General features: G+C 37.9%; 52 protein-coding genes and 1 other annotated feature (1 of these 53 running past the window's edge). Of the genes, 38 read left to right on the plus strand and 14 right to left on the minus strand.

Annotated features, from left to right (window positions below; translation table 11 throughout):
- Positions 1–723 precede the first annotated feature (723 nt).
- From ACFSUL_RS05695 to ACFSUL_RS05785, 19 genes are all read left to right on the plus strand, one after another.
- Positions 724–1,743: an ABC transporter substrate-binding protein gene (locus ACFSUL_RS05695; RefSeq protein WP_377933520.1), complete on the plus strand. Its 1,020-nt coding sequence runs from the start codon at positions 724–726 to the stop codon at positions 1,741–1,743.
- 16 nt (positions 1,744–1,759) lie between these two features.
- Positions 1,760–2,782, plus strand: coding sequence for an ABC transporter permease (locus tag ACFSUL_RS05700; RefSeq protein WP_377933522.1), 1,023 nt, complete (start codon positions 1,760–1,762; stop codon positions 2,780–2,782).
- Complete coding sequence (locus tag ACFSUL_RS05705) at positions 2,766–3,560, plus strand: ABC transporter ATP-binding protein (protein WP_377933524.1); 795 nt, start codon at positions 2,766–2,768, stop codon at positions 3,558–3,560. Before ACFSUL_RS05700 ends, ACFSUL_RS05705 begins: the two co-directional genes overlap by 17 nt.
- A 954-nt stretch (positions 3,561–4,514) precedes the next feature.
- Positions 4,515–5,417 carry a branched-chain-amino-acid transaminase gene (ilvE, locus tag ACFSUL_RS05710; RefSeq protein WP_377933526.1) on the plus strand — a complete coding sequence of 301 codons (903 nt, stop codon included), beginning with the start codon at positions 4,515–4,517 and terminating at the stop codon, positions 5,415–5,417.
- Positions 5,418–5,432: 15 nt separating this feature from the next.
- A complete protein-coding gene (gene ilvD / locus ACFSUL_RS05715; RefSeq protein ID WP_377933528.1) occupies positions 5,433–7,100 on the plus strand; it encodes a dihydroxy-acid dehydratase in 1,668 nt (555 codons plus the stop codon).
- A 4-nt stretch (positions 7,101–7,104) separates the two neighbouring features.
- Positions 7,105–7,358, plus strand: a binding site (T-box leader).
- A gap of 211 nt (positions 7,359–7,569) precedes the next feature.
- Positions 7,570–9,291, plus strand: a complete 1,722-nt coding sequence (ilvB, locus tag ACFSUL_RS05720) for an acetolactate synthase large subunit (RefSeq protein WP_377933530.1) — start codon at positions 7,570–7,572, stop codon at positions 9,289–9,291.
- Positions 9,288–9,812: an acetolactate synthase small subunit gene (ilvN, locus tag ACFSUL_RS05725; RefSeq protein ID WP_071413299.1), complete on the plus strand. Its 525-nt coding sequence runs from the start codon at positions 9,288–9,290 to the stop codon at positions 9,810–9,812. Before ilvB ends, ilvN begins: the two co-directional genes overlap by 4 nt.
- A 20-nt stretch (positions 9,813–9,832) precedes the next feature.
- The gene (ilvC, locus tag ACFSUL_RS05730) at positions 9,833–10,858 is read left to right on the plus strand and encodes a ketol-acid reductoisomerase (protein ID WP_377933533.1); all 1,026 of its coding nucleotides are present in this window, start codon (positions 9,833–9,835) and stop codon (positions 10,856–10,858) included.
- Positions 10,845–12,392 (plus strand): 2-isopropylmalate synthase, encoded by a 1,548-nt coding sequence (locus tag ACFSUL_RS05735; protein WP_377933535.1) that lies wholly within the window; start codon positions 10,845–10,847, stop codon positions 12,390–12,392. The genes ilvC and ACFSUL_RS05735 overlap by 14 nt, the downstream gene beginning before the upstream one ends.
- A 103-nt stretch (positions 12,393–12,495) precedes the next feature.
- Positions 12,496–13,608, plus strand: a complete 1,113-nt coding sequence (gene leuB, locus ACFSUL_RS05740; protein ID WP_377933537.1) for a 3-isopropylmalate dehydrogenase — start codon at positions 12,496–12,498, stop codon at positions 13,606–13,608.
- A 94-nt stretch (positions 13,609–13,702) separates the two neighbouring features.
- On the plus strand, positions 13,703–15,118 hold the full coding sequence (gene leuC / locus ACFSUL_RS05745) for a 3-isopropylmalate dehydratase large subunit (RefSeq protein ID WP_377933539.1): 1,416 nt from the start codon (positions 13,703–13,705) through the stop codon (positions 15,116–15,118).
- A 13-nt stretch (positions 15,119–15,131) separates the two neighbouring features.
- Complete coding sequence (gene leuD / locus ACFSUL_RS05750; protein ID WP_377933541.1) at positions 15,132–15,713, plus strand: 3-isopropylmalate dehydratase small subunit; 582 nt, start codon at positions 15,132–15,134, stop codon at positions 15,711–15,713.
- Between the two features lie 57 nt (positions 15,714–15,770).
- Complete coding sequence (ilvA, locus tag ACFSUL_RS05755) at positions 15,771–16,727, plus strand: threonine ammonia-lyase (protein ID WP_377933543.1); 957 nt, start codon at positions 15,771–15,773, stop codon at positions 16,725–16,727.
- A gap of 219 nt (positions 16,728–16,946) precedes the next feature.
- Complete coding sequence (locus ACFSUL_RS05760; protein ID WP_377933545.1) at positions 16,947–18,272, plus strand: homoserine dehydrogenase; 1,326 nt, start codon at positions 16,947–16,949, stop codon at positions 18,270–18,272.
- Positions 18,241–19,305, plus strand: coding sequence for a threonine synthase (gene thrC, locus ACFSUL_RS05765; RefSeq protein WP_377933547.1), 1,065 nt, complete (start codon positions 18,241–18,243; stop codon positions 19,303–19,305). Before ACFSUL_RS05760 ends, thrC begins: the two co-directional genes overlap by 32 nt.
- Positions 19,302–20,213 (plus strand): homoserine kinase, encoded by a 912-nt coding sequence (thrB, locus tag ACFSUL_RS05770; protein ID WP_377933549.1) that lies wholly within the window; start codon positions 19,302–19,304, stop codon positions 20,211–20,213. Before thrC ends, thrB begins: the two co-directional genes overlap by 4 nt.
- Before the next feature lie 457 nt (positions 20,214–20,670).
- Positions 20,671–21,978: an ATP-binding protein gene (locus ACFSUL_RS05775; protein WP_377933551.1), complete on the plus strand. Its 1,308-nt coding sequence runs from the start codon at positions 20,671–20,673 to the stop codon at positions 21,976–21,978.
- A 17-nt stretch (positions 21,979–21,995) separates the two neighbouring features.
- Positions 21,996–23,126: a DEAD/DEAH box helicase gene (locus ACFSUL_RS05780; protein ID WP_377933553.1), complete on the plus strand. Its 1,131-nt coding sequence runs from the start codon at positions 21,996–21,998 to the stop codon at positions 23,124–23,126.
- Positions 23,127–23,382: 256 nt separating this feature from the next.
- Positions 23,383–25,623, plus strand: a complete 2,241-nt coding sequence (locus ACFSUL_RS05785; RefSeq protein WP_377933555.1) for a UvrD-helicase domain-containing protein — start codon at positions 23,383–23,385, stop codon at positions 25,621–25,623.
- Between the two features lie 41 nt (positions 25,624–25,664).
- Here ACFSUL_RS05785 and ACFSUL_RS05790 read toward each other — a convergent pair whose 3' ends face one another.
- Both ACFSUL_RS05790 and ACFSUL_RS05795 read right to left on the minus strand, forming a co-directional pair.
- Positions 25,665–25,811, minus strand: coding sequence for a hypothetical protein (locus ACFSUL_RS05790; RefSeq protein WP_377933557.1), 147 nt, complete (start codon positions 25,809–25,811; stop codon positions 25,665–25,667).
- Positions 25,812–26,051: 240 nt separating this feature from the next.
- Entirely contained in the window at positions 26,052–27,038 is a 987-nt protein-coding gene (locus ACFSUL_RS05795) for an acrylyl-CoA reductase family protein (RefSeq protein WP_377933559.1), read from the minus strand.
- A 639-nt stretch (positions 27,039–27,677) separates the two neighbouring features.
- On the opposite strand from ACFSUL_RS05795, the gene ACFSUL_RS05800 reads away from it, so the two are divergent.
- Together ACFSUL_RS05800 and ACFSUL_RS05805 are read left to right on the plus strand one after the other, a co-directional pair.
- On the plus strand, positions 27,678–29,000 hold the full coding sequence (locus tag ACFSUL_RS05800; protein ID WP_377933561.1) for an oligosaccharide flippase family protein: 1,323 nt from the start codon (positions 27,678–27,680) through the stop codon (positions 28,998–29,000).
- A gap of 191 nt (positions 29,001–29,191) precedes the next feature.
- Complete coding sequence (locus ACFSUL_RS05805) at positions 29,192–31,066, plus strand: cation:proton antiporter (protein WP_377933563.1); 1,875 nt, start codon at positions 29,192–29,194, stop codon at positions 31,064–31,066.
- A 35-nt stretch (positions 31,067–31,101) separates the two neighbouring features.
- On the opposite strand, the gene ACFSUL_RS05810 is transcribed toward ACFSUL_RS05805, so the two are convergent.
- Positions 31,102–31,239, minus strand: a complete 138-nt coding sequence (locus tag ACFSUL_RS05810) for a hypothetical protein (RefSeq protein WP_377933565.1) — start codon at positions 31,237–31,239, stop codon at positions 31,102–31,104.
- Positions 31,240–31,373: 134 nt separating this feature from the next.
- Here ACFSUL_RS05810 and ACFSUL_RS05815 point away from each other — a divergent pair, with 134 nt between their 5' ends.
- The 6 genes from ACFSUL_RS05815 to ACFSUL_RS05840 all read left to right on the plus strand — a co-directional run bounded on the left by ACFSUL_RS05815 (position 31,374) and on the right by ACFSUL_RS05840 (position 36,989).
- Positions 31,374–33,155 (plus strand): M3 family oligoendopeptidase, encoded by a 1,782-nt coding sequence (locus ACFSUL_RS05815; protein ID WP_377933567.1) that lies wholly within the window; start codon positions 31,374–31,376, stop codon positions 33,153–33,155.
- Positions 33,156–33,326: 171 nt separating this feature from the next.
- Positions 33,327–33,674: a lmo0954 family membrane protein gene (locus ACFSUL_RS05820; protein WP_071413316.1), complete on the plus strand. Its 348-nt coding sequence runs from the start codon at positions 33,327–33,329 to the stop codon at positions 33,672–33,674.
- A gap of 143 nt (positions 33,675–33,817) precedes the next feature.
- Positions 33,818–34,468 carry a PspA/IM30 family protein gene (locus ACFSUL_RS05825; RefSeq protein WP_071413317.1) on the plus strand — a complete coding sequence of 217 codons (651 nt, stop codon included), beginning with the start codon at positions 33,818–33,820 and terminating at the stop codon, positions 34,466–34,468.
- Positions 34,469–34,586: 118 nt separating this feature from the next.
- Complete coding sequence (gene liaF, locus ACFSUL_RS05830; RefSeq protein WP_377933570.1) at positions 34,587–35,318, plus strand: cell wall-active antibiotics response protein LiaF; 732 nt, start codon at positions 34,587–34,589, stop codon at positions 35,316–35,318.
- Positions 35,315–36,364 carry a sensor histidine kinase gene (locus ACFSUL_RS05835; RefSeq protein WP_377933572.1) on the plus strand — a complete coding sequence of 350 codons (1,050 nt, stop codon included), beginning with the start codon at positions 35,315–35,317 and terminating at the stop codon, positions 36,362–36,364. The genes liaF and ACFSUL_RS05835 overlap by 4 nt, the downstream gene beginning before the upstream one ends.
- Positions 36,357–36,989 carry a response regulator gene (locus ACFSUL_RS05840; RefSeq protein WP_071413320.1) on the plus strand — a complete coding sequence of 211 codons (633 nt, stop codon included), beginning with the start codon at positions 36,357–36,359 and terminating at the stop codon, positions 36,987–36,989. Before ACFSUL_RS05835 ends, ACFSUL_RS05840 begins: the two co-directional genes overlap by 8 nt.
- Before the next feature lie 166 nt (positions 36,990–37,155).
- Here the strand turns inward: ACFSUL_RS05840 and ACFSUL_RS05845 are convergent, their stop codons facing one another.
- Positions 37,156–37,443, minus strand: a complete 288-nt coding sequence (locus ACFSUL_RS05845) for a hypothetical protein (RefSeq protein ID WP_377933575.1) — start codon at positions 37,441–37,443, stop codon at positions 37,156–37,158.
- Positions 37,444–37,692: 249 nt separating this feature from the next.
- Between ACFSUL_RS05845 and ACFSUL_RS05850 the strand changes: the two genes are divergently transcribed.
- Positions 37,693–38,109, plus strand: a complete 417-nt coding sequence (locus ACFSUL_RS05850) for a GNAT family N-acetyltransferase (protein ID WP_377933577.1) — start codon at positions 37,693–37,695, stop codon at positions 38,107–38,109.
- A gap of 57 nt (positions 38,110–38,166) precedes the next feature.
- On the opposite strand, the gene ACFSUL_RS05855 is transcribed toward ACFSUL_RS05850, so the two are convergent.
- Positions 38,167–39,972 carry a dihydroorotate dehydrogenase gene (locus tag ACFSUL_RS05855; protein WP_377933579.1) on the minus strand — a complete coding sequence of 602 codons (1,806 nt, stop codon included), beginning with the start codon at positions 39,970–39,972 and terminating at the stop codon, positions 38,167–38,169.
- 154 nt (positions 39,973–40,126) lie between these two features.
- Here ACFSUL_RS05855 and ACFSUL_RS05860 point away from each other — a divergent pair, with 154 nt between their 5' ends.
- The 5 genes from ACFSUL_RS05860 to ACFSUL_RS05880 all read left to right on the plus strand — a co-directional run bounded on the left by ACFSUL_RS05860 (position 40,127) and on the right by ACFSUL_RS05880 (position 43,818).
- On the plus strand, positions 40,127–40,444 hold the full coding sequence (locus ACFSUL_RS05860) for an MGMT family protein (protein WP_377933581.1): 318 nt from the start codon (positions 40,127–40,129) through the stop codon (positions 40,442–40,444).
- Between the two features lie 20 nt (positions 40,445–40,464).
- Positions 40,465–41,028, plus strand: a complete 564-nt coding sequence (locus ACFSUL_RS05865) for a sugar O-acetyltransferase (protein ID WP_377933583.1) — start codon at positions 40,465–40,467, stop codon at positions 41,026–41,028.
- Positions 41,029–41,291: 263 nt separating this feature from the next.
- On the plus strand, positions 41,292–41,804 hold the full coding sequence (locus tag ACFSUL_RS05870; RefSeq protein WP_071413326.1) for a DUF4825 domain-containing protein: 513 nt from the start codon (positions 41,292–41,294) through the stop codon (positions 41,802–41,804).
- Positions 41,805–41,976: 172 nt separating this feature from the next.
- On the plus strand, positions 41,977–42,402 hold the full coding sequence (locus ACFSUL_RS05875; RefSeq protein ID WP_071413327.1) for a DUF2935 domain-containing protein: 426 nt from the start codon (positions 41,977–41,979) through the stop codon (positions 42,400–42,402).
- A gap of 552 nt (positions 42,403–42,954) precedes the next feature.
- Positions 42,955–43,818, plus strand: coding sequence for an NAD(P)H-dependent flavin oxidoreductase (locus ACFSUL_RS05880; protein WP_377933586.1), 864 nt, complete (start codon positions 42,955–42,957; stop codon positions 43,816–43,818).
- Positions 43,819–44,032: 214 nt separating this feature from the next.
- On the opposite strand, the gene ACFSUL_RS05885 is transcribed toward ACFSUL_RS05880, so the two are convergent.
- From ACFSUL_RS05885 to ACFSUL_RS05900, 4 genes are all read right to left on the minus strand, one after another.
- Positions 44,033–45,040 (minus strand): FecCD family ABC transporter permease, encoded by a 1,008-nt coding sequence (locus ACFSUL_RS05885; protein WP_071413329.1) that lies wholly within the window; start codon positions 45,038–45,040, stop codon positions 44,033–44,035.
- Complete coding sequence (locus tag ACFSUL_RS05890; RefSeq protein ID WP_377933589.1) at positions 45,037–46,047, minus strand: FecCD family ABC transporter permease; 1,011 nt, start codon at positions 46,045–46,047, stop codon at positions 45,037–45,039. The genes ACFSUL_RS05885 and ACFSUL_RS05890 overlap by 4 nt, the downstream gene beginning before the upstream one ends.
- Positions 46,048–46,115: 68 nt before the next feature.
- The gene (locus ACFSUL_RS05895) at positions 46,116–47,042 is read right to left on the minus strand and encodes an iron-hydroxamate ABC transporter substrate-binding protein (RefSeq protein ID WP_071413331.1); all 927 of its coding nucleotides are present in this window, start codon (positions 47,040–47,042) and stop codon (positions 46,116–46,118) included.
- Complete coding sequence (locus ACFSUL_RS05900) at positions 46,993–47,838, minus strand: ABC transporter ATP-binding protein (protein WP_071413332.1); 846 nt, start codon at positions 47,836–47,838, stop codon at positions 46,993–46,995. Before ACFSUL_RS05900 ends, ACFSUL_RS05895 begins: the two co-directional genes overlap by 50 nt.
- A 187-nt stretch (positions 47,839–48,025) precedes the next feature.
- Here ACFSUL_RS05900 and ACFSUL_RS05905 point away from each other — a divergent pair, with 187 nt between their 5' ends.
- On the plus strand, positions 48,026–49,075 hold the full coding sequence (locus ACFSUL_RS05905) for an NAD(P)/FAD-dependent oxidoreductase (protein ID WP_377933592.1): 1,050 nt from the start codon (positions 48,026–48,028) through the stop codon (positions 49,073–49,075).
- A gap of 242 nt (positions 49,076–49,317) precedes the next feature.
- Here the strand turns inward: ACFSUL_RS05905 and ACFSUL_RS05910 are convergent, their stop codons facing one another.
- From ACFSUL_RS05910 to ACFSUL_RS05925, 4 genes are all read right to left on the minus strand, one after another.
- The gene (locus ACFSUL_RS05910; protein WP_071413334.1) at positions 49,318–49,527 is read right to left on the minus strand and encodes a twin-arginine translocase TatA/TatE family subunit; all 210 of its coding nucleotides are present in this window, start codon (positions 49,525–49,527) and stop codon (positions 49,318–49,320) included.
- Positions 49,528–49,549: 22 nt separating this feature from the next.
- Positions 49,550–50,992, minus strand: coding sequence for an alkaline phosphatase PhoX (locus tag ACFSUL_RS05915; protein WP_377933594.1), 1,443 nt, complete (start codon positions 50,990–50,992; stop codon positions 49,550–49,552).
- Between the two features lie 125 nt (positions 50,993–51,117).
- Positions 51,118–51,855, minus strand: a complete 738-nt coding sequence (gene tatC / locus ACFSUL_RS05920; protein WP_377933596.1) for a twin-arginine translocase subunit TatC — start codon at positions 51,853–51,855, stop codon at positions 51,118–51,120.
- 132 nt (positions 51,856–51,987) lie between these two features.
- Complete coding sequence (locus ACFSUL_RS05925; protein ID WP_377933598.1) at positions 51,988–53,739, minus strand: alkaline phosphatase D family protein; 1,752 nt, start codon at positions 53,737–53,739, stop codon at positions 51,988–51,990.
- A gap of 489 nt (positions 53,740–54,228) precedes the next feature.
- On the opposite strand from ACFSUL_RS05925, the gene ACFSUL_RS05930 reads away from it, so the two are divergent.
- Positions 54,229–54,606, plus strand: a complete 378-nt coding sequence (locus tag ACFSUL_RS05930; RefSeq protein WP_071413339.1) for a hypothetical protein — start codon at positions 54,229–54,231, stop codon at positions 54,604–54,606.
- Complete coding sequence (locus ACFSUL_RS05935; protein ID WP_071413340.1) at positions 54,603–55,094, plus strand: hypothetical protein; 492 nt, start codon at positions 54,603–54,605, stop codon at positions 55,092–55,094. The genes ACFSUL_RS05930 and ACFSUL_RS05935 overlap by 4 nt, the downstream gene beginning before the upstream one ends.
- A 197-nt stretch (positions 55,095–55,291) precedes the next feature.
- Here the strand turns inward: ACFSUL_RS05935 and ACFSUL_RS05940 are convergent, their stop codons facing one another.
- A complete protein-coding gene (locus ACFSUL_RS05940) occupies positions 55,292–56,185 on the minus strand; it encodes a DMT family transporter (protein ID WP_071413341.1) in 894 nt (297 codons plus the stop codon).
- A 185-nt stretch (positions 56,186–56,370) separates the two neighbouring features.
- Between ACFSUL_RS05940 and ACFSUL_RS05945 the strand changes: the two genes are divergently transcribed.
- Positions 56,371–56,829: a 2'-5' RNA ligase family protein gene (locus tag ACFSUL_RS05945; protein ID WP_377933622.1), complete on the plus strand. Its 459-nt coding sequence runs from the start codon at positions 56,371–56,373 to the stop codon at positions 56,827–56,829.
- A gap of 475 nt (positions 56,830–57,304) precedes the next feature.
- Positions 57,305–57,671: the beginning of a M20 family metallopeptidase gene (locus ACFSUL_RS05950; protein ID WP_377933601.1), read on the plus strand. Its footprint extends 836 nt past the window's final position; the window shows 367 of its 1,203 coding nt (coding positions 1–367); its start codon is at positions 57,305–57,307; its stop codon lies beyond the right edge, outside the window.

Here is a 57,671-nt window from a genome sequence, read left to right on the forward strand (position 1 = left end):
CGAGAGTAGGACGTTGCCAGGCAAAATGAGAAAAACAGCCCTTAATGGAGCTGTTTTTTTGTTATTCAAAAAAGGAATACATAGTGGAAGCTATAGGGATTTGTTTCTTTATCATCTTCCGACAGAATACCCCTTCCTCAAGGAAAGTGGAGAATTCAACGTACAAGATAGTGAGTAATAACCGCAGGAGCTGCGGGGTTAGCCTGCTAAAAAACTGGTGGATACACTAGTGTTCGCAGGAATCCCCCACTTCAAGCGTTAGCTAAGTGGGGGTAGTTCAATAGATAATTATTATACCGAAAGATTTGTACAGTGTAACTTCCTAAAAATACAAAGAGCCATTTCAAGATGAATTCATCTTGAAATGGCTCTTTGTATTTTTGTAGAAATTCTAATTCAAGAGTCTATCTTATACAAGAAGAGAAATTTTCTTGAACGAACTAGAGTTCGAAGTATTTGGCACCTTGGTAGAATACTGTAACTATTAGAAAAGACCCCTTAAATCAATTAAAATTATCCTTTGTGGGAATTCTTTGGATTTACTTTTAAATTCCTTCTAGAAAAGTCGGAATAAAACCTTTATACTTATATTAATTTTTAAATAATTTAGAATATTATTTAAAATCAATTACGACAAGCACTATTTTTTCCGTAAAAGGTTGGGTTCATTAGTCTATTAGACTAATAATCATAAATAAAAATATAGACAAGAGGGGGATTTAGGTGAAGAAAAAGGTAAAGATGTTTGGAGCTGTATCGATGTTAGCGGGAATGTTAGTTTTAGCAGGATGTGGAAATGAACAAGGATCAGGCGATAGTGTAGATGCTGATCCAGATAAAAAGCAGTATACGATTGGCGTAACGCAAATTGTTGAGCATACTTCTTTAGATGCGGCATTTACTGGGTTTAAAAAAGCGTTAGAAGAAAATGGTTTTGAAGAAGGGGAAAACGTTACATATGATGTCCAAAATGCACAAAATGACCAAAGTAATTCGCAGACAATCGCAAATAAATTGGTTAGTGATGGAGTAGACCTTATTTTTGCAAATTCTACTCCAAGTGCCCAACACGTCTTAAATGCGACAAAAGAAATTCCAATTGTTTTTACATCTGTGACGGATCCTGTTGGTGCAGAGCTTGTAGAAGCATTTGATAAGCCTGGTGAAAACATTACAGGGACAACCGATACTCATCCAGAGGCATTATCCAAAACAATTAATTTTATGACAAATGAAGCCGGTGCTAAAAAGGTAGGCCTTATCTATAATTCTGGAGAGCAAAATTCGGTTGTCCAAGCGAAGGAAGTTGGGAAAATGGTTAAAGATAATGGAGCAGAAGTAGTAGAAGCGTCGGTGTCTACTTCCGCTGAGGTAAAACAAGCTGCAGAATCGCTTGTCGGTCGAGTGGATGCGATTTATGTACCTACGGATAATACAGTTGTTTCTGCATTGGAATCTGTAATCGGTGTTGCTAATGATAAGGATATTCCACTATTTGTTGGCGAACTTGACTCAATGAAGCGTGGTGCTGTGGCAGCGAGTGGTTTCAGTTATGAAGAGTTAGGTTATGAAACAGGACTAATGGCAGTGGAGATTTTAAAAGGAGAAAAGGAGCCTTCTGAAATCAATGTTGAGTATCCAAAAAGTTTTAAGCTAATGATTAACAAAAAAGCAGCGGAAGAACAAGGTTTAGAAGTGAAAGACGAATGGTCCGAGTTGGGAGAGTTTTACGAAGGAGAATAGGAAAGGATGATGATTCGTGCCAACTGCAATATTTGCTTCCTTTGAATCTGGAATCATCTACGCTATTATGGCACTCGGAGTCTACTTGTCCTTTAGGATATTAGATTTTCCCGATTTGACAGTCGATGGCAGCTTTGTTACAGGAGCTGCTGTTGCTGCCACCATGATAGTGAACGGCTTCAACCCGGTAATTGCAACGTTAGCAGCGATTATAATTGGATTTGTAGCTGGGTGTTTAACAGGTATTATTCATACATTTGGAAAAATAAATGCATTATTATCAGGTATTCTCATGATGATTGCTCTTTACTCTATTAATTTACGAATAATGGGAAGGTCCAATGTTCCTCTATTAAGCCAGGAGACTACTTTTACAAGTGTAGAAAGCTTCTGGGAAACACTTGGTATTGATTCATTTTTAAACAATCTTTGGCTTGCTGTCGGGTTGGGAGAACCTATTCCAGGTACATGGGGTATTTTATTTTTCATGATTATCGTGACATTTGCAATAAAAATTATTACGGACCTTTTTTTGAAAACAGAAGTTGGACTTGCCTTACGTGCGACGGGAGATAACCAGCGAATGATTCGTAGTTTGTCAGCAAACACAAACTTACTGATTATTTTAGGTCTTGGTATTTCCAATGGTTTAGTAGCATTATCGGGGGCGCTTATTGCTCAGTACAGTGGTTTTGCTGATGTTGGAATGGGAATCGGTATGATTATTATCGGACTTGCTTCGGTAATAATTGGTGAGGCACTATTTGGTACGAAAACGATTGCCCGTACAACACTTGCAGTAATTGGAGGAGCAATTATCTATCGTTTAGTTGTAACACTGGCGCTCCGGGTAGAGTTTTTAAAAACAGGTGATATGAAATTAATTACTGCAACAATTGTTATACTGGCGCTAGTATTGCCGAAAGTGATTGATCGCTATAAAGAGAAAAAGAGAAAGGCACTTAAGCGAGCCGAACGAATAAAAAATGCTGCTGTACCTTCAGATGGAAAGGGTGGAAGTAATGCTACACTTAAATAGAATAAATAAAGTGTTCAACGAAGGTACACCAGATGAAAAGGTTGCTTTAGATGATATTGAACTTTCGTTAAGGTCTGGTGACTTTGTTACGGTTATCGGTAGTAACGGAGCTGGTAAATCAACGTTGATGAATATTATTTCAGGTGTCTTACTTCCTGATCTTGGTTCTGTTCATATCGATGATCACGATGTGTCTAGAGTTTCTGAATATAAACGTTCAAGGCTGATTGGTAGGGTATTTCAAGATCCAATGGCAGGAACGGCTCCTTCGATGACAATTGAGGAAAACTTGGCCATGGCCTATTCGAGAAATCGCCCACGAACATTAAGAAGCGGTGTTACAAAAGCTAGAAGAAAATACTTCAAAGAGGTATTAGAAACATTACATTTAGGACTGGAAAATCGGCTAAATGCTCGGGTAGGGCTCTTATCAGGAGGAGAAAGACAGGCATTGTCGTTATTGATGGCAACATTCACGGAACCATCTATCCTTCTTTTAGATGAACACACTGCCGCACTGGATCCTTCTAGGGCGGAGCTTATTACAAACTTGACCAAAGAAATAGTTGGCAACTATCAACTGACAACAATGATGGTGACACATAATATGCAGCAAGCTATTGATCTTGGTAACCGTCTAATTATGATGGATAAAGGACAAATTATTTTGGAGGTCAGTGAAGAAGAAAAGAAAAACCTAACGGTGGAAGGTCTGCTTCAAGAATTCCAGCGAATACGTGGGAGTAAGATGGCAAGTGACCGTGCATTACTATCCTAAAAAAGTAACGAGGCATAATGCCTCGTTACTTTTTTCTTTAAAGCATAGTAGATTAGGTAAATGTAAATGAAGAATTATACATTGCTATTTTGTTAAAAGTACGTTTCTTATTAGTGTACATAAAAGAGGTGAAAGTGAATATTGGAGAGTTTAGATTAGATAAATTAGGAGTAAAGAAAAAAGATATAACTATAAAACGTAAGTAGCAAGGGGCTTTTATAGTGTTTGGTCCTTTACATAAGTAGATAATTCCCGCATATGGTAAGAAATTATCAAAAAAGATTTTTACTTTTAACAACAATTGAAAACACAGAGTGGATTGGAGCGGGAGGTACTTGACTCCTGTAGGGCACAGAGGAAAAGAGTTGAGATCCCGCAGACGGAATAGCGAGGGGGCTAGTGCCTGCTGCAGAAAGGAACGGTCCACTTCCTATAAACGACAAACTTGATGAAAACAGCTAATCAGAAAAATATATTTGGAATAAATTAAAAGTAAAAAAATTGTGAAGGTTTCTAACAAAGTAGAAGAAATCTAATAATCTCTCTATTAAACTGAATAAAGTACAAGTAATAATTAATGTTGAATGAGCTATCTAGACAATATTTTTATTAGATATGTCAACTAATTATTATATTTATATAATAATTAGTTGGATGAAATACCTCCCCTCATACATTCTTCGAAATAAATAAAAATAATAAGTGAAAATTATTGGTTTAAAAAAGCAATACACCCTCGAGTCTCTCACCTGCCAACTTCAAAAAATTTTTATTTTTTTTAAAAAGACAAAGATTCCATATAGGACATAGATGTAAGCGTTTACTAAAAGTCAGTTAAATCAAAATAGTCAAAAAATTTATAGAAATACTGTTGACCTTCCACCAAAACGGGAGTAATATTGTCCTCAATTAAATTCACAAAATTCAAATTACAAACAGAAAGGAATGATTGACATGAGCGAGCAATGGATCTATTTAAACGGACGATTCGTCAGAAAAGAAGAAGCAGTTGTATCGGTTTATGACCACGGTTTTCTTTATGGAGACGGAGTGTTTGAAGGAATTAGAATGTACGACGGAAATGTCTTTCGACTTAAAGAACATGTTGATCGCCTTTATGATTCAGCAAAGTCTGTCATGTTAAATATCTCGGTAACAAAAGAAGAGATGAGTGATCTTGTAGTTGAAACACTTAGAAAAAATAATCTTCAGAATGCATATATTCGAGTGGTTGTTTCAAGAGGAATTGGAAATCTTGGATTAGATCCTAATACATGTAACAATCCACAAATCATTATTATAGCAGAAGAACTTGCACTATTCCCTAAAAGTTTATACAACACGGGAATTGAAATTGTATCAGTAGCGACTAGAAGAAATCGTTCTGATGTACTTTCTCCTAAGGTCAAGTCACTCAATTATCTAAATAATATTTTAGTGAAAATTGAGGCTAATCTTGCAGGTGTGAGTGAAGCTTTAATGTTGAATGATCAAGGGTATGTCGCAGAAGGATCGGCTGACAATATTTTTATCGTAAAAAATGATGAAATATTGACACCGCCTGGATATGTCGGTGCTCTTGAAGGAATCACTCGGAATGCAATTATAGATATTGCTAAAAAACTTTCTCTTTCCATTAGAGAAGAAGTTTTTACCCGACATGATGTATATACAGCAGATGAAGTATTTTTATCAGGCACAGCTGCAGAAGTTATCGCTGTTGTCAAAGTAGATGGAAGAACTATTGGAGATGGAAAACCTGGACCCTATACAAATAAGTTACTTCATGAGTTCAGAAAAACAGTAACAGAAGATGGCGTTAAAGTTTATTCACATAGTAACGTTCAAGTTGGTTAAGTTGGAGGAGATAATGTGCGCAGTGACATGATAAAAAAAGGAATTGATCGTGCTCCGCATCGTAGCTTGCTATATGCAACTGGAGTGAAAACAGAAGATCTGCATAAACCTTTTATCGGGGTCTGTAATTCTTATATTGATATCATCCCAGGGCACGTTCACTTAAGAGCCTTTGCAGATGTAGTAAAAGAAGCAATTAGAGAAGCAGGAGGCGTTCCATTCGAGTTCAATACAATTGGAGTCGATGATGGAATTGCAATGGGACACATAGGAATGAGATATTCCCTACCAAGCAGGGAACTTATAGCTGATTCGGCAGAAACAGTTATTAATGCACACTGGTTTGACGGAGTATTTTTCATCCCGAATTGCGATAAAATTACTCCGGGTATGTTGATGGCAGCAGCAAGGACTAATGTTCCCTCTGTTTTCGTATCAGGTGGTCCGATGGAAGGCGGAACATCCAGCACTGGAAAACCACTCTCCCTTGTATCAGTTTTTGAAGGAGTAGGTGCACACCAATCTGGAAGAATGTCACAGGAGGAATTACTTGATATTGAGGCAAATGCTTGTCCAACGTGCGGTTCCTGTTCTGGGATGTTCACAGCTAACTCGATGAATTCTCTTATGGAAATGCTCGGGATGGCGCCACCAGGAAATGGAACAATTGTTGCAACATCTGAGGAGCGTCATCAATTAATAAAAGATGCAGCTAAATATCTTGTAGACATGATTAAAAAGGATATAAAACCACGAGACATTATAACGGAAGAGACAATCGATGATGCTTTCGCACTGGATATGGCAATGGGGGGCTCTACCAATACAGTACTCCATACACTGGCTATCGCAAATGAAGCAGAAATTGATTATGACATTAACCGAATTAATGAAGTAGCAAAAAGGGTTCCTTATTTATCTAAGATTAGTCCGGCATCCGATTATACGATGCAAGATGTTCATAATGCAGGTGGAGTTAGTGCGATTATTAAGGAACTATGTGAAATGGAAGGCGCTGTCCATGGGGATAGGATTACCATAACTGGAAAGTCCCTTTACGAGAATGTAAAAGATGCTGAAATTGTTAATGATGAGGTCATTCGCAGAAAAGAAAATGCATATAGTCCAGTTGGAGGGTTATCCGTTTTATTTGGAAACATCGCTCCAGATGGAGGAGTCATTAAGGTAGGAGCTGTCGATCCTTCCATCTCCACGTTTATGGGAGAGGCGATTGTTTTTGAATCTCAAGATGATGCATTGGCAGGCATCGAGAACGGCACAGTCCAAAAAGGTCATGTAGTCGTTATCCGCTACGAAGGGCCAAAAGGTGGACCGGGGATGCCGGAAATGCTTGCTCCAACAGCAGCTATTGCAGGAAGAGGTTTAGAGAAGGAAGTTGCTCTTATAACAGATGGAAGGTTTTCCGGTGCATCTAGGGGAATATCAATTGGACATATATCACCAGAAGCAGCTGAAGGTGGACCGATTGCTTTCGTTGAAAATGGAGATCCGATTGTAATAAATCTAACTAGTAGAACAATCTCACTGATGTTATCAGAAGAAGAGTTAGCACAAAGGAAAGAAGGATGGAAACAACCACCACCAAAAATTAAAAAAGGGTATCTAGCACGTTACTCTAAACTTGTTACATCGGCAAGTACTGGTGGCATTATGAAAATTTAATAGTTTTAAAGCGTTGAAGAGGTTAAAGGATTGGCTTCCGTATTCCCAGAGAGCTGGTGGTGCTGCGAACCAGTAATACACCCAATACCGACATCCCCTCTGAGTATCGTTCTGAAAGATTAGTAGGAACGGTCGGGTGCTTCCTTGCACTCGTTATTAAAAAGAACAATGCATAACTGTTCATGAGGTAATGTAACGAGAGTTCATTACAAACTAGGGTGGTACCGTGGAAAGGGATAGAGCCTTTTCACCCCTGCGAGAAGACGAAAATCTGTCGTAGTGGGTGGATAGGCTTTTTTATATGACTGATCTTCATGTTCATGTGTTAGAACAAGGCTTTAAGAGGGATAAGGAAACATCAATATTTTCAATGTCTGAACAATTTCAGTCTAGCCACTATCCTCTTGCCAGAGATTTTTAACAAAGTCTAGGAAGGCAGTCCAATAATTAAAACTAGGGAGGAGATTTTATGAGAGCAAAGTTAGAGGCAGAACCTATTTCATTGCCAAAGACGTCCAAAGCGAATGGAGCTGACTTGCTTATTCACGCTTTAAAGGAACAAAATGTCGAAGTTCTGTTTGGATACCCGGGAGGAGCGGTTTTGCCTATTTATGATGCTCTTTACAAAGCGCCTATCAAACACGTGCTGGCAAGACACGAACAAGGTGCGATTCATGCAGCTGAAGGATATGCAAGGGTTTCGGGAAAACCTGGAGTTGTTATTGCAACTTCCGGACCGGGGGCGACAAATCTTGTAACTGGAATTGCTGATGCGATGATGGATTCCTTGCCGCTTGTTGTTTTTACTGGCCAGGTTTCAACAAAAGTAATTGGAACGGACGCTTTTCAGGAAGCGGATGTAATGGGGATTACAATGCCGATTACAAAACACAATTATCAGATTCGTAATCTTAGCGAATTGCCAAAGATTGTGAAGGAAGCATTTCACATCGCTGCAACTGGGAGACCTGGTCCTGTTTTAGTGGATATTCCAAAGGATGTAACGGTAGATAGTGCATTATCATATCAAGATGAGGAAGTTCATTTGCCAGGCTATCAACCGAATCTCCAACCTAATCCACTTCAAGTAAAAAAATTGCTAGACAGTCTAAGTGAAGCGGAAAAACCAGTTATCTTGGCAGGGGCAGGTATCTTGCACGGCAATGCAAGTGAAGAGTTATTAGCTTTTGCTGAAAGTTATCAAGTACCGGTTGTTCATACGCTTTTAGGACTTGGAGGGTTTCCTGCATATCATCCATTGTTCTTAGGGATGGCAGGAATGCATGGGATATACGCAGCTAACACGGCGCTTTATGAATGTGATTTATTAATTAATATCGGGGCAAGATTTGATGACCGTCTGACAGGAAATTTGGCAACCTTTGCTCCAAATGCAAAAGTTGCCCATATTGATATCGATCCAGCTGAGATTGGAAAAAATGTAAAAACACATATTCCGATTGTAGCAGATGCGAAAAATGCATTACTAAAAATATTAGATAACCCGTCTATTCCTCCACAAGTCGAGAATTGGCTTAGTAGATTGGAAACATATAAAAAAGATTATCCGTACTGGTATGGAAATTCTGCTGAATACCTATCACCACAACGATTAATTGAACAAATATACGAGGTAACGGAAGGGAATGCAATTGTTACAACAGATGTTGGTCAACATCAGATGTGGGCAGCTCAATATTATTCTTTTAAAGAACCTCATCACTGGGTTACATCCGGCGGGCTAGGCACAATGGGATTTGGGTTTCCTGCAGCAATCGGTGCCCAGTTGGCAGAACCGAATAGTACAGTAGTTGCATTGGTTGGTGATGGCGGATTCCAAATGACATTCCAAGAACTGATTCTGTTAAGAGAACTTAATCTACCGGTGAAGGTAGTTGTAATCAACAACGGATCATTAGGAATGGTACGACAATGGCAAGAGACCTTTTATGAAAAAAGGTACTCACAATCACTCTTGTCCTTACAGCCAGATTTTATGAAATTGGCAGAATCGTATGGGATTAAAGGGATTAGGCTAAAAACGCAAGAGGAAGTAGATACCTATCTCCAAGAGGCTTTATTGAGTGATGAACCAGTACTCGTTGAGTGTTTAGTCAATCCTTCAGAAAATGTTTATCCAATGGTGGCTCCTGGAAAAGGACTTCATGAAATGATTGGGGTGAAACCATGAAAAAGAGAATTGTAACAGCACTCGTGCATAATCGTAGCGGCGTATTGAACAGGGTAACAGGATTGTTTACGAAAAGGCAGTTTAATATTGAAAGTATTTCAGTAGGCTACACAGAAATAGAAGGCATTTCAAGGATGACATTCCTTGTTAATGTCGAGGATGATGGAAAAATAGAGCAGCTATTGAAGCAGTTGCACAAACAAATTGATGTTTTAAAGGTTTCCGATATTACGGACCAAGGTGTAGTGGCAAGAGAATTAGCGTTAATCAAAGTATTAAGCAATGGGCAAACAAGAGCTGAAATTAATGGAATTGCTGAGCCGTTCCGAGCTTCCATTATAGACGTTTCTCGGGACAGTGTCACGGTACAAGTGACAGGTGATGTGGAAAAGGTAGAAGCAATAATTGAATTATTAAGACCTTATGGTATTAAAGAAATTGCTCGCACAGGAATCACTGCATTTGCAAGAGGTAACAGCAAGTCAGTAACAGACTTGAGACAATATTCAATAGTAAATTAATTTAAGGGAGATGAATGGAAATGGTAAAAGTTTATTATAACGGTGATGTTCAAGAGTCAGTACTTCAAGGAAAAAAAGTGGCAGTAGTAGGATACGGATCTCAAGGTCATGCACATGCACAAAATTTAAAGGATAGCGGTTACGATGTGGTAGTTGGTTTAAGAAAAGGGAAGTCATGGGATCAAGCAGAAAGTGACGGATTCCCAGTATTTTCTGTAAGAGAAGCATGTGAACAGGCAGATGTTGTAATGGTACTCCTTCCAGATGAACATCAGCCAAAAGTATATGAACAAGAAATTAAGCCTGCACTAAAACAAGGGAAATCATTAGCATTTGCACACGGTTTTAATATCCATTTCCATCAAGTAGTACCACCCGAAGATGTTGATGTATTCCTTGTAGCACCAAAGGGACCTGGTCATCTCGTACGAAGAACATTTGAAGATGGTGCTGGTGTACCTGCGTTATTCGGAGTTCATCAAGACGTTAGTGGTAATGCAAAGGAAGTTGCGCTTGCTTATGCAAAAGGAATCGGTGCTGGTAGAGCGGGTATTCTTGAAACAAGTTTCCAAGAAGAAACAGAAACTGATTTATTCGGAGAGCAAGCAGTATTATGCGGAGGGTTAACTTCCTTAGTGAAAGCAGGCTTTGAAACATTAGTAGAAGCAGGTTATCAGGAGGAAGTAGCATACTTCGAGTGTCTTCATGAACTGAAACTTATTGTTGATTTGATGTACGAAAAAGGATTAGAAGGCATGCGTTTTTCGATTTCCGATACCGCACAATGGGGTGACTTTGTATCAGGTCCAAGAGTCGTAAATGCGGAAACGAAACAACGTATGAAGGAAGTTCTAGAAGATATCCAATCAGGAAAGTTTGCTAAAGGTTGGATTTTAGAAAATCAGGCAAATCGTCCAGAATTCAATTCTATCAACAATCTTGAAAAACAACATCCGATTGAAGTGGTTGGAAAAGAACTACGTAATATGATGCCATTTGTTCAACGACAAGAGAAAAAGGAAGTGGTTGGCAGTGCGAAACATTGACATTTTTGACACAACGTTGAGGGATGGTGAGCAGTCAGCTGGTGTAAATTTGAATACGATTGAAAAGGTGGAGCTGGCTAAACAACTGGAAAGACTAGGGGCAAATATTATTGAAGCTGGGTTCCCTGCTGCTTCTAAAGGTGACTTCGAAGCGGTTAAGAAAATCGGAGAGACAGTCAAAAATAGTTCGGTGACAGGATTGGCTCGAGCGAACCTAAAGGATATTGACGCTGTATGGGGATCTTTAAAAGGAACAGCCGAACCAAGGCTTCATGTTTTTCTTGCAACGTCACCTATTCATATGACCTATAAATTGAAGATGACTCCAGATGAAGTCATTGAAAAGGCAGTAGAAACAGTGAAGTACGCTAAGAAGTTTTTCCCTGTAGTTCAATGGTCCGCAGAAGATGCAAGTCGCACAGATAAAGCTTTTCTAGTAAAAATTATGAATGAAGTGATTAAAGCGGGTGCAGATGTTATTAATCTTCCTGATACAGTTGGATATAGTACACCACAGGAATACGGAGAGCTTTTCCGTTATGTAAAAGAGAATGTATACGGTGTAGAAAATATTAAACTATCTGCTCACTGTCATGATGACTTGGGAATGGCAACAGCCAACTCACTAGCAGCTATTGAAAATGGCGCAGATCAAGTCGAGGGGACAATTAATGGTATTGGGGAAAGAGCTGGAAATGCAGCGCTAGAAGAAATCGCTGTAGCTCTTCATATAAGAGAGGATTTTTATAAAGCAAAAACAAGATTGAAGCTTGATGAAACCAAGAAAACAAGCAATCTAGTAAGTAAACTGACAGGGATGAAAGTTCCTGCAAATAAAGCGGTGGTGGGGGAGAATGCCTTTGCCCACGAATCTGGTATTCATCAAGATGGTGTGTTAAAGGAAAAAACTACCTATGAAATTATTACGCCTGAATTAATAGGTGTCTCAACAAATCGATTAGTATTAGGGAAGCATTCAGGACGTCATGCTTTTAATAATAAAGCAATTGAACTTGGGTTTGAGCTTTCGGATCAAAAATTGAAGGAAGCTTTCCAAACCTTTAAAGATTTAGCGGATAAGAAGAAGGAAGTTGTTGATGAAGACATCTTCAGTATTTTGACGAATAAGCAAACAGAAATAAAGGCTGTCGATGAAGCTTATAAACTCCAAAGTCTACAAGTACAGTATGGCATGAACAATATTCCAACAGCGACTATTAGCGTCACGATGGAGGATGGGGAAGTAACTCATATTGCTTCAACAGGATCAGGAAGTGTAGAGGCAATCTATAACACGATTGAAAAAATGCTTCCAAGTCAATCAAAGCTATTAGATTATAAAATTCACTCTGTAGGAGGCGGACGCGACGCATTGGCAGAAGTGTATGTCCGCATTGATTATAACGGAAATGTTTCCAATGGAAGAGGGACAGCACAGGATGTTTTAGAAGCCTCTGCTAGAGCTTATTTAAACGCAGTGAATCGTTTATCAGCCGATAAGTTAGAAAAACAAAAGGCAGAAGCAAGTCTTTAAGGGAGATTACCATTAGTGGAGATTTAGATGTTCCACTAATGGTAATCTAACTAATTATCTTTTGCTAACCAACAGTTAAAACAGGAAAATGGAGGGATTTTCAATGAAGAAGAAAGTGGCCGTACTACCGGGAGATGGGATTGGACAGGAAATTATGGAAGGTGCATTGGATGTTTTAAAGGCTGTCGGAGATTGGTTTGGTCACAGCTTTGAAATTGAAAAGGCCCACATCGGTGGAGATGCACTGGATACTACAGGAATGCCTTTACCTGATGAGACGTTAAAGTTATGCAAGGAAAGTGATGCTGTTCTTTTAGGAGCTGTGGGAGGACCCAAATGGGACCGTGTTCCCCGTCATTTACGACCTGAAAAGGGATTATTGGCAATTAGGAAAGAGCTTGACCTATTTGCAAATATTCGACCTGTAAAGGCTTTTGAAAGTTTGCTAGGAGCTTCCCCTTTAAAGAAAGAGATTGTAAAAGACGTTGATATGGTAATTGTACGCGAACTTACAGGTGGCCTTTATTTTGGTAAACCATCAGGACGGGAAGAAACAAATGGTACTACTGCTGTTGATACATTAACGTACAAGAAGTCTGAAATTGAACGAATTGTGAAGAAGGGCTTCGAGCTTGCTGGAAAGAGAAAAAATAAGCTTACATCTGTTGATAAAGCAAATGTGCTTGAATCAAGTCGTCTTTGGAGAGAAGTAGTGGATGAGATGGCTCCTAAATATCCTGAAGTGGAAGTGGAGCATATGCTTGTTGATGTTGCGGCAATGAAATTAATGTACCAGCCGAAACAGTTTGATGTAATGGTAACGGAAAATATGTTTGGCGATATTTTAAGTGACGAAGCGAGCATGATCACAGGATCTCTAGGGATGCTTCCTTCTGCAAGCCTTCGATCAGATTCATTTGGCTTATACGAGCCTGTACATGGGTCAGCACCGGATATTGCTGGAAAAGGAAAAGCAAACCCGCTTGCGATGATTTTATCTGTTGCACTTATGCTGCGTCATTCTTTCCACTTGCATGAAGAAGCTGAAATGATTGAAATGGCTGTGCAAGAAGTGCTAAATGCTGGATACAGAACAGGTGATCTTTGGGCAGTGGGTAGAGGAACAGTTGTTGGCACTGATAGCATGAATAAACTTGTAGTAGAAAGATTGGAAGCAGATCATGCATTATCATCTATTTTAGCGGCTTACTTGTAATAGAGAAGAGAAGCGAGGGCAGGATAAGGATTTTTCATTGAAAGGAAAGTCCTTATTTCTACTCTCTTCTCATTTTAAAGGAGGGAAGTTACCTATGGAACCGAAAAATATTATAGAAAAGATTTGGGAAAGTCATATTGTACATCGAGAAGAAAATAAACCTGATTTACTTTATATTGATTTACATCTTGTCCATGAAGTCACATCACCGCAGGCATTTGAAGGACTTCGTATGAAAAATCGCCGAGTCAGAATGCCTAAATTGACCTTTGCGACAATGGATCACAATGTACCTACAAGAGAGCGTCATATTATTAATGATGAGATTGCGCTTACCCAAATGAATAAACTTAGAGAGAATTGTACTGATTTCCAAATAGAACTTGCAGATATAAATGACCCTGATCAGGGAATCGTTCATGTCATCGGACCGGAGTTAGGATTGACGCAGCCGGGAAAAACAATTGTTTGTGGTGATAGCCATACCTCTACTCACGGGGCATTTGGTGCCATAGCTTTCGGAATTGGAACTAGTGAGGTAGAGCATGTTTTAGCAACTCAAACCTTATGGCAAACTAAGCCGAAAACATTGCAAGTAAACGTTACTGGGAAACTTGGATTTGGTGTTACCGCCAAAGACCTTATTTTATATTTAATTGCTCAATATGGTATTGGAGTAGGGACTGGGCATGTAATAGAATTTACGGGAGAAGCTATTAAGAACTTGAGTATGGAAGAAAGAATGACTGTTTGTAACATGTCGATAGAAGCAGGCGCTAGGGCAGGATTAATTGGTCCTGATGAAGTGACATTTGAATATTTAAAAGGAAGAGAGCATTTACCAAAGGATGTTCCATTTGAAGAATTGACTGAAAAGTGGAAAATGCTTGTGACCGATGAAGGTGCTTCCTATGATAAAACAATTGAAATTGCCGGAGAGGATGTTGAACCTCAAGTGACATGGGGAACTAACCCATCAATGGGCGGCTCTATTTCTGGTACTGTACCGCAATTTGAACAATTTGAAGATAGCTCGGAAAAGGAAGCATTAAAACGTGCATTGCAATATATGGATCTTGAGCCAGGAGCAAGACTAGAAGAAGTTCCGATTGATTATGTCTTTATTGGATCATGTACAAACTCTAGGTTGAGTGACCTGAGAGCAGCAGCAAAAGTAATCCAAAATCAAAAGGTAAAAGAGGGGGTAGTAGCCCTTGTTGTCCCTGGCTCCTACAAAGTAAAAAAGGCAGCAGAAGAAGAGGGGCTCCATAAGATTTTTCAGGAAGCCGGATTTGAATGGAGAGAAGCGGGTTGTAGTATGTGCCTTGCGATGAATGATGATATTGTACCTCCAGGAAAGCGTTGCGCTTCTACTTCCAATCGAAACTTTGAAGGAAGACAAGGGAATGGCTCAAGAACACATTTATTAAGTCCAGCAATGGCAGCAGCTGCAGCCATTAATGGAAGATTAACAGATGTAAGAAAAATAGATAACTTATTATATTCATAAGGGGGTGGGGTACTTGGCCCGCAAGATAAATTATTCCGGTAAAGTATTTCCTCTCAATCGAGACAATGTTGATACCGATCAAATTATTCCAAAGCAATTTTTAAAAAGAATAGAAAGAAAAGGTTTCGGACAGTTTCTTTTCTTTCACTGGAGGTTTGAAGACAAGGGGGGAAAATTAAAACAAGATTTCTTGTTAAATTCGCCTCGTTATAAAAATTCTAAAATATTACTTTCTGGAAAAAACTTTGGCTGTGGTTCTTCTCGGGAGCATGCTCCGTGGGCATTACAGGATTTTGGATTCAATGTTGTGATAGCGGAAAGTTTTGCAGACATTTTTTATAATAATTGCTTAAAAAATGGAATATTGCCAATCAAGCTTTCTTCTAAAGAAATAGAGAAGTTATTTGAAAGGGCGACTGAGGAAGAGCTCATACTGGAAGTTTCATTGGAAAATCAAACAGTACAGGATTCCAAAGGTTTTTATACGACCTTTGAAGTAGACCCATATTGGAAGACGATGCTGTTAGAAGGATTAGATGAAATAGATTTGACGTTGAAATATGAAGAAAAGATACGACAATTTGAAAATAAATAATGGGGTGACTCTCTTGGGGATTTAGATTTAATTAACGGTGCAGATGTAGTAGAAGCGATGGAAAGAATCATTCATATGGTGCATAGAACTCCTTTAAAGCAGTCCAAAACGCTAAATGCCTTTACAGGAGCAGAAATATCGTTAAAAATGGAAAATCTTCAGCGTACAGGATCATTTAAGCTTAGGGGTGCAATGAATAAAGTAATGTCATTGAAGGAGGAAGAGGCCGAAAGAGGGATTATTGCCGCTTCTGCTGGTAATCATGCGCAAGGGGTCGCATTGGCAGCCTCTTTGAGAAATATACCCTCAAAGATTTTTATGCCTAAAAGAACACCTTCTACAAAGGTGGCTGCCACTAGACATTATGGTGCGGAGATTATATTAGAAGGAGAAACATATCAGGAAGCTTATTTGGCTGCAGAGGAAGAAAGGCTAATCGCAGGTTCTACTTATGTTCATGCATTTGATGATCCAAAAGTAATGGCGGGTCAAGGTACTGTTGCCCTTGAAATGTTACAGCAATGTAGCAATTTAGAGGTATTAGTTGTGCCTGTTGGTGGTGGAGGACTTTTGGCTGGAATGGCACTTGCAGTCAAAAGTTTTAATCCGCATGTCAAAATCATCGGCGTGCAAGCACTAGGAGCACCAGCAACCTATAACCGTTTTAGAGGAAAAGCTTCTAATTGTGGTGATCATGTTCACTCCATTGCTGATGGAATTCTAGTAAAAGAACCGGGAAAATTGACATTTCCTATTATTGAAAAATATGTTGATGACATGGTGACTGTAACGGATGAAGAAATTTCTTATGGTATTATGTTTATGCTACAAAGGGAAAAAACATTAGTTGAAGGTGCAGGAGCAGCTTCTTTAGCGGCTGTACTTTGTGGAAAACTCAAAGTGCAAGGGAAAAAGGTAGGTTGTGTTATTAGCGGTGGGAATGCAGATCCAAGTAAAATTTCGATCTATAAAGACCTGTCTAGTATGGTCAAAAGATTACACTATATTGGATAAGTAGGACGGTCCTTGGTTGCTATTGGCAGCTTTAGGACGGTCCTCTCTTTTTAAAATAGTAAAATCTATAAAAGAATTAAGCCCCATCTAACAGGAAAGGAAGCACTTACAAGGCATTAAATAAAAAAAGCTATTGATAAAGGTAAATATTTCATCTATAATGTCCACTATATAAAAACAAATGTACATCAGTAATAAACAAACGGAGGTTTTCTTATTATGGAATCTATTTCAATTGGCTTGTTAGGATTAGGAACAGTCGGCTCAGGAGTTGTGAAGATAATAGAAAATCATCAAGATAAACTTTGCCATCAAATTGGCTGTCCTGTGAAAGTAAAAAAAGCTTTAGTACTAGATTTAGAGAAACAAAGAGAACTTGAATTAGATCCAGAAATTTTGACGTTAAATCCTGAAGAGGTACTACTAGATCCAGAAATAGATATTATCGTGGAAGTAATGGGGGGGATTGAAGAAACGAAGGAGTATTTAATCCAAGCACTCGAGCAAAAAAAGCATATCGTTACAGCTAACAAAGATTTAATGGCATTACATGGACCGGAACTTCTTGATGTAGCTTCAAAAAATCAATGTGATTTATTTTATGAAGCAAGCGTTGCAGGTGGGATTCCTATTTTAAGAAGTTTAGTAGATGGATTAGCATCCGACAGGATTACAAAAATGATGGGAATTGTAAATGGCACAACGAACTTTATTCTTACAAAAATGAGTAAAGAAGGACGTACATTTGATGATGTATTGGCAGAAGCGCAACGTCTTGGATATGCAGAGGCGGATCCTGAGGCAGATGTGGGAGGTTTGGACGCTGCAAGGAAAATGGCGATATTATCGACATTGGGCTTCTCAATGAATGTAGATCTGGCTGATGTAAAGGTAAAGGGAATTACAGAGGTTTCAGGAGAAGATCTTCACTATGGAGAGCAATTTGGTTATACAATGAAACTTATTGGTGTTGCTCATAGGGAAGGGGAGAAGGTAGAGGTGAGTGTTCAACCGACACTGTTAGAAAGTAAGCACCCATTAGCATCTGTAAATGATGAGTATAACGCTGTATATGTGTATGGTGAGGCTGTCGGAGAAACAATGTTTTATGGGCCGGGCGCTGGAAGTTTACCTACAGCAACTGCAATCGTATCAGACCTTGTTGGTATCATGAAAAATATGAGACTTGGTGTAAATGGAAAAAGTGCAATTCTTCCGGAATTTCCGAAAAAGTTAAAAGAAGATCATGAAATCTTTTCAAAGTACTTTTTGCGGTTGCGTGTGAAGGATGAAGTTGGTGTTTTAGCAAAAATCACATCTATCTTTTCTAATTACGGCGTTAGTTTTGAAAAAATATTACAAAACCCTTTAGAAGAGAATGGCTTCTCCGAAATTGTCATCGTTACACATGGAGAGTCCCTATACAATCATGAGAAAGTATTACAAGAGTTAAACGACTATCAATTTGTTCAATCCATCGAAAGTTCTTATCGCGTAGAAGGAGGGAATGTTCATGAAATGGCAAGGTCTGTTGTCTCAGTATAAAGAATACCTTCCTATTAATAATGAAACACCTTTGTTGAGTTTAAATGAAGGGAACACACCACTAATTAAGCTCTCCCGTTTATCGAAAGAGTGGGGAATTGCCCTTTTTGCAAAAGTAGAAGGGGTTAATCCTACTGGATCATTTAAAGACAGGGGAATGGTGCTTGCTGTTGCAAAAGCGATAGAGGAAGGAAGCGATACGGTTATTTGTGCTTCTACTGGCAATACTTCCGCCGCTGCCGCTGCCTATGCGGCAAGAGCAGGTCTTCGTTGTATCGTTGTTATTCCAGAAGGAAAGATTGCAGCTGGTAAACTTGCTCAGGCTGTCATGTACGGTGCCGAAATTATTTCCATTGAGGGGAATTTTGACGAAGCATTAAAAATTGTAAGGAGAATAAGTGAGAAAGAGCCGGTTACGCTTGTTAACTCTGTTAATCCGTATCGTTTGGAAGGTCAAAAAACAGCGGCATTTGAAATTTGTGATGCCCTAGATGATAAAGCCCCTGAAATTTTAGCTATTCCAGTGGGGAATGCAGGAAATATTTCTGCTTACTGGAAGGGGTTTAAGGAGTATCATCAAAAAAAATCAACAGGGCTTCCTCGAATGTTTGGATTTGAAGCATCAGGAGCAGCGGCCATCGTGCATGACCGTGTGTTTCCAGAGCCAGAAACTGTTGCAACCGCTATTCGAATTGGTAATCCGGCAAGTTGGAATCTTGCTGTTGATGCCTGGAGGGAATCGGACGGTAATATAGATGAAGTAAGTGATGAACAAATTATTGAAGCATACCAGCTGCTATCGAGGAAAGAAGGAATTTTCGCAGAACCTGGATCTTGTGCTTCACTAGCAGGGGTGAAAAAGTCAGTTGAAAATGGATCCATTAGTAAGGGAGCTATTGTTGTATCTGTTTTAACAGGAAATGGATTGAAAGATCCAGCAACTGCAATGGAGTATAGTCCGGTGAAACCAGCACAATTACCGAATGATGAACAGGTTGTTGCAGATTATATTAAAGGGACAATCGGAGTATGAAAATTGTCGTTCCTGCAAGTACAGCTAACTTAGGTGCTGGCTTTGATTCCATCGGATTAGCATTAAACTTGTATTTGACATTAGAAGTAATGGAGGCGGAGCAATGGGAAGTTGTTCCGCTATCAAAAGAACTAAAAGTGTTTCCAACAGACGAATCCCATATGATTGTGAAAATAGCGAAAGAAATTGCAAAGGAACATGGGAAGGAACTAAATCCCTGTCATATTTCAGTGAGAAGTGATATTCCACTGGCAAGAGGGTTAGGTTCCAGTGCAGCAGCAGTCGTAGCAGGAATTGAATTGGCGGATGCAGTCGGAGAGCTTCGTTTAACACTGCAAGAAAAGTTAGACATTGCAACAAAACTTGAAGGGCATCCAGATAATGTTGGTGCTTCTTTATACGGAGGGCTTGTTGTTAGTTGTCAAACGAAGGATACAGTCCGTCTCCTTCCAATTTCGGATCTACCTATTGAGGTTATTACCATTATTCCTGAAAAAGAATGGAAGACAGAGGATTCAAGAAATGCACTTCCCTCAATGTTATCTTTTTCGGAAGCAGTGGAAGCAGGTGCTGTTTCGAATGTGATGGTAGCGGCATTGTTGAAGAAAGACTGGGAATTAGCAGGAGAAATGATGAAAGACGATCGATATCACCAGCCATATCGGAAGAAATTTATCCCTCATTATGAAGAAGTCGAGCAAATAGCTTGTCGATATGGAGCGTTCGGTGTAGCTCTAAGTGGAGCGGGGCCAACCATTGCCTGCTACGTGGAAAAAGAAAGTAGCGAGTGGCTCTATACCAAGTTATCCCAATCTTTTCCCAAAATGAACATCCAAAAGTTGCAAATTAGTCCAAGTGGTATTCAAACACATCAAAATGATAAAAAGGTACGCCCTTCACTACTGTAAAGAGGTGAGGGACGTACCTTTTATGTTTTCCCGTTAAAGTACATACGCTACTTCATGTATCTCTCGAAAACTGGCAACTTTCATTTTCATGAAGGGTGTTTTCGTAAAAATTGTGCTTTTGAACGGAAACTAAGTTGAACCTACTGCGTTGCATTCCGCTACGGGCAAAATGTATAAGTAAAAACAACAGCCTATGAGAAAAGAGCTCTATAAAATAAACCACTAATGTAAGAAGCGGAATTCTGCAATATCCCCCAACTTCTCTGTGAAAAATCAAAACGCCTAAAACTAATAATGGTCAAACAATCATTTTTCCTGTATTCTAGTGATGGACTTTTACTAAAGACCGGAAAGAGGGATAAAGGAGATCTCTCCTAGTTAATGCGGGATAAAAAGTAAAGGATAGTGAAAAGATAAGAAGAATATTAAATATAATTTTAGGTGGAAATGTGGAAATATGAAGCATGCTAAACAAATTGCTTTAAAGGTTGCTATAACTTATGTCATTTTAGGTGCAGCTTGGGTTCTGTTATCCGATCATGTATCCATGCTGTTCGCACATAATAAGATAACCCTTTACATTTTTTTTCAAAGGTATAAAGGGTGGTTTTTTATTTTAATAACCGGCCTTGTCATTTATTATTTAGTTTATAAAAGAACAAGTGAAATTTTGGAAGCGAACGAAAAATTAAGGAGAAAAGAACAACAGTTAGCTATCAATTCTCAGCAATACCAATCACTTTTTATACATAACCCTGATGCTGTTTTTGAAGTTAATCAAAGTGGGGAAATCGTAGCGATTAATCCAGAAGGAGAAAAGTTATTGGGCTTAAGCATTCAAGAATTGCAAGCAGAAAACATTTCAGATTTTTTTCCTGAAAAGTCTATTTTGGCTGTTCGTGATTATTATAAAAAGGCTTTGAATGGTAAAGCTTCGAATTTTGAAACGACGATGGTTGATTTTGAAAAAAACGAAAAAATACTAAGGTGCTCACTTGTCCCTATCTTTATTTATGAGGAAATTACGGGAGTATTTGGTATTGCAAGAGATATAACATCAATACGTGAAAATGAGCAAATGATTGTTGCCTCGGAAAAACTCTCCGTGATCGGTCAATTAGCAGCAGGTGTAGCTCATGAAATAAGAAATCCATTGACCTCCTTAAAGGGATTTGTACAGTTGATGCAAGGTACAAGAACGGTAGACGTAAACCATTTAGACATCATGCTTTCAGAAATTGAACGGATAGACTTAATCTCAAGTGAAATGCTTATTCTTGGAAAACAACAAGATATACCATTGCGTCAGGTGAACTTAGATGATGTCATGAGGCAAGTGCTTGTGTTAATGAACGCTCAAGCCAACTTGGACAATGTATCCATTATTTATGAAAATCTTGCCGGAAAAGATCTTTATGTAAAATCAGATGCGAATCAATTGAAGCAAGTTTTTATTAATATTATAAAAAATAGTGTAGAAGCAATTAATAATAAATATCATGGAAACGTGACAATTACCATTACCAAAAAGGAACCATTTGCATGCATAACTGTGAGAGATAATGGGGTGGGGATGGAGCCTGAAAAAGTGAAAAAAGTTGGGGAACCATTTTATTCTACAAAGGAAACAGGAACAGGACTTGGACTTGCTATTTGTAAGAAGATAGTGGAAAGACATAAAGGGAGTATGGAATTTAAAAGTTCTATTGGTGAAGGCACAGAAGTAGACATTTATCTTCCGCTAAGTGATGAAAAGATATTGTAAAAGAGAGGATTATAAATATGAACAATGAATTATCCATTTTAGATCAGACTCCATCATTTGTAGAGAGTGTTTGGGAAAAGTCAGGTTTTACTAATTTAACAGAGGTACAGAAAAGGTCAATTCCGCTTATTTTACAAGGAAAGGACGTAGTATGCGAATCACCGACTGGAACTGGAAAAACATTAGCTTATCTACTTCCAATCATTAATAAAATTGATGCTTCTAGAAAACAGGCACAGGCTGTTATTATAGCCCCATCGCGTGAACTTGTTATGCAAATACAATCGGAAATACAAAAGTGGACAAAAGGTAGCGAGATTACAAGTGCAGCATTTATCGGTGGTGCCAACGTGAAGAAACAAGTTGAAAAGTTAAAGAAAAAACCACATATTGTTGTTGGGACAACAGGACGTTTGCTTGAACTAATAAAAATGAAAAAGTTGAAAATGCACGAAGTTAAAACGGTTGTAGTGGATGAATTTGATTTGATGATTACACAGGAACATCGAAAAGAGGTAAAAGAAATCATTAAGTCTACCTTGAAAGAGAGACAAGTGTTGTTTTTCTCTGCCACATTATCTGATGAGACAGAAACAGTTGCTGACGAATTACTGCAGGAGTATGAAATAGTGAAAATTGAGAGTGAATTAGATAATCCAAAAGTTGAACACGTTTTTGTTCATACAGAGATGCGTGACAAAATTGAAGCCATTCGAAATCTTGCTTATTTTAAAGATATAAAAGCATTAGTATTCTTCAATCAACTAGGAAAACTGTCAGAGGCAGAGGAAAAATTAAAATATAAAGGCGTTAACCTAGAGGTATTAGCCGGTGAAGCAAAGAAAGTAGAAAGAAAACAATCGCTTGACCGTTTTCGATCTGGAAAAGTTTCCTTATTGTTAACTACCGATGTCGCTGCGAGAGGGTTGGATATCCAGGGTGTCACACATGTTATTCACTTTGACTTCCCAACGGATACAAAACAATATATCCATCGCTCGGGTAGAACAGGACGAATGGGAGCAGAAGGAACTGTCATTTCACTTGTAACGAAAAGAGAACAAAGCTTTCTTGAAAAAATGAGCAACGAGCTCGACCTGTCTATCCAACCGAAAACCATCCACGGCGGAAAACTAAAAAACCTTTAACACTTCATCGTGACGTGGAGCGCACCTTTGAATGGAGTAGCATAAGAAATAGCAAAAGAGACGATTTCGAGGAAATCGTCTCTTTTGCTATTTCTCTTTATTATCGGCAGGTCCGTCCCCGGCTGCTTTAACGCGTTTCTGTAGTCAGGGACGGACCTTTTAAAAGTGGTTTTTTAATGATTTCCATTGCTAGAAGCAAAATAGACTTGGTATGATGAGTAGGTTATAGATGATTTAAAGAGTAGGAGAATGACTTTTGAGTAATAATAGTTCCAATTTTTCTAAACTACCTTTTGAGGCTGAATGGTCTACCATACCAAAGGCAACAACAGTCGACGGAGGCACTTCCATAAAATTAGTAAATAAAGATGAAGAGGATGCCGCATTTTTCAGAAACATAGAGAAAGCAGGAATCTATTTAAATGGACCTCAAATCGATGCAGTTCGTCACGTAAATGGTCCGTGTTTAACATTAGCTGGTGCAGGAACAGGGAAAACAACTGTGCTCGTCTGTAGAACTGGATATTTAATGACTGTAAAAAATATTCAACCAAATAATATTTTACTAGTAACATTTACAAGAAAAGCAGCAGAAGAAATGAAAGAGAGAATTGCAAAGCTACCAACAATGAACGGAAGTAAGGCAAAAGCAATTCAGGCCAGTACTTTTCACTCCCTATTTCTGATGCTGTTAAGAGGCCAAAAATATACTCAAGAAATTATCGGGAACGAACGATATAAACAAATTATTTTAAAGCAAATTCAAAGACAAATGAATATCAATGATCCATTTGATGCGGAAACATTACTTAGCACACTGTCCTATTATAAGCTAAATAAAATTGAACTGGCCGTACAGCCAAACGATTCGAGAACAGAAAAACAAATAAAAAGAATCTTACTGCAATACGAAGAGTGGAAAAGAAAGAACCATAAATTAGATTTTGATGATATTTTATGTGAGGCTTATCTCTTACTGAAAGGAAACCCGTCTTTACTTCAATCGCTTCAAAATCGATTTAGCTATGTAATGGTTGACGAATTTCAAGATACAAATTTTCTCCAATACGAGCTAGTCAAAATGATAGCTGGTCATAAAAATTTATTTGTCGTTGGAGACGATGATCAAACAATCTATTCTTTTAATGGAGCAAGAAATGAATTTATATTAGACTTTGATACTCATTATAAGGATGCGAAAGTAATTACATTGGTGGCAAATTATCGATCGAATCCATATATTATTGGTTTAGGAAATGAAGTAATTTCTAAAAATAAATCTAGACGAAAAAAAGAATTGTCAGCCACATATGAGGGTGGTTTTCAGCCGCTATACTCAAGACCAGCAACAGCAGATGAAGAAGCGGACTGGATAATAAAAGAAATTGAGCAGTTACACAACGATGGGTATGCTTATCAAGATATCGCTATTCTTCATCGAACAGCAAGTAGCAGTCGAGCTATATTCGAGCAGCTAATTTTAAAGGAAATGCCATTTAATCCATATAACCAAAAGGAAACATTATTTTATGAAAATTGGATGATTAAACCTGTAGTGGATTATTTACGGCTCGTTATCGTCCCAAGAAACTTTACAGCAATTGAAAGCATATTGCCTAGCATGTTTATTAACAGAGAAAAAGGAATGGCGCATATTTTAAACAAGGAAGAAGAAGAAGGAAGGAAGAAGTACCCTCTCATTCATTTAACAACGATTCCAAGTTTAAAGCCTTTCCAAGTAAAATCGATAAAAGAACGCTTGAAATTTTTAAAGGATTTGCAAAAAGAAACACCTGAAGTGGCAATTAAAAAGATTCGTCGCTTCTTTTACCATAAGTATATGGAAGCAGAGGAATCTAACTTAGTTACAGAACAAAAAGAAATGATAAATGAAATGCTTAATGAGCTAGAAGGGTCTGCCAAGCGTTTTGATTCGATTGCCAGTTTTATTAACTTTATCGACGAAATGAAGCTAAAAGTTCAGGAAGTCTATCAACAATCCAATCAGAAAAAGGATGCTATCTCTTTGATGACGATTCACCGATCCAAAGGGCTTGAATTTAAAGCGGTATTCGTGATTGGGGCAATCGAAGGTAACCTCCCACACGCTTCCGCATTAAAAGCGGATAGTCTAGAAGATAAAGTTTATGCAAAAGCGGATAAAAATAATAAAGTCACGCAGGCGGTGGAGGAAGAGAGAAGACTTGCCTATGTTGCCATTACGAGGGCAAAAGAACGGTTATATATAAGTTCTCCAGGTTTTTACCAAGGAGATAAGCGGGAAAGCTCTCGTTTTATTGCCAATTTGTTTAAAAAGCCAGCTGTGAGACCGGACAAAAATAAGGAAAAAAAGGTTTTAGGTCAAAAGGTAAAAGCGTGGATATGTAGTAGTGATAACTGCATAGCGTGGCAGCGATTTGAGAGTAAGGAAAAAGGTAAAGAAAAACAATGTCCGCTTTGTAAAGAGAAAATGATTCTAGGAGAAAAAGATCTATAACAATAAAACCTTGTCTGCATACTGCAGACAAGGTTTTATTGTTATTTACTCTCGTTATCTTCGTCAATCGGATCAATTCTTTTTGCGTCATCTGAGTTCAATGTTCCCTTTAAAAAATAAATAAGAAATCCTAAAATCATCCCCAATACTGCAAGAAAGCCAATAGTAATAATAGTCATCGATAGCATTTTACTTCTCCTCTCATTAAGTAAGATGTATCAAGCTTCTATTTAAAGTCTATTCCGTAGTGGGGGACAGTAGGACACCGTATTTAAATGGTCATATAAAAAGGGAAGAATCGTAAGTTGACTTATTTGAATGTATAATAACTTTTCATCATTGAAATGAATTTTTTCATGGACAAAAATCTTCTGGGATTTTAAAAAGCGTTCCTTTTTCAGTAACCACATTGTACATGAACTGAGCTTTTATAATTTAACAAGAGTTCTTCCACGTACTTTTCCATCTAAAATATTCGTTAATACTTCTGGAAGCTCTTTTAATGAGATCTCATTGACCAAGTCCTTATTTAATGTTGTTGGTTTAAAATCATCACCCAGACGCTTCCAAACTTTTAATCGTTTATCCATTGGACATTCAACCGAATCAATACCAAGCCAATTAATACCCCTTGAAATAGGAGGAATAACGGTTGTTGAAACTGCTACCCCACCTGTTAAACCACATGTAGCTACAGATCCTCCATATTTCAATGTGCTAAGTATATATTGAAGAGTTTTCCCACCTACAGGGTCGATAGCTCCAGCCCATTTTTCTTCACGAATGGGTGTCTGGTCTGTATCTATTATCTCATTACGATTAATAATGTGTTTAGCCCCTAATTCCTTTAAATAATCTATTTCGCTGGATTTACCTGTACTAGCTACAACTTCATAACCTCTTTTAGCTAAAATATTGACTGCAATACTACCAACTCCGCCTGTAGCACCTGCGACCAAAACAGGTCCTTGGTCAGGTTCTAATTTATTATCTTCAAGCCTTTGAACTGATAATGCTGCGGTAAACCCAGCCGTTCCAAGAATCATGGCTTCTTTTAAAGACAATCCTTCTGGAAGAGGGACAACCCACTCTGCAGGTACACGTGCAACTTCACTAAATCCACCAGAATGTCCTGTGCCTAACTTATAGCTAGTTACAATTACTTCATCACCTGTTTTAAATCGTTTATCTGTTGAAGCAATAACCGTCCCAGCTAAATCTATCCCTGGTACTAAAGGATAGGATTCTACAAACTGATTATTGATGGCCACTGCGCCGTCTTTAAAATTAACACTAGAATAAGCAACACGAATCGTTACTTCTCCTTCCGATAAATCATCGATTCTTAATTGCTTTATTTCTAACTTAGTTTGATCACCAATTTTATCTAGCACCATTGCTTGAAAAGTATTCATATTCTTCATCACTCCTTGTCTTTCGTTTAAACTCTTTTCTCATCGATTGTTGTTTTCAGTTATGAATTTTGCCCGTTGAATTCCGCTGCGGGCACACTAGACTCTTCGAGGAGGAATGGGTGCCTCTTAGAAAAGTGGAAGCGGCTAGGTCAGCTCGCTGAAGCTAGACCTCGGCTGTTTTCCTTATCTTCCCGCAGGAGCTAAGTGCCTGCAGCGAAAATCCATTTAGTAGATCCAACACAGTTTTAGCTAAAAACAACAAACTTTACGAAAACAGCCTTCGTTTAAGTATAAAGCTTCACAATCTCCGTGTTTATTTTAACATAAATATCCATATGTCATTCAAAGTGTTATTTCACCATAGATTAAATGTCATACACAGACTCACGTAAATTCAGATTTGAAAATATCCATGCTTTTGAATAATAACTATATATAGATATACAAAAGGAGGAAGCCTTCTATGCGATGAGCACCTATAGTTTACTTTTGTGAAAGTTATTTTACGAATTAACCCTACTTTCATTTTTGTTTGAAAAAGCCTTATTTACTTTGCACCTATACTTTTCAAACAATCATATATTCTGGACAGCCTTCATAAAATAAATCATTACATTTATAAGGAATAGGGGCTATTCGATGAGCTTGTTTTTAAGAGGTACATTGGTACTAGTAGTGACTGCTTTTTTAGGTGAATGTCTGGAATTTGTGATTAATATGATTTTAGCTCGTGAGTTAGGTGAAGCAGGACTTGGAAAGTACATGTCAATTTTACCAACGATTTTTTTAGTAGTGATCATTGCTAGTTTTGAATTTCCTATTTCTATTTCAAAATTTACCGCGGAACGCGATGAAAAGTATCATCGTCATATGCTTTTTTATGTATTTCGGTTTGTCGTAGTAATGACTGTATTGCTGATGTTGGCGGTTTCCCTACTATTTGCTGTTACTCCGCTATTTGAAGGGTATCATTCTGGGATTCGCTGGCTGATTTTGATTACAATTCCGATTATTTCCTTTATGTCTATTATGAGAGGTTATTTTATGGGATTGCAGCATATGGGAAAAATTGCAGCCGGGAACCTCGTTAGAAAAGCTCTCCAGCTTGGATTGTTAATTTGGGTTTACCAACTTTTTTCTTTTGAATCAAAAACAGCTATATTCATTGCTCTTTGTACGTTAATTGCAAGTGAAGGGCTTATTTTTCTATATTTTTTACATGCTTACATATTGGAACTTAAGGGTAGAAGAAAGAATGTACATGCTGCACTTTCTAAAAAAGAAGTTAGAAATGCGTTGTTATCGGTTTCGATTCCAACAACTGTTCTGAGAATATTTCATGCATTAACACATGCAATCCAGCCATTTATCATTAAAATTGCACTTGTTCATGCAGGTATGAATGAAGTGATGGCAAATGAACATTTCGGGGTGCTAGCGGGTATTGCGCTAACAATTGGTTTCTTTCCTGCATTCATTGCTTATTCGTTGCTAGTCGTATTGATTCCAAATGTTTCAGAAAAGGTGTCGAAGGGTGACAAGGAAGGTCTGATTGCGCTATTAAGACAAGTAATGTGGATTACGTTGGGATACGGGGTTCCGGCAGTGACTGTTTTTTATTTTTGGGGAGAACCTCTGACTGAATTGTTTTTCCATACGACAACAGCTGCTTATTATTTAAAGCTTTTGTGGCCTTACTTTTTGTTTCACTTTTTTGTAATGCCGATGCAAGCATTTCTTATCGGTTTAGGGTTAGTAAAAGATGCCCTTCTACATACAATATGGTCAACATTACTATCATTCTCTCTTCTGTATTTCCTTGGTTCCAATTCGGAATTTGGGATGAATGGAGTAATCATTGGAATGAATATGGGAGCAGTACTCATTACATTGCTTCATTATGTAACGATTTGCCATGAATTGGAAATGACTCCTTGGTTTAAAAGAACTATACGTCAATAAAATAATAAGGAGAAAAAATGGGGAATTAAGCAGTAAATTCGAGTTTTCGTTGGTGGTAGTTGTCAAGGAAGGGGTTAAGACAGTCATCCCGATGACCGTTGCCAATTACTTATAAACTTTATAAAGCTCTTATCCATTCATTAAAAGCAGCTTATCATTGTACAACTATCTCTTTTTTAAAGGAGCAAGCTATGATTGATTCTATGTTATTTAATTTGATGTTTATCGGTGTGCTAGGTATTGTTTCTCAATGGCTGGCATGGAGATTCAGGCTACCTGCCATTGTCATTATGTCTATCGCAGGTTTGTTAGCTGGACCAATTTTCGGGCTTATTAACCCGAAAGAGGATTTTGGTGATGTATATAAACCAATAATCTCCATGGCAGTAGCGATTATATTATTTGAAGGAAGTTTAAATTTAGATTTTCGAGAGGTTCGAGGATTAGGAAAACCTGTTTTTAGAATTGTGACGATTGGGGCTTTCTTGGCTTGGGTCTTAGGTTCGTTAGCAGCTCATTTTGTTGCAGGACTTTCTTGGGCTGTAGCATTTGTAATAGGTGGTCTTTTTATTGTCACTGGACCAACTGTTATTCTTCCGCTGTTAAGGCAGGCAAAATTAAAACCAAGACCTGCGGCTATTTTGAAATGGGAAGGAATTATTGTTGATCCATTTGGTGCATTACTTGCTGTATTTGCATTTGAAATAATTAGATTTTTACTAAGCGACAATGTAACAGTCCTCTCTTTATTATTATTTTTCGCTGCCTCTCTTTTCGCCGTCTTATTAGGATGGGTATCAGGAAGGGGTACCGGATTTCTTTTTGAAAAAGGGCATGTCCCGGAGTTTTTAAAATCACCGGTTGTATTTGTCATTGTTTTGGCTTGCTTTACTGTGTCGGATGAAATTGCTCATGAAACAGGTCTTTTAGCTGTAACAGCAATGGGAATTACGTTAGCCAATATGCATATTGCTTCTATCGGTGATATGCGCCATTTTAAGGAAAATATTTCAGTCTTACTCACTTCGACCATTTTTGTAATGTTAACCGCATCATTAACTGTCAAAACGTTGCTTGAAATATTCAATTGGCAGATCATTGCCTTCGTACTTCTTATGCTGTTTATTGTCCGTCCGCTATCTGTTTGGTTATCTACAGTTGGAACAGATCTTTCCACAAAAGAAAAAATTTTAGTGGGATGGATTGCTCCAAGAGGAATAGTTGCATTAACGGTTGCTAGCTATTTTGCATCTATTCTTTTAGATAGAGGCTTTACCGATGCTGGAATTTTAATGTCCTTGACATTTGCATTAGTATTTTCGACTGTTTGCGCACATGGATTTACGATTGGTTGGCTTGCTAAAAAACTTGGATTGGCAACAGATGAACGTCCAGGAGTATTAATAGTTGGTGGCAGTAGTTTTAGTACAGGAATTGCGAAAACGTTTCAAGAATTGAAAACACCAGTTATGATCGCAGACTCTTCATGGAAAAGATTGTACACTGCAAGAAAAGCGGGAGTTCCGTTCTATCGAGGAGAGGTTCTCTCTGAACAAATGGATTATTATTTAGATCTAACTCCATACGAATATTTAATTGCGGCTACCGAGCTTGACTCGTATAATGCGCTAGTTTGTACTACTTTTGTTCCTGAAATAGGTAGAAATAATTTGTTTCAGCTTAGTTTACGAAGCCAAAGGGAAGATGATATTGAGGATATAGGAAACACGATTGGTGGAAGAATTCTCTTTCATCAAGATGTAACATGGGAGGAATTAAATAAACGTGTAGAACGGGGAGATGTTTTCCGAAAAACGAATATAACGGAAAAATATACGTTTGAGGCGTATCTTGAAGAGATAAATGAAAATGCCATTATTCTTTTCGTATTAAAACCATCTGGGAAAATAGGATTTTTCACAGAAGAAATGTCTCCGAAAGTAGAGGATGGCGATATAGTGGTCAGTTTGATGGAACGTTATAAAGAGTACGATAAAATTCAAAAGAAAATTTCTGACCAACGGGAAAAACAATTAAAAGGTAAGGAACAAAAAGGACAGACCTGAATCAAAGTCATTATCAAGTCCGTCCATGTGTTTATTTATCGTTTTTCATTATATCTTTCAGCTAGTAATTCCTTTACTTGATTGTAGGTGAGACCGGAGTGTTGATTGAGGTACTTTACTTCATCAATATCAGTACCGACAACTGTAACGTTTTTGCCTTTGTTTTTCGTCATATACAAAACACCTCCATATAGTTATTTTGTGGGAAGGAGGTTGTTTTATTCGGAAGAGAAAAAAGTAATATTTCTAGAATAATCTAAAGATAATGACTATGATAAAGAAGAATACAATTATAGGGGGACTACTTATGAGCGCAACTACATATTCAGATGTATGGGACTTAGATGTATTTTTTAAAGGTGGAAGTGAGTCGAAGGAATTTAGAGAGCATTTGGAGACATTGAAAGAGAAAAAGAATCATTTTGAAGAAAATGCTGTTGCTTTCCACCCGCCGCAATCATCAGGTGATGCTAAGTTGGTTGCAAGGTTAATTGAAGAAGCAAAAGAAGTGATTCTGTATTTACGCCAGGCTGGGGCATTTATTAGCTGTTTAGAAGCACAAAATATGCATGACCGAAAAGCAGATGCACTTAGAGGTGAGTTAACTTCAATTAGCGCAGAGTTTCAATCTTCGTTTACAAAATTTCAACAGCAGCTTGCTGATGCAAGTGAAGAGGTGTGGGAAGGGTTACTACAACATGACAAGCTAAAAGAAATCCAGTTTGTTCTAGAGGAATGGAGACAAAAAGCAAAAGACAAGCTTTCTAGTGAAGAAGAGGGATTGATTCAAGCTCTTGCTGTTGATGGCTATCATGGCTGGGGACAAATGTACGATACGATTGTTGGGGCAATGTCAATTTCTTATGAAGGCAAAACGCTATCTGTTGGTCAAGCGAATAATTTACTATCAAGTCCAGATGAAAAGGTTAGAAAAGAAATCTTCGATAAACTAGAAGGAGCATGGAAAGAGAATGAGGAGCTTTTTGCTAGAACATTAAATCATTTAGCGGGTTTCCGTTTAAATGTTTACAAAAAACGAGGCTGGGAAGACGTTCTCAAGGAACCGCTTGAATACAACCGAATGAAGCAAGAGACATTAGATGCAATGTGGGGAGCTATCTCTAAAAACAAAGCACCCTTTGTCGGGTATTTACAGCGGAAAGCCAAAATAGTAGGTAAGGAAAAATTGGATTGGTACGATCAAGATGCACCAGTAGCAGAGTCTAATGATACAATGTCATTCACAGAAGGAGCCCAGTTCATCCTAAAACATTTCTCACGTTTTGGAAAAGAAATGGCCCAGTTCGCTGAAAAAGCATTTGATGAATCATGGATTGAGGCGGAAGATCGTGCTGGCAAACGTCCAGGGGGATTTTGTACATCATTTCCACAAAGTGATCAGTCACGAATTTTTATGACTTATTCTGGATCGATGTCTAATGTTTCCACACTTGCACATGAGCTAGGGCATGCATTCCACTCCTATGCTTTGAAACCAATGGATATGTTAAATCGCAACTATGCGATGAACGTAGCAGAAACAGCTTCCACATTTGCGGAAATGATTGTAGCGGACGCGGCTGTAAAAGAAGCTTCAACAAAAGAAGAAAAAATTGCTTTGGTAGAAGACAAACTTCAGCGTAGCGTCGCGTTCTTCATGAATATCCATGCACGATTCCTTTTCGAGAATCGTTTTTATGAAGAAAGAAAAACTGGAATGGTATCGGCCAATCGTTTAAATGAATTAATGGAAGAAGCGCAGCGGGAAGCGTTTGCTGATTCATTAGGGGAAATTCACCCGCGTTTCTGGGCATCCAAGCTCCATTTCTATATTACAGATGTTCCATTTTATAACTTCCCGTACACATTCGGATATTTATTCTCGTTGAGTATCTATGCAAAGGCACTAGAAACAAATGAAAACTATGAAGAAAAATATATGGCACTACTTCGTGACACAGCCATCATGAGTGTAGAGGAGCTTGCCATGAAACACTTAGGAGAAGATATTACGAAAGAAGCCTTCTGGGAAAAAGGGATCAAGCTATGTATTCAAGACGCAGAAGAATTCTTAAAGTTAACAGAATAAACGCTTTTGAGGTCCGTCCCTCGTTGCTTTAAAGCAATGGGGGACGGACCTTTTTCAGTAAGTCTTATCTCTTCTAAGCCTCTAGTCTTAGAGGAAAATAAAGCTAGAGCTCGTTATGGGAAATTCGAAAAATAGGTAGTATAGAGACATAGAAGAAAGGAGGAAACAACGATGAAGAAATTCGGATTGTTTATTGCAGGAGGAATTGCTGCAATTATCTTATTAGCAAATTTAGGACCAATGGTAGGGTTAGCGTTAAGCTTGTTAATTCTTTACTACTCCTTTAAGGAATTTGTAAAGGCAGAAACTACTTTTTCAAAAGTAATGTGGGGGCTTATTGGATTAGCAGCATTAACTATTTCAATTGGAAATGTTCCAGCAATTCTTGGTCTAGTAGCAATCTACATCTTGTATGTTGTTATTAGAAATTGGAAAAAAGCTGAAAAGGAAACAGTTGAAACATCTGATCCATTCACTAACTTTGAAAAAGAATGGTCTCAGTTAAAGAAAGACTATTAATACGCCAGTTGTCAGCAAATGTTTCGCTAATAACTAATGGACCAACTACTAGTTTCACGGGGAGTTATACCAAAACCTCCCTTTAATAAAAAATAAATAGCGGTTCCTCATTTACCGCATAAATAATCGAAGGAGAGATACTAATGGCAAACTTATTTGAAAGAATTAAAAATACGATTACTTCTGACTTACATGAAGCACTAGATAAAAAGGAAAAGAAAAACCCAATTGCGTTGTTGAATCAATATTTAAGACAATGTGAACAAGAGGTTGAGAAAGTAAAAAAATTGATAGAGCGCCAGTACTTATTAAAAGAAGAATTTAATAAAGAATATAAACAAGCGGCGAGACTTGTAGAGAAAAGAAAGTATCAAGCGGAAATTGCTTCGAAAGCAGGAGAAACGGAGCTATATGAATTTACGCTTTCAGAACAGAAATATTATGAGGATAGAGTAGAAAAAATTATTGAATCTAAAAATCAGGCTGAAGGACAACTAGAAGAGTTAGAGCGTAAGTATGTAGAAATGAAACATAAACTAAAAGAGATGCACTATAAAAGAATGGAGCTTATGGGCAAAGAAAATATGACAAGAGCTCATATGAAAATGAATGAAGTCTTAAATACAAGCTCCGAATATGCAGATCAAAGATTTTCTAAATTTGAGGAAATTGAATCGTATCTAGAACAACTAGAATATGGTGTGAACTCCGCTTATTACCGAAACACTATTGATGCCAAAATTGAGAAGTTAGAAAAAGAAATGAAAAAAGACGAAACAGTCTCCATTTCTTAATAAAACATGGTATTCTAATTAGAGCACAGGGCGATTTGGTCAGCTAACGACAAATCGTCCTCCGCTCGTTATAGCTTTAAATAAACTATCTTATACATATAAGAAAGGAGGACTCCCTATGATAAATCGAATGAAAACAGATGGGATAAGCTGGATTATTTTAGTTGGAATATTATTAATCGTACTAGAAGTATCTTTCTATGATGGGGGAGTCCTTTTCTTTCTGTTTTTTGCTGCCTTTTGTATTTATGCAGGTAAAAAGAGGCATTCGAGTACATTAGGAAAAATTCTTTTATGGTTTGGAATTATCAGTTTGACCATAAATGTGTTGAACACCGTTGCATTCAAGTTTTTGATTTTTGGACTCTTAATTTTTATTATTCTAAAATTTGCTGATTCAAAAAAACACCCCAAATATCTAGTGCCGGACATAAAAGAAACACTTACTCAAGGCGATGAACCACTTCTCATGAAAAAATCACTTATTCAAAATATTTGGTTTGGTACGAAGCGAACACCTGAGCAAGTATATGAATGGAATGATATTAATATTCAAGGTGGAGTTGGTGATTCAGTAATTGATCTAAGTAATACGGTTTTGCCAAAAGGAACTTCGGTAGTTTCAATCCGAAATTCAATTGGAAACATCGAAATTCTCGTACCATATGATGTGGAAATAAGTGTCCATCATTCGATTATGGTCGGTTCCATTGAAATCCTGGAGCAAGCTGAACCGAAGGCGCTAAATAAATCTCTTTACTACCAGACACCAGGTTACGAAGCAGCTACTCAAAGAGTGAAAATAATTACCTCTATGCTAGTTGGAGACCTAGAGGTGAAAAGAATATGAGTACGGTTGGGAGACAAATACTAGTCGGATTGTTATTTTCCTTTATTTTGCTTTTAGTTCTTTCTATATCGTATTTCTATTTATTCCCATTAGAAAATTGGTCACTGCTTTGGAAACTAGAAATAATGGATGTACCAGCCATTTTGTTTATTACCGGTTGTTGTTTAATTGTAGGAGTTGGTTTCGGTTTAAGCGCCGGACTTTCAAGCAAAAAGCAGCTTCATGATATTGAAGGTGCTCTTTTACAAGTAGAGCATGGAAAAACCTTGCCAATACCTGATACGAATTCTTCCGAAATGAATGTGGTATGGAAAAGAATGGAGCAATTGCAAAAACATATAGTGGAGCAAACGAAGTATTCACAAAAGCTTGCCAATGAAAAAGCGGAGGAACAAGAGAAAAGAATACAGGAAATTGTTTCACAAGAACGAAATAGATTAGCAAGAGAGCTTCATGATTCCGTTAGCCAACAACTTTTTGCAGCATCGATGTTAATGTCAGCCATTGCGGAAACCCCTTCACCAAGCAGAACACCGCAAGAAGAAAAACAGCTTAACATGGTGGAGCAAATGATTCAGCAGTCACAACTAGAGATGAGGGCATTACTTATGCACTTACGCCCTGTTGCATTAAAGGGGAAAACATTGCAAGAAGGAATGAAGGAGCTCCTAGTCGAATTAGCACAAAAGGTTCCTATTGAGATAGAATGGAAAATTGAAGAGATGAAGCTAGACAAAGGGATTGAAGATCATCTTTTTCGGATTCTACAAGAGTCTGTATCGAATACATTGCGCCATGCAAAAGCAACGACATTGGATGTTCGCTTACTAATACGCGAATCGCTCATTATCCTAAAGGTTTCTGATGATGGTGTCGGATTTGATACTAATGAGTCAAAGACAACAAGCTCATACGGTCTCCAAAATATGCGAGAACGAGCAATTGAAATTGGTGGTACGTTAAAAATGGTTAGTGTAGTAAATAAGGGAACAAGACTAGAAGTCAAAGTACCGATTGTCGGGAGTGAAGGTGAAAGCGATGATTAAGGTGTTATTTGTAGATGATCATGAAATGGTACGAATCGGAGTATCTTCTTACCTTTCTGCTCAGGCTGATATTGAAGTAGTTGGAGAAGCAGCCGATGGAAAAGAAGGGGTTACGCTTGCATTAGAACTAAAACCAGATATTATTCTAATGGACCTCGTGATGAAAGAAATGGATGGAATTGAAGCGACGAAACAAATTATTGATGCATGGCCAGAAGCGAAAATACTTATCGTAACAAGCTTTTTAGATGATGATAAGGTATATCCAGCATTAGAAGCTGGAGCAACAAGCTACATGCTGAAAACATCTAAAGCAAGTGAAATAGCAGATGCCGTTCGAAAAACATATAATGGACAATCCATACTGGAGCCTGAAGTCACAGGCAAAATGATGACGAAAATGAGAAAAAAAACAGTAACTGAACTCCATGAAGAACTAACGAATAGAGAACGAGAAATCCTCCTTCTCATGGCACAAGGAAAAACAAATCAAGAAATTGCCGATGAACTATTCATCGCACTAAAAACAGTCAAAACACATGTAAGTAACATTCTTGGGAAATTAGAAGTACAGGACAGAACTCAGGCTGTTATCTATGCATTTAAACATGACTTAGTAAAATAAAATTGCCCTCAAAAGGTGTCTTTTTCCTTTTGAGGGCAATTTTATTTTGCGAATTAGCCCATTGAAGTCGGAAAACGTGAGAGGGGGCCTTCCTTTTTTATGTAGTTCCATAAAAAATCCGTCCCATAATGTGGGGACGGACCTCCTATTTATAGCTAAGTATTCCTTACTCCATGCCAGGAGCCTTTTGAATTTCAAAGATCAGAACAATAGCCGTAATTGCATGGGCGATTAACCGAATAATCGGGAAGAAGTTTAGGAAGGAAGAAATGATACCTAATACACTTCCCAGTATGGGCTGATCTTCAGATTTTGAAATGAAAAGCACACTCAAATGCCAAAAGGCAACAAGACAAAGAAGAAAAGGAATAGCATCACCAGCAATATTCCCAAAAATAGGGACAGCTAAAAATAATTCAATCGAAAAGGACAACCACTTTATTCGAGAGAGCACGACCATACACCTCCTATTCAAATAGTATGTAGAAAGACAGGATTTGTGCTTGTACTTTAGTGAGGGATTGCATGGTTTTTTACTAAATGGATAATAGTGTGAGTTTCTAGATAACTCTAAGATTAGTCGGGCAGAATTCCCTGCTTTTGGACAAAAAAGCAAAAAACTCGCTTAGACTATAGCTAATAGCAAAAAGAATTTTCAGAAATATGATATACTTTTATTCCTAATAGAGGGGGAGGAGAAATAATGAGAATATCTCAGCAATGGAATCAAGAAGATAGTGATTACATACGAAGGAAATTGATAGAGTATAATATGACTCAAATCTCGGATGAAGTGAAAACACCTTTGGAAAATGTCAGTTTTGTTTTAAGGAATGATCAAGAAGAAATCGTAGGTGGTGTTACGGGAACAATGTTTTGGTATCACTTACATATTGATTTCTTGTGGGTTTCGGAGGAGTGTCGAAAAGGTGGTTATGGAAGTCAGTTGATAGAAAAAATGGAAGGGTATGCGAAAGAGAAAGAGTGCTACCTAATTACACTTGATACGTTCCATTTTCAGGCTCCGGACTTTTATAAAAAGCTTGGTTTTAAAGAGTTTGGGAGACTCCAAGACTTTCCAAAGGGCGGTAGTCAATACTTTTTGGAGAAAAGGCTATAGGATGAAACCTTTAATGGAATATCTACAAAAATAGCAGAAGCTACAACCATGCTTCTGCTACTCCTGTTTCATGTGAAAGAACTTATAAGAATAAAACAGACCAATCATAAATAAACCAATCGCAATATAGGCAGGTAGCAAATGAATAAATGTCGTATAACCAATGGCAATGTGAATGGAAATTCCCGCGATAAAAGCAGGAAGCCCGCCAATGAATAATGTCCACCATATCCATTTATTACCTTGTTGGAATCCCCAGAGAGACACTGTTAAGACAAGCAAGCCGACACTTAATAATGCACTTCCGAATCCAGCACGGTCATGTGCAATTACAGGGAGCAACTTTTGATTGAAGCTGTCAAGCATTTCTGGTGACATACAAATATAAAAAATGTCAGTAGGGACGAATACAGATGTTACGCCTACCCATGAGATAATAATTCCACCAAGAACGAAGGAAAATCCGAGCATGACAAAAGCAAGCTGTCCGATTAAACTTCTTTTCCAAATGGAATGATTCTTCCTGTTGTAGGATGTCGGTGTATCTTCGAGTTTCTTTGTTTTAACAAATCCAAGTAGATAGAACGGTAGTAAGACTACCCAAAATAAGAGGTGTAGCCAGTCAAAATAGCCATAACCGATAAATAGTAGGATACCAAGAAATCCAATAATCGCTGCAAAATCTGTTGCTTGTTTTGCCCAAAGAAGTCCTCGTCGAATGCCAAAACGGGCAAGACTCATGTAGACGATTCCACCTGAAATCATTGTTCCGGCTAATGTCATTCGATCATGGGCCATAAACAATAAGATTCGTTTATTAAATAACAGTAATGACTCTTTTTTCATCCCTAAAAATGTTTCATCATATGGCAAAATAACAGTAGTCAAGCTGAAGATTAACGCAATAATGCCTCCAAGAAAAATTGAAAATCCAAACAGCCAATACCAGCTCCATCCTTTGTATTCCGTTTCTTTAGGTTCCTTTTCTTGTAGTAATGCTTCATTGATTCGTTTTGTAAGCCCCGGACCGGAAAATACATACCCACTAGATAACATGACACAATCTGCCCCTGCTTCCATCAATGTTAAAGCATTAGAAGGCTCTATAATTCCACCGACAGTTATAATGGGAAAAGTAGGATTTTGTTTCTTAAAACTAAGAACAGTTTCTATCAGTTTGCTGTGGGAAAGTTTATTTTTTTCACGAGGCATTTCTTCTAAAATAATTCCCGATAAAAAGTTTTTCATTTCTTCAATAGGCACATTAAATGCTTCTTCCACTGGAACAGCTAGAAAAATAGGTTTCTCCGTTTGTAAAAAATCTTTTGGATTTCTATCGAGTTCAGAATAGGATAGAACAAAACAATCTGCATAATCCTCCAATGCATTTATCATTTCCTGCAGGTCTTTCATTGTCCCAGAGAGCCTAATCAAAACGGGTTGTTTAAAGCGGATGCGTTTTAACTTTTGTATCGTTTGATTCAAATCTATTGAGTCTCCGTGAGAGAAGTGGATGGTTTCGTGTTCCTTATCAACAATAGGTGGCTCTTCACTTGTTTTTTGCCGCAGCGTTATCGGACCCACTTCAATAAAACCGAATCCTAGGTTTACAAATGCATTTGTTCCCGAAAGTAAGGGGTCAATTTTTCCTGATAAACCTACTGGATTGGGGAACTGAATTCCTGCTATATTCTTTTGTAGCAGCTTTGAACTTTCCTCACGACCAAGAAAATTTATAATATGGTGTCCGCCAGGTAAAGAGGCGATTGTACTCATTCCGCGATGAATAAACTCCCTAGAGTAAATAGGAGGAAGAAGTGACAGGGCAGGTTTAAATAGTTGATGATAGGACCAATCTGGCATGTGTTCACCCTCTCAAAAAAGTTTATACATGTATTTTAACATTGAAATAATGATTGTCAGGAGTGCTCTATCAATTTGAAAAATTAAACTGCAGAATACATAATGAGAAACAAAGCACTTAATAAAGAATACTAGGCTTTCAGAAAGGATTAATATGGAGTCATTTACCGAACGTGCATTGACAATTATTCAAAGTATTCCAGAAGGAAAAGTGATGACGTATGGGCAGATTGCTAGAATAGCGGGAAGCCCTAGAGGAGCAAGACAGGTGGTGAGAATTCTTCATTCTATGAGTAAAAAATACCAACTTCCTTGGCATAGAGTGATTAATTCGAAAGGGGAAATCGGTTTGAAAGAGGATGATCTCTTTCATGTTCAAAAGCTATCATTAGAAAGTGAAGGAATTAAATTTACAAAAGATAATAAAGTAAATTTGGATGTTTATTTACACCACCCAGAAGGACAAAAATAAACGTATAAAGGAGTACAATAATGAAAACAGAAAAAGAAAAAATGTTGACGGGTGAATTGTATAATCCAGCGGACCCAGGACTTGTAAAAGAACGCAATAAAGCAAGAGGACTTACCAGACTATATAATCAAACATTAGAAACAGAAGATAATAAAAGGACGGATCTATTAAAACAACTCTTTGGTTCAACGGGAGAAACTTTAGTTATTGAGCCAAACTTTCATTGTGATTATGGCTCTAACATTCATGTTGGGGAAAACTTTTTTGCGAACTTTGATTGTACATTTTTAGATGTATGCGAAATCCGAGTAGGAGACAATTGTTTTATCGCTCCGGGTGTACATATATATACAGCTACGCATCCGTTAAATCCACTGGAACGAATAGCTGGATTAGAATATGGAAAGCCAGTTACTATCGGTCATAATGTGTGGGTTGGTGGGAAGTCGGTAATAAATCCTGGTGTTCATATAGGTGATAATGTCGTTGTTGCCTCTGGGTCAGTGGTAACAAAAGATGTGCCTAATAGTGTTGTTGTTGGCGGGAATCCGGCAAAAATAATAAAACAAATCGAAGTATACTAGAGTGATGAAATGTAAAAAATTAGTTTTTGTTTTGAAATTTTAAAGAGAAGAAAAGAGACTTAAAGATTGTATTAAACAGATAGAAATCAAAGTTAAAAATGAAAAGAAAGATATTTCACAGAAGGAGATTCATCAATTATATATATTGCTTTTTCTATAGAGGAAATGGTATCTATAAGATAGAAAATACCTCTGTGAAAAAAATAGAGAAAGAGAGTATATCAGATTCTATCGACCTAACGATTAATTAAAGGAGCGTTCTTATGAGAAAATGTAAAATTTATAAGCTTGCATTCGTATTTATCCTAGCCTTATTCTCCCTTCTTGCTTGTTCTAATAAGGAAGAGGAAAACTCTAAAACAATAGAAGATATCAGCTTTGATGACCTTTCTAGTTTAGAAGAAACGACGATAGGCAACAACTCAGATGTTATCAATATAGTATCAGAACTCGCAGCAGGACAAATCGAGAAGCAAATAGAATTAACCTCAAACAGTTTGAAAATAGAGTATGATCTAGCTAAGTATAGTGAGGAAAAGGAAGAAGCAGCTAACTATTGGTATAAGGAAGAAAACCAGGAACGAAATGTGCGCTTTAATAGCGCAATTCTATTCTCGTTAATCCCGAACTTAGAAACGGTTGATGTTTTATTCATATCAGAAAAAGATGTCTCCCATACGATTAATCGACAGGAATTATCAAATGAATTAGAAATAGATTTTCAATCATGGAATAAAGATACCTTCAATAGTATTAAAGAAAAAATATCGGAATAACCCCTCCAGTGAAAAGCTAGTTTGATAGGACTTCTATCAAACTAGCTTTTTGTCTTTTTCAAGGGATATTCCCATCCACAGCAGGACCCTTATAAGAAAAACGCATAAGTTCTTATTCCAAAGTTTATTACATATATAGTAAATGAGGAATAAATAGGATGGAGGGTTACTAGTGCAGTATTACTATGGAAACCAGATGCCGTTGCGTGTACTTGATGAGGCTGAATTTTGGAAACATCAAGAAGAGGAACATACTGTTGTTATTAGGGAACTTGTAGGGAATCTTGAACAGAAGTATGTAGAGGCATTAAAGGAGTGGGAAAAAGAGTTTGCTAAGGCACATCAGCGAGTAATAAGGTATATTGAAACGGTTAACCGTTCGCAAGGACAAGTTTCTCAGGCACTCTATCAAGATATTATGCAGCTTATTTCCTTTTGCTTACACCAGAGTGAACAGTTTATTAATTTCTGCCGTACACTTATGGAAAAAAGTGAACCTATCAGCACCAATCCAACAGCAAAAGTTGTTTTAAATCATATTATTGTGGAATCAGAGTATTTTATTGGAGTTGCGCAAACGATTTTATATCAGCAGTAATTTTAACTCTTGTTTTTAACGAAGAGTAGGATGGTTATCGATTACAATCTAGAAAAATATAAACTCCCACATCCCTTGATGATGTGGGAGTTCCACTTGTGATGGAAGATTCCATGCAGATCAAGCGTTTAAAAGTGCTAGGTGACGTTTTAAACTATTGTTTTAAGTTCTGAACTTTACATATTCTTTTGAAATATCAGAATAATCATTGACAACATTCTGAGAGATACTGTAAATTTTGAGTTAAGCATACTAACTGGTCTGTCTTCAGATTTCTCAAAAAACGAAGGGAAATAGAATAAAACACCGCGCATTTTGTGCTTTATGGAGAGCTTTTTAGACTGCATACAAAAAGATTTAGAAGCTTATTTATGTTACGTAGCTAGAGTCAGCATTTAAAATTTAACCGTTTGAATGGAGGAATAGTGAATTATGTCAAAAATTCCATCAATACTTGAAGGATTGCGCATTCCCGTCATCGCCTCACCACTTTTCATTATTAGTAATCCTAAGCTAGTGATCGAGCAATGCAAGGCAGGGGTTGTTGGATCCATGCCCGCACTGAATGCTAGACCTGCCTCTTTACTTGAGGAATGGTTGGCAGAGATTACAGAGGAACTCGCATCCTACAACGCACGCAATCCAGCTCGACCAGCCGCACCGTTTGCCATTAATCAAATTGTACACAAGTCCAATGATCGGCTTGAACAAGACATGGAATTATGTGCAAAGTACAAAGTCCCTATTATTATTACATCTCTAGGGGCACGCGAGGATATAAATGCCGCAGCTCACAGCTACGGAGGAATTGTTTTGCACGACGTGATCAATAACAAATTTGCACACAAAGCAATTGATAAAGGTGCAGATGGGTTGATTGCCGTTTCCGCAGGGGCTGGCGGTCATGCTGGTGTGAAGAGCCCGTTTGCATTGGTTCAAGAAATTCGTCAGTGGTTCGACGGTCCGCTTGCTTTGGCTGGGGCGATTGCTAACGGAAATTCGGTTCTGGCTGCCCAAGCGATGGGAGCAGACTTTGCTTACATCGGCTCGCCTTTCATTGCCACACATGAAGCGCGTGCTGCAGAAGAGTATAAGCAAGCAATCGTAGATAGTACGTCTGATGACATTGTTTATAGTAACCTCTTTACTGGTGTGCACGGAAACTATCTTGCGCCATCCATACGAGCAGCAGGGTTGGATCCTGACGATCTTCCTGAAAGCGACCCATCTAAGATGAGTTTTGGGGGAGATACGAAGTCGAAGCCGTGGAAGGATATTTGGGGAAGTGGTCAAGGTATAGGGGCTATTAATGAAGTCACTAGCGCTGCAACATTCGTAGACAAGCTCCATCGAGAGTATGTCGAGGCGAGGGATAACTTACTTCAAACCAGTCAGGTGAACGCTTCTAATGACTGATTTATCCATTTCAATTTACTTATTGTAAAAAAAAGCCCTCGCTTCATTAAGCGGGGGCTTGTGAATAGGGGAATACGTTATCATTATGGTCAGTATCCTAAAACACTATACATCTCGTTTCAAATAGTTGTAGTTTGGTCCTGTACGAAATCCTAATACAATTAGCGTTTACAATAGCTTTCTTTTTTCCATACATGACGTATCCACTCTTTACTTACTTTTTCAATAATAAATACACAAAATAAGGTCCACCAATTAATGAAACCATAATCCCTGCTGGAATTCCGGCAGGCTCTACTAAGTTGCGCCCAATTGTGTCAGCAAGTAATAAAAGCCAGCCACCAATCAAAATAGCAATTGGAATAAATAGTTGATTTCTCGGTCCTACTAAAGCTTTTGCAATATGTGGTGCGATTAGTCCGACAAAAGCAATGCCACCTGTGACAGAAACGGCGGAAGCTGCTAATGCAACTGCTGCTATCAGTAATACAATCCGTTCCTTTTCAATGGATACTCCCACGCCGATTGCCACTTGCTCACTTAGGCCAAGTAGATTTAAACGATTTGCCTTGTATAAGGTAAATGGAATCAGTATTACTAGCCATGGCAGGAGAGCGAGGATAAAAGGCCAGTCAGTACCCCAAATATTTCCGGACAACCACTTAGCAATAAAGTCTACCTTCATACGTTCAGCTGATGAAATTAGTACAATCATTACTCCGGAAAGTGCTAATGAAAACCCTACACCAGTTAACACCAATTTTACTGGTTGAAGTCCTTCCGTTTTACTATAAGAAAATAGATAAATAAGACCTGCAGTTACTAAAGCACCGACAAATGCAACAAGTGGCAGCATGTAAACAAAGGAACCTACTTCTATAGGAAAAAACAAAAAGAAAATAGCAATAGCAACGCCCGCTCCAGAGTTTATTCCAATAATACCAGGATCCGCTAAGTCATTTCGGGTAATTCCTTGTAAAATAGCTCCGGATAATGCAAGAGCCATACCTGCTAGCAGAATAATGATGATTCTCGGTAACCTTATAGAAAATAGAACAAATTCTTCCTTAAATGTACCTTGTCCAAGAACCGTTGGAATAAGCCTGTCAAAAGATACAGAAGAATAGCCAATTCCCAACCCGATAATAATGGTCAATAGAATAAGAACGATTAACATACAGAAGATAATTCGTTGTTTTTTTATTAAAGCGGGATGAATCATGAGAATGCTTTACCTCCTTTTCGGACGATAAACAAGAAGAAAGGAAGCCCCATTATTGTAACAATTGCCGCAACAGGTGTTTCATACGGAGCATTTATGGTTCGACCAAGTGTATCTGCCAATAACATAAAGGTAGCTCCTAGAATAGCCGACATCGGTAGGATAAAACGGTAATCAGTACCTACAATACCACGGACGATATGAGGAATCATCAACCCGACAAATGCCATATTTCCTACAAGTGCAACAGAAGCACCAGCTAGAAAAATAATAATAATAAAAAGAATTACTTTGATTTGAGTGGTTTTTTGTCCTAACCCAACAGCAACTTCCTCATTTAAACTAAGAATCGTCAGCTGTCTTGAAAGGAATAAGGAAATTAGTATACCAATTAAAATAACTGGAATAATTACTTGAAGTTGGCTCCAAGAAGTTCCAATCAGTCCACTTGCAGTCCACATTGAGACGTCTTTGGAGATTTTAAAGTAAAGTCCAACGCCTTCTGCGACAGCAGTTAGGAATGCAGAAACAGCTGCACCTGCTAATACGATTCGAAAAGGGGAAAAGCCACCTTTTTTCATTGAGCCAATTCCGAAAACCATCAGTGTTCCTAAAGCTGCCCCAATAAAGCAAGCAATCATAGTACCGAAGTAGTTAATTGCAGGGATCAGTGCAATGGTAATGGCCAGTGCAGCATTTGCACCAGCTGTTAATCCAAGTAAACCTGGGTCAGCAAGTGGGTTCCTCGTCATCCCTTGCATAATAGCACCAGAAACGGCTAAAGCTGCCCCGACAAAAATTGCCGCGATTTCACGTGGCAAGCGGATTTCACGGATAATGGAAATATCACTACCTGAAGCATCAGAGGTAAGTGCTAACCAAACATCCTTGATGGTGATGTCTGCTGCTCCAAACACCATCGCAGCAACAAACATACTAATAAATACGAGGATTCCCGCTATCAATTTATATGTAAATGGGATGAAGTGTTGAGTTTCTTTTGTCATCGGTTTCTCATCTTTCTATCATAGAATTGGAAAGGAGAGATTTAGTAAAATAAATCTCTCCTGTTGTATTAATTACCTAGAAAGGATTCTTTAAAGAATTTCAGCTGTGCATCCAATGTGAGTGGATCACTAAAAGAGGCCTGTTTTGCATTAAGTTCAAAAACATGATTGTTTTTAACAGCTGGAATATTTTTGTATGTTTCAGTTTCTTGGAAGGAGTTGTCAGCGTCTGGATTTTTACTAAAGATGATATAATCTCCAGCGTACTCAGGAAGAACTTCTGCTGAGATTGCATAGTATCCTGGTTCAACTGCGGATTCCTTCACTTTTTCAGGCATTTTCAAGTTCATTGCTTGGTATAAAATTTCCGTTCCGCGTGCCCAGTTATCACCGAAAACGTAAAGCTCCTTAGTAGAGCCTTCAATTACAGATACGGTTGCATCTTCGCCGATTTTTGCTTTAATCTCTTCTCCAGCGGCTTGTGCACGCTTTTTAAAGTCGTCAACCCATGTTTTTGCTTCTTTTTCTTTGTTTAAGAGCTTTCCAATTTCGATGTGCTGTGTTAAATAATCTAATTTCCCCCATGTATATGTTACAGTAGGAGCAATTTCACTCAATTTATCAATGTTCTTAATATTGGATAGGCCAATGATTAAATCTGGTTCTAATTCAATAATTTTTTCTAGACTTTCATCTGATACCTCTTCCACGTCTTTTAGTTCTTCTTCAAAACGAGGATTCATTTTAGACCATTTATCAACACCAACGATATTTACGCCTAAATCCAGTACATTACCTGTGAAACCAGAAAGTAAGATTACTCGCTGTGGGTCAGCAGGAACTTCCACAGGTCCAGTTTCTGATTCGTATGTAACCGTCTCTGATTTGTTTTCATCTTTTGTTGCAGTGTCTTCTTTTTCTGCTGAGTCACTGCTACCGCAAGCACTAAGCATTAGCAGTAGCAAGAGAGTGAAAGGTATCAATAGTTTTTTCATTTTTGTTTTCTCCTTTTAATAAATTATAGGTGATACACATTGGTTTGCCCGTACGAGGGTCACGCCCGATTTCTGCATCAATATGGAATACTTTTTTTAATACATCACGGTTGATAACTTCTTCACAACTTCCAGCTTTGACAATTTCCCCATCTTTTAAAGCAATGATATAGTCAGCAAAGCGCGCTGCTTGGTTTAAATCATGAAGTACCATAACAATTGTGCGTTCCTGTTCGACATTTAGCTTTTGCAAAAGTTCTAACACTTCCAATTGATGTGCCATATCCAAGTAGGTTGTTGGTTCATCAAGGAAAATCATTTCTGTTTCTTGTGCTAATGCCATCGCAATCCACACGCGTTGTCGTTGACCTCCTGATAACGCATCGACAGACCGAAATTTATAGTCAATAGTGCCGGTAACTTCTAGTGCCCAATCAATGATTTCGTAGTCGCGCTTTGTTAAACGACCGAAACCTTTTTGAAAAGGAAAGCGGCCATAAGAAACAAGCTCGCCGACTGTTAATCCACTTGCACTTTCTGGGGTTTGCGGTAAAATAGCCATTTTTTTAGCAAGTATTTTTGTATTTTCTTTTGAAATATCCATTCCATCTAAAAAAACCGTTCCAGATTGTTGAGAAATAATACGTGTAATGGCTTTTAACAATGTAGATTTTCCACAACCATTTGGCCCAATAATGGTGGTGATTTTTTTATCGGGGATTTCTATATTAAGGTCTTTTACAATTAAACGTTCACCGTAGCCGATATTTAAGTCATTTGTATAGAGACGAACCATCATGTAACCTCCTTTTGAATTTGGTGATAATGATTCTCAATAACATTCTTTAATAACTATAATTCTATCTTTTTATATTGTCAATTCTTTCTTTGTATGAAAATATTGAAAATTAAACGAAAATGGGTTATATTTATTTGAGAATGATAATCAATCACGGTTGATTGATTGTGAGGAGTGAACGGAAATGGATCGTGAAGAACTATATGATGTTACGGTGATAGGTGGAGGTCCTGCTGGGCTGTATTCTACTTTTTATAGTGGACTAAGAGAAATGAAAACAAAGATTATTGAGTATCAACCTGAATTAGGTGGGAAAATTCATGTTTATCCTGAAAAAATGATCTGGGATGTGGGGGGATTAACGCCTACATCAGGAGCGGATTTAATTAAACAATTAGTGAAACAAGGGCTAACGTTCGATCCAACAGTGGTCCTAAATGAAAAAATAGAATCTATCAGTCGTAATGAAGAAGGTATCTTCGTTTTACAAGCTGCTTCTGGACAAAAACATTTTTCTAAAACAGTCATCGTTGCGGTTGGTAGTGGGATATTAAATCCACAAAAGTTAAAGATAGAAGGGGCAGAGCGGTTTGAGGTGTCTAATTTAAACTACACCGTTAAATCGTTACGGTATTTCAAAGATAAAACCGTCATCATTTCTGGTGGTGGAAATACGGCAGTCGATTGGGCCAATGAATTAGTGTCTATTGCCAAGAAAGTGTATGTATCGTATCGAAAAGGTTGTTTAGCAGGGCATGAATCGCAATGTACGCAATTAATGAATAGCTCAGCAATTTGCTGCTTGAATACGTCTATTACAAGGTTAGTAGCATCAGAGAATCACGAGGTCATTGAGAAGGTCGAACTGACAAATAACCAAACAGGTGAGGTTTCCATTTTGCCAATTGATGAAGTAATTATCAGTCATGGCTATGAAAGTGATACGGCATTATTAAGTAATAGTGACCTTGATATTGAAATGGAAGATCAATATTTTATTGCTGGTAATTCAACTAGTGAATCCTCGATTGAAGGCCTTTATGCTGCTGGAGACATTTTAAAGCATGATGGAAAAGTAAACTTAATTGCTGGCGCATTTCAGGATGCAGCCAACGCAGTAAACAAAGCGAAACAATACATCCAACCAAGCGCTGAAAAGGTTGCTATGGTATCTTCTCATAATGAAGTGTTTAAGAAGCGGAATAGAGAATTGGTAAGGCAGATGGTGAAATAGTTAATAGTATTTTCGTACACTTTTCAGTTAAGTAGTTTTATTAATGTGTAATAACACAAAAAAGTAAATCGAGTAGGAGATCAATTGATTTCCTACTCGATTTACTTTTTTATATAGTGCTAAATGGAGTTGTTACCATTAAAATGTTGCTCCAAATCACCTTGCTTTTAATATATTGATAAATTTATTGTAAAAAGAGGGTGTAAACGGTTTGCACCTAGTTTACACCTTCCACAAATCTTTTAGCTAATCGTCTTACTTTTTTCTTTCTTCTCATCTTGTGGTTTCTTCTTTTCATTCTCCCCATTCATAAGGTCATTCGTTGCATGTTTAAATTCTTTTAAAGTACTTCCAAATGCACGGCCGATTTCAGGAAGTTTAGAAGGACCAAAGATGATTAAAGCAATAACGAGCACGAGTATTAAGCCGGGAATTCCGATGTTTTGTAACATTTGTTTTACCTCCTATCATAACTTATAAAATTGGCATACCGTGACGCTGAAGTGCGGCGGCTTCAAGATCAGATATTCCTTGGGTTTCTGCAAATGCGATAAGCTTGTCCGAAAGTTGTGGTGTATATTGTTTTGGTGGGGCTGCGTGTCCCATTTGCCTTCTGCGTCCAGCATTTCTTCGTGCGAAAGGTCCCCAAATTGCAAAGGTTATGCCAGGGGTTTGGATATTCACGAAAAAGGTATCACCTTTTGTGGAAAAGGTGGGACCTGCTAACTCCGAGTCATTAAGTTTGTTTTCGGCGAAGATGTAAGTTTCTCCTTCGGGGGTCATGCCAATTATTCGGTCAACTCCGCTGCCATCCTCTGAAACCCATAAGTCTCCCCATGGAGTAATGCAAATGTTATCAGGCATTTCTAAATCGTTGGTTGCTGTTGATTCATAGAACAGTTCTAGCGTATTGGTAGAAGGGATATAACGATATACCCGCCCAAAGTTTTTATCACCTGCAGAAGTATCGTCAAACCAGAACACTCCGCCTTCGAAATAAGCGCCTTCTAAGCGGCTAAACTGAATACAGCCTTTTTGTCCCGCTTCTAGGGTAGGTTTTTCTGGATCAACATCCTTCCAAACGATTCCATATTTTTGTCCCGTATAAAATTGGCTCGTGTTAATAGAACTCATTTCCTCAATTGCTGCAGCCTGCAGGGTACCTCCTTTTTGCAGAGCGCCTATCCTTTGGCTACGATCGGTTGGGATAAAACGATAAAGATAACTAGGTCCAGCATCTTCTGTCAGGTACACCACTCCAGTAGCAGGGTCAATGGCAGTCGCTTCATGTGAAAATGCACCCATTTCCCTAATTGGCGTCTTTGACAATTTATTTTCCGGGTCATGAGGGTCTACTTCGAAAACATAGCCGTGCCCTTCTTCTAGGGTTTCTTCACAGGTTAGCCAGGTGCCCCATGGAGTTGAACCTCCTGCGCAATTTCGAATTGTACCTGCAGAAGAGACGTACTCTTTGTTTATTTTGCGATTAGCATCTACAATAAGTGTTGTCGTTCCGCCTGTATTATCTTTATTGTATGGATTCCTACCTATTACAGGATATTTAGTGTTTCCGCTTAGCTCATGGTTACGTACTAGAATCGTAGAGTTACGTGGGCCTTCGAATGCGGCCATCCCATCAAACTTTTCAGGTATTGGTCTACCGTCAGACAGTTTGCCTCCTTCCTCAGATATGATTCGGTATTGAAACCCTCTAGGCAAATCGAGGATTCCACCAGGATCTTTTACTAAAGGACCATATCCACTGAGTGACCGCTTTGATTTCTTTGGTGCTGCTAATGCGTTGCTCTCACCCAATGAAAGCATTCCAGTTGTACTAAGTGCTATTGCTGCCGTGCTCATTCCGCCAACTTTTAGAAAGTCACGTCTATTCATATTTTTACTGAATTTGTTGCTCATTAACGATACCTCCTATCGGGAAATCTTCTTCTAAGATTAAGTCTATAAATAAACTTATAGATGAGTATTAACTAAATAGATAACTATTGTTCGTTTACTATTAATGTGGGTAATTATTGTAATCATCAAGCAACTGTTCTTTTTATGGATTCCTCCTGTTTCAATCGTTTTTTATACACTATATTAGACAAGCTGATACTAATTTCATACAAAACTAGCAAAGGCAAGATCACAAGTAGATCTGATAGAAAATCAGGAGGGGTAATTAGCACAGCAACAATAATCAGTACAAAATAGGACATCTTTCTTGCCTTTTTTAATCTAATTGGGTTCAGAATTCCTATTCTCGTTAAAAAGAGTACAACCATAGGCATCTCAAATAATAATCCAAAAGGAAGTGTCAGGTTCAGCATAAAGCGGAAATATTTATCCGCAGTAAACATCATCTCAAACTGTCCTGCTGAGAGGGATGTTAAAAATCCTAGTACAATCGGAAACAAGAGAAAATAACCGAAAGCTAGCCCAAATATAAATAGAAAAAATAAAGCTGGGATGAATCTTAAAGTTACCTTCTTTTCTTCTATACTCAGCGCAGGAGATACAAATCTCCAGACCTGAAAGGCTGCAACTGGGATAGTTGCGGACAGGGAAATGATAGATGCGATCATTAGATAAATCCAAAGAATATCACTTGGTCCAAGGACTGCAAGCTTCGTATCAAGATCTCTTATAAGCCAGTTATAAATCGGATTGACAAATACAAAGCCTGCGATAAGAAAACTAATGAATGCTAGTAAGGTTATAATTATTCTGTTTCTAAGTTCTTCTAAATGACCAATAAGCTGTATGTTTTTATCTTCCATGGAATGCTCCTCCCTCTCTTAAAAAAGAAATAGACGAGTTTCCACCTACTCTTTCTCCACAGAAGTTAAGCTGGTCTTGTCTTTTTCTATTTTTTCTTTGTTATCTTCACAATCGAATTATCGAGGCATTTTTTAATTTGTTTGTTTAGATTGCTTTCTCTCTAATTGTCTTTGATGTGCACGACCATGGGCTCGATGACGATCTTCTTCTATTTCAGTGGATCTTTGCTTACCTTGTGGAATAACAGTTGCAGACACTTCCTTCAGTCCTGCTTGGTCCTTCTCATATACAAAAGAAGCTCTTGTAGAAATATCTGCACCTGGTTTTGAGACAAATGGAAGGACACGATAATCTGTTTTCCATTGTGTAGGTGTAACTTGGCAGCGAACATAACCACGAAAATCGTTAAAGAACTTGATATGTTTATTCTGTTCTAAAATACGGTCGGTATCAGCACGTTTATCCGCTCCATTTCCACCAGACGTAATAGATGTTCCAACAAATTCGGCTCCCAGTATGCGAGATTTTAAATCCTCAAAGTCTGCTAGTAAATTAGATGCCCAGCTCGCATGCACGTCACCTGTCAGTACGATTAGATTATTCATGCCTTTACGGTGAACGAAGTCTGTAATTCGCTGACGGGACGGAGTATAACCATCCCAACCATCCATGCTGTATAGGGGCTCGTCCGGACTTGGACCATAATTCCGTTTTGCAAAGAATATTTGCTGTGCTAGTACATTCCATTTTGTTTGTGTTTTATCAAGCTTATTAAGCAACCAATCCTCCTGTTCATCACCTAGGAGGGACCGGGATGGGTCCAATGATTCTGGTGTTTGTGGAGAACTCGTATCTCCATTTGCTTGGTCTGAGCGGTATTGGCGAGTGTCCAATACAAAGAAGTTTGCTAGATCCCCATATGAAAAACTGCGGTACAACTGCATGTCAGCACCATGAGGCATTGATGATTGGCGAAGAGGCATATGTTCGTAATACGCCTGATAAGCAGCTATGCGTCGTTTTACAAATTCCTCTACGGATTGTCCCTTTTCAGGAATTTTATTTGCATAGTTGTTTTCCACTTCATGATCATCCCAAGTCACAATCCATGGAAAAGCAGCATGAGCGGATTGCAGATTCTCATCGGTTCTATATTGGGCATGGCGATTCCGGTAATCCTCTAGTGACTTAATTTCTGGTCCACTGTGGGTTCTAACATTACCTGAACTCGCCACATATTCATTCGGCCCATATTCATATATGTAGTCTCCAAGATGGAAAACCAGATCGAGATCTTCTTTAGCCATATGTTTGTAGGCTGTATAGTAACCGTGCTCATATTGTTGGCAGGAGGCAAATGCAAAACTAAGACTAGAAACATGGGTACCACTTGTTGGAAGTGTTTTCGTTTTCCCTACTGGACTATATTCCTGACCAACTTTAAAACGATAGAAATAGACGGTGTCAGAATGCAAGTTCTCCACTTCAACGTGGATGGAATGGGCCAATTCAGGTCTCGCTATTTCAGTGCCACGTTGAACAATATGGCGAAAGTGTTCATCTTTTGCTAACTCCCAATGTACAGGGATGTTACGAGAGGGAGCTCCTCCTCCTTTGAGTGGTTCTGGAGCTATTCTCGTCCATAAAACGATACCATCGGGTAGAGGATCACCGGAGGCAACACCAAGAGAGAACGGATAGTTGCTAAACTTTGGTGCTGCATCAACCTTAATTCCCCCCATAGATTGAGCGATTACTGCAGCTAGAGAAATACCAGCAATTTTTCCAGCCCCTTGAAGAAACCCTCGTCTATCGACGTCCTTTTGCAATGTTGTTTCATTAAATTTTTGAATCAATTCATCCATTGATCTTTCCTTAGTCATGTCATCTTACTCCTTTCTGCATCCCTATTGTTTGAATCAGCTCCTATTATAGAATGTATTTATTAATAGATTGTTAATAAAAGTAAAGATGAGAATTTAATTGAAAGTTAAAAGAGGTATTAACCTAATAGGATGATAGAATTAGCTAGGTTGTCTACTTATCTTTTTATATGAAGTGTGATGGGTGTAGTTGATAAATTCATTCCTTATTCTTGGTCCTTCTGTCCTAATATTATTTACAATTGCTAAACAAAAACTAAATATTTTTTTATTTTCACTTCCATATATCCGGTTACTGACTCAGTAGATAAGCCAGTTTTCCAAAACCACAAAATCTATTCATATACAGTAGACCAATGTGAACCAGCTTAAAAGCGATACTCTATCACCAAAACAGGACTATTGTAGGGTTTTGTCGTTTAAAGTCGAATTCTTTTATCTATCAAGGTATAATTTATATCGTAGATTTATATAGAGGAGGACTATTTAATGGGATGGGTAATAGCCATTTTATTCGGTTCAGCAGTTGTGCTGCTCATTATGTCGTTTTTTAAAACGAAGCAATCTAAATCAGCTCTTGAGCAACAGATTGAACAAGTTTCTTTTTCAATAAAGGATGAAGTTCATGAGCTCCGGGAGCAGGTTCGGAATATTGAAATAGATGAAGAAATTACAGTCCAGCAGTTGGGGGCATTAGGAGGAAATTTGGAAGAACGCATCCTGCTACGTGAAATGCTTAACATGCAGAAACGAGGATATTCTTTTGAAAGCATCGCATCAGAACAACAGCTTACACCCAGTGAGGTAAAGCGGATGCTTGCTCCCTACACGACAAAAAAGCTTGAAAGGAGCATGGGAGAACAATGACACCTAATTCCTTGCGTAGTTTTGCAGTAGGCCTTTTAGTCGCAGCGACTTTAACTGGTGCGGTATATTTCTCTGACTCTTCGAAAGCAAAAAGCACGGAAAAATCGGCGGAAACAGTTAAGTCCGAAAAACTTACAGAAGACGAATTGATCAAAAAGTTGGAATCTAAAGGTTTTGTTATCCAGACAGAAGATGAATGGAATCAGCAGATTGCCGCCGTAAATGAGAAAACGGAAGAAAAAGCAGAAAAGAAAGCGGACAAAAAGAGTGATGAAAAGGTTATATACCGAACGATATTGACAGTTTCCTCCGGTATGACAAGTATTGATGTCGGAAATGCTTTAGAGCGAGGAAAAGTCATTGATAGTGGAATGGAGTTTTATAAAGAAGTAGAAAAGAGAGGGCTTGAGAACGATTTACGGCCTGGCACTTTTGAAATTGAGAGTGGAATGAAGATGGACGAGGTTATTTCCATTATTTTTAAGTAGTTTGATAGAGGAAGCTTTTTTGTTTCGGTCTTATGAATTATTAATATGGAAAGACTAGAGAGAAGGGGGTAGCCTTCTCTTTTTTTGTATTCAGTAAAAAGGGAAGTAAGGAAAAGGGTGATGGCTTGCTAGGTGTAAGTTCCATTTTAGATAAATCAATACTCTTTCGGAGATTCGATAAATATGTTCGCTCGAAATTATCGTTTTTGGACTTGCCTTTTTGTTGATTCTTGAACAATGACGACAGCCGCAATTACCATAATGATACCAAGGTACTGGCATAAATTTAACTTTTCGTGGAAAATTAAAAACCCCATTAGAGATGCAACGACCGGTTCGATTGTTGCTATTATAGAAGCTCGGCTCGATTCTATTGTATTTAATCCCTTTGTATAAAAAATGAACGGCAGCATCGTTGAGAGGAAACCAAGCCCTATTATATACATCCATACTTTAATATCTAAGAATAAAGGCAATACTGACCACAAACTGCTGAAGGGGATTACTGCAATTGTCGCGAATAAAAAGGTATAGACGGTAACGGTTAAAGAATCATATTTTTTGAGAGCGAATTTCCCAAATATACTGTAAAGCGAGTAAAAAAGACCGGAACCAAGCCCAAGAATAACCCCGTATAAAGAGACTGGTTCATCCATATTTGGTAATATCCCAATAACAAATGAGCAACCAATAAATGTGATAAATAGGGCTAGAACCTTTCTTGTCGTTAGTGCTTCTTTAAATAATAGTCTTGAGAAAATAGTTACAAAAGCGGGTGCCGTATAAAGAAGGATGGATGCAATGGAAATAGACGTTTCTTCAATTGCACTAAATAAGCACCAATTAAAAAGGACAATACTAAAAATTCCAGTCCCTACAAAATATTTGCTATCAGATACGTTAATCTTTAAGAGTTGACGATTTTTAAAAAGGACATAAATTACTAGAAATATAGTTGCGGATAAAGCACGTACTGCAACAACCTGTGTTGGTGTAAAGCCAATTTCGTAAAGGTATGTTACGAATATACCGATAATTCCCCATAGCGATGCCCCCGCACCAATAAATAGCAGTGCTAATTTGTTATCCATCGGTCTCTTCCTCCAATCCCTTTGGCATAGTATGTACGAACAAAAATTCAAAGTATTTGCTATCATACTTTTTGAAAATCAGGTGAGTAACTTATTTTTTTAATTAACGGACGTACTTAGAAGGAGGTATTACCATCATTAAAAGATCTATTTGCATTTTCCCAGATTTTCAAAACAATGCATTAATCGAGGAAGTACGAGAAAAATATGATCCCTTATACAGTGTTATTCCTCCCCATATTACACTCGTTTTTCCGTTTGAAAGTGACATTAGCACTCTTGAGTTAAAGGAGCATGTACATGATTCTTTGAGAGAGATAAGTCCTTTTACATTGAGGCTTCAAGGTGTAACGGGTAGTGGAGGAGAATATTTATTTTTAAATGTAAAACAAGGAAATGATGAAATAATAAGAATCCATGATTTACTCTATACAGGCATTCTTAAAGAATATTATTTTAGAGAAGTAAGCTTTATTCCTCATATCACAATCGGTAGGCTGCAATCCAAAAAGGATTTTCGACAAGCACTTTTGCAAACGAGTAAGTTTGACTCAACTTTTGAAACAAAAATTAATAGTATATGTTGTGAGGTTATAGCGAATGATGACCAATCAGAGCCGGAGTTTTGGTTTCACTTTGAGTAGGATATTTTTAAAAGAGCAAGAAAAGAGTTGACTTAGCATATTAGAGGGTTTCGACTCTCTTCTTTATTTTTTGTATGAATTTTGTGGTTTGTTGGCGTCACCCCCCAAATAGCCACAAGCCACTGTTCCTCCCCTGTAATTATCTACAAATATTCTCTCTTTTTTAATAGAAGTTTTTAAAAGTATATTAATATGTCGGATTACTTTGTTAAATCTTTTAAATTTGTTTTTTATATTCACACCTTGTAGCTTAATACGAACTGTTGCAATACTTTTTGTGCTCTCTTTGATTTTTAAAAAATAACCATGCTAGCGAGAGTTCTATTGATTAAAACTGTTTGAAGTTGTTATATTGTTATAATTTAGAATTATATTAATATATGGAATTATTAGAAAACTAGTGATAAAATTAAGGTAGTTATATATCTAAAGTTAGCCTGTAAACAATTATTACCATATTAGAGGAGTGGAGTTAATGGATCAATTATTTAAAGGATTAGATGATATTTATAATGAAATTGTCGATATTCGCCGCCATCTTCATCAACATCCTGAGCTCTCTTTCGAAGAAGTAAATACGGCAAATTATATTGCTGCTTATCATGAAAAATTAGGCCACAAAGTACGTACTAATGTTGGTGGAAATGGGGTTTTAGCTTATCTTGAAGGAGATAAACCTGGACCGACAGTAGCGATACGGGCAGATTTTGATGCACTTCCTATCCATGAAGAAACAGATGTTCCGTTTAAATCAGTAAATACTGGTGTTATGCATGCATGTGGACATGATGGGCATACAGCAACGTTGTTGGGTCTTGCAAAGGTTCTCAATAGCATGAAGT

The organism is Bacillus seohaeanensis (assembly GCF_042684945.1).
GTDB lineage: Bacteria > Bacillota > Bacilli > Bacillales > Bacillaceae_B > Rossellomorea > Rossellomorea seohaeanensis.

Excerpts from the sequence above, each read along its gene's own strand:
- tatC (WP_377933596.1), bottom strand. The coding sequence starts at position 51,855 with ATGGAAGATAAAAACATACAGCTTATTGGTCATTTAGAAGAACTTAGA.
- ACFSUL_RS05805 (WP_377933563.1), top strand. The coding sequence starts at position 29,192 with ATGATTGATTCTATGTTATTTAATTTGATGTTTATCGGTGTGCTAGGT.
- thrC (WP_377933547.1), top strand. The coding sequence starts at position 18,241 with ATGAAATGGCAAGGTCTGTTGTCTCAGTATAAAGAATACCTTCCTATT.
- ACFSUL_RS05825 (WP_071413317.1), top strand. The coding sequence starts at position 33,818 with ATGGCAAACTTATTTGAAAGAATTAAAAATACGATTACTTCTGACTTA.
- ACFSUL_RS05850 (WP_377933577.1), top strand. The coding sequence starts at position 37,693 with ATGAGAATATCTCAGCAATGGAATCAAGAAGATAGTGATTACATACGA.
- ACFSUL_RS05930 (WP_071413339.1), top strand. The coding sequence starts at position 54,229 with ATGGGATGGGTAATAGCCATTTTATTCGGTTCAGCAGTTGTGCTGCTC.
- ACFSUL_RS05780 (WP_377933553.1), top strand. The coding sequence starts at position 21,996 with ATGAACAATGAATTATCCATTTTAGATCAGACTCCATCATTTGTAGAG.
- ilvE (WP_377933526.1), top strand. The coding sequence starts at position 4,515 with ATGAGCGAGCAATGGATCTATTTAAACGGACGATTCGTCAGAAAAGAA.
- ACFSUL_RS05835 (WP_377933572.1), top strand. The coding sequence starts at position 35,315 with ATGAGTACGGTTGGGAGACAAATACTAGTCGGATTGTTATTTTCCTTT.
- ilvA (WP_377933543.1), top strand. The coding sequence starts at position 15,771 with ATGGAAAGAATCATTCATATGGTGCATAGAACTCCTTTAAAGCAGTCC.
- ACFSUL_RS05885 (WP_071413329.1), bottom strand. The coding sequence starts at position 45,040 with ATGATTCATCCCGCTTTAATAAAAAAACAACGAATTATCTTCTGTATG.
- ACFSUL_RS05795 (WP_377933559.1), bottom strand. The coding sequence starts at position 27,038 with ATGAATACTTTTCAAGCAATGGTGCTAGATAAAATTGGTGATCAAACT.
- ACFSUL_RS05855 (WP_377933579.1), bottom strand. The coding sequence starts at position 39,972 with ATGCCAGATTGGTCCTATCATCAACTATTTAAACCTGCCCTGTCACTT.
- ACFSUL_RS05865 (WP_377933583.1), top strand. The coding sequence starts at position 40,465 with ATGAAAACAGAAAAAGAAAAAATGTTGACGGGTGAATTGTATAATCCA.
- ACFSUL_RS05905 (WP_377933592.1), top strand. The coding sequence starts at position 48,026 with ATGGATCGTGAAGAACTATATGATGTTACGGTGATAGGTGGAGGTCCT.
- ACFSUL_RS05925 (WP_377933598.1), bottom strand. The coding sequence starts at position 53,739 with ATGACTAAGGAAAGATCAATGGATGAATTGATTCAAAAATTTAATGAA.
- ACFSUL_RS05705 (WP_377933524.1), top strand. The coding sequence starts at position 2,766 with ATGCTACACTTAAATAGAATAAATAAAGTGTTCAACGAAGGTACACCA.
- ACFSUL_RS05860 (WP_377933581.1), top strand. The coding sequence starts at position 40,127 with ATGGAGTCATTTACCGAACGTGCATTGACAATTATTCAAAGTATTCCA.
- ACFSUL_RS05900 (WP_071413332.1), bottom strand. The coding sequence starts at position 47,838 with ATGGTTCGTCTCTATACAAATGACTTAAATATCGGCTACGGTGAACGT.
- ACFSUL_RS05880 (WP_377933586.1), top strand. The coding sequence starts at position 42,955 with ATGCCCGCACTGAATGCTAGACCTGCCTCTTTACTTGAGGAATGGTTG.
- ACFSUL_RS05890 (WP_377933589.1), bottom strand. The coding sequence starts at position 46,047 with ATGACAAAAGAAACTCAACACTTCATCCCATTTACATATAAATTGATA.
- ACFSUL_RS05910 (WP_071413334.1), bottom strand. The coding sequence starts at position 49,527 with ATGTTACAAAACATCGGAATTCCCGGCTTAATACTCGTGCTCGTTATT.
- ilvC (WP_377933533.1), top strand. The coding sequence starts at position 9,833 with ATGGTAAAAGTTTATTATAACGGTGATGTTCAAGAGTCAGTACTTCAA.
- ACFSUL_RS05760 (WP_377933545.1), top strand. The coding sequence starts at position 16,947 with ATGGAATCTATTTCAATTGGCTTGTTAGGATTAGGAACAGTCGGCTCA.
- ACFSUL_RS05935 (WP_071413340.1), top strand. The coding sequence starts at position 54,603 with ATGACACCTAATTCCTTGCGTAGTTTTGCAGTAGGCCTTTTAGTCGCA.
- ilvN (WP_071413299.1), top strand. The coding sequence starts at position 9,288 with ATGAAAAAGAGAATTGTAACAGCACTCGTGCATAATCGTAGCGGCGTA.
- ACFSUL_RS05815 (WP_377933567.1), top strand. The coding sequence starts at position 31,374 with ATGAGCGCAACTACATATTCAGATGTATGGGACTTAGATGTATTTTTT.
- ACFSUL_RS05800 (WP_377933561.1), top strand. The coding sequence starts at position 27,678 with ATGAGCTTGTTTTTAAGAGGTACATTGGTACTAGTAGTGACTGCTTTT.
- liaF (WP_377933570.1), top strand. The coding sequence starts at position 34,587 with ATGATAAATCGAATGAAAACAGATGGGATAAGCTGGATTATTTTAGTT.
- leuB (WP_377933537.1), top strand. The coding sequence starts at position 12,496 with ATGAAGAAGAAAGTGGCCGTACTACCGGGAGATGGGATTGGACAGGAA.
- thrB (WP_377933549.1), top strand. The coding sequence starts at position 19,302 with ATGAAAATTGTCGTTCCTGCAAGTACAGCTAACTTAGGTGCTGGCTTT.
- ACFSUL_RS05940 (WP_071413341.1), bottom strand. The coding sequence starts at position 56,185 with ATGGATAACAAATTAGCACTGCTATTTATTGGTGCGGGGGCATCGCTA.
- ACFSUL_RS05790 (WP_377933557.1), bottom strand. The coding sequence starts at position 25,811 with ATGCTATCGATGACTATTATTACTATTGGCTTTCTTGCAGTATTGGGG.
- leuC (WP_377933539.1), top strand. The coding sequence starts at position 13,703 with ATGGAACCGAAAAATATTATAGAAAAGATTTGGGAAAGTCATATTGTA.
- ACFSUL_RS05840 (WP_071413320.1), top strand. The coding sequence starts at position 36,357 with ATGATTAAGGTGTTATTTGTAGATGATCATGAAATGGTACGAATCGGA.
- ACFSUL_RS05775 (WP_377933551.1), top strand. The coding sequence starts at position 20,671 with ATGAAGCATGCTAAACAAATTGCTTTAAAGGTTGCTATAACTTATGTC.
- ACFSUL_RS05870 (WP_071413326.1), top strand. The coding sequence starts at position 41,292 with ATGAGAAAATGTAAAATTTATAAGCTTGCATTCGTATTTATCCTAGCC.
- ilvB (WP_377933530.1), top strand. The coding sequence starts at position 7,570 with ATGAGAGCAAAGTTAGAGGCAGAACCTATTTCATTGCCAAAGACGTCC.
- ACFSUL_RS05915 (WP_377933594.1), bottom strand. The coding sequence starts at position 50,992 with ATGAGCAACAAATTCAGTAAAAATATGAATAGACGTGACTTTCTAAAA.
- ACFSUL_RS05820 (WP_071413316.1), top strand. The coding sequence starts at position 33,327 with ATGAAGAAATTCGGATTGTTTATTGCAGGAGGAATTGCTGCAATTATC.
- ACFSUL_RS05810 (WP_377933565.1), bottom strand. The coding sequence starts at position 31,239 with ATGACGAAAAACAAAGGCAAAAACGTTACAGTTGTCGGTACTGATATT.
- ACFSUL_RS05895 (WP_071413331.1), bottom strand. The coding sequence starts at position 47,042 with ATGAAAAAACTATTGATACCTTTCACTCTCTTGCTACTGCTAATGCTT.